Source organism: Vibrio sp. McD22-P3 (assembly GCF_021568915.1).
Classification (GTDB): Bacteria; Pseudomonadota; Gammaproteobacteria; order Enterobacterales; family Vibrionaceae; genus Vibrio; species Vibrio mediterranei.
The window spans coordinates 57,672-115,342 of sequence record NZ_JAKGTN010000019.1 but is presented as its reverse complement, the minus strand read 5'-3'; the positions used below and the strand labels follow the sequence as shown (position 1 = coordinate 115,342).

At 45.6% G+C, this 57,671-nt stretch carries 55 protein-coding genes (1 of these 55 only partly in view); 49 read left to right on the top strand and 6 right to left on the bottom strand.

What is annotated here, in order from left to right; translation table 11 throughout:
* The first annotated feature begins 11 nt into the window (after nucleotides 1–11).
* The 43 genes from fliD to L2W36_RS20495 all read left to right on the top strand — a co-directional run bounded on the left by fliD (nucleotide 12) and on the right by L2W36_RS20495 (nucleotide 41,533).
* The gene (fliD, locus tag L2W36_RS20705) at nucleotides 12–1,934 is read left to right on the top strand and encodes a flagellar filament capping protein FliD (RefSeq protein ID WP_236111413.1); all 1,923 of its coding nucleotides are present in this window, start codon (nucleotides 12–14) and stop codon (nucleotides 1,932–1,934) included.
* A 27-nt stretch (nucleotides 1,935–1,961) separates the two neighbouring features.
* Nucleotides 1,962–2,264 carry a flagellar protein FliT gene (locus tag L2W36_RS20700; protein WP_088876021.1) on the top strand — a complete coding sequence of 101 codons (303 nt, stop codon included), beginning with the start codon at nucleotides 1,962–1,964 and terminating at the stop codon, nucleotides 2,262–2,264.
* Between the two features lie 10 nt (nucleotides 2,265–2,274).
* The gene (gene fliS, locus L2W36_RS20695; RefSeq protein ID WP_006069957.1) at nucleotides 2,275–2,685 is read left to right on the top strand and encodes a flagellar export chaperone FliS; all 411 of its coding nucleotides are present in this window, start codon (nucleotides 2,275–2,277) and stop codon (nucleotides 2,683–2,685) included.
* Between the two features lie 236 nt (nucleotides 2,686–2,921).
* Nucleotides 2,922–4,382, top strand: coding sequence for a sigma-54 dependent transcriptional regulator (locus tag L2W36_RS20690; protein ID WP_006069958.1), 1,461 nt, complete (start codon nucleotides 2,922–2,924; stop codon nucleotides 4,380–4,382).
* A 178-nt stretch (nucleotides 4,383–4,560) separates the two neighbouring features.
* Nucleotides 4,561–5,634 carry a sensor histidine kinase gene (locus L2W36_RS20685; RefSeq protein WP_006069959.1) on the top strand — a complete coding sequence of 358 codons (1,074 nt, stop codon included), beginning with the start codon at nucleotides 4,561–4,563 and terminating at the stop codon, nucleotides 5,632–5,634.
* Complete coding sequence (locus L2W36_RS20680) at nucleotides 5,634–7,049, top strand: sigma-54-dependent transcriptional regulator (protein WP_006069960.1); 1,416 nt, start codon at nucleotides 5,634–5,636, stop codon at nucleotides 7,047–7,049. The genes L2W36_RS20685 and L2W36_RS20680 overlap by 1 nt, the downstream gene beginning before the upstream one ends.
* Nucleotides 7,050–7,179: 130 nt before the next feature.
* Entirely contained in the window at nucleotides 7,180–7,491 is a 312-nt protein-coding gene (gene fliE, locus L2W36_RS20675) for a flagellar hook-basal body complex protein FliE (protein ID WP_006069961.1), read from the top strand.
* Nucleotides 7,492–7,545: 54 nt separating this feature from the next.
* Entirely contained in the window at nucleotides 7,546–9,258 is a 1,713-nt protein-coding gene (gene fliF, locus L2W36_RS20670; RefSeq protein WP_216610756.1) for a flagellar basal-body MS-ring/collar protein FliF, read from the top strand.
* Entirely contained in the window at nucleotides 9,258–10,310 is a 1,053-nt protein-coding gene (fliG, locus tag L2W36_RS20665; RefSeq protein WP_006069963.1) for a flagellar motor switch protein FliG, read from the top strand. The genes fliF and fliG overlap by 1 nt, the downstream gene beginning before the upstream one ends.
* A gap of 55 nt (nucleotides 10,311–10,365) precedes the next feature.
* Entirely contained in the window at nucleotides 10,366–11,166 is an 801-nt protein-coding gene (gene fliH, locus L2W36_RS20660) for a flagellar assembly protein FliH (protein WP_236111409.1), read from the top strand.
* A complete protein-coding gene (gene fliI, locus L2W36_RS20655) occupies nucleotides 11,166–12,488 on the top strand; it encodes a flagellar protein export ATPase FliI (RefSeq protein WP_236111408.1) in 1,323 nt (440 codons plus the stop codon). Before fliH ends, fliI begins: the two co-directional genes overlap by 1 nt.
* A gap of 7 nt (nucleotides 12,489–12,495) precedes the next feature.
* Complete coding sequence (gene fliJ, locus L2W36_RS20650) at nucleotides 12,496–12,939, top strand: flagellar export protein FliJ (RefSeq protein ID WP_236111404.1); 444 nt, start codon at nucleotides 12,496–12,498, stop codon at nucleotides 12,937–12,939.
* 120 nt (nucleotides 12,940–13,059) lie between these two features.
* A complete protein-coding gene (locus L2W36_RS20645) occupies nucleotides 13,060–14,838 on the top strand; it encodes a flagellar hook-length control protein FliK (RefSeq protein WP_236111402.1) in 1,779 nt (592 codons plus the stop codon).
* A 33-nt stretch (nucleotides 14,839–14,871) separates the two neighbouring features.
* Entirely contained in the window at nucleotides 14,872–15,366 is a 495-nt protein-coding gene (gene fliL, locus L2W36_RS20640) for a flagellar basal body-associated protein FliL (RefSeq protein WP_236111400.1), read from the top strand.
* Between the two features lie 7 nt (nucleotides 15,367–15,373).
* On the top strand, nucleotides 15,374–16,423 hold the full coding sequence (gene fliM, locus L2W36_RS20635; RefSeq protein WP_006069969.1) for a flagellar motor switch protein FliM: 1,050 nt from the start codon (nucleotides 15,374–15,376) through the stop codon (nucleotides 16,421–16,423).
* An 18-nt stretch (nucleotides 16,424–16,441) separates the two neighbouring features.
* The gene (gene fliN, locus L2W36_RS20630) at nucleotides 16,442–16,852 is read left to right on the top strand and encodes a flagellar motor switch protein FliN (RefSeq protein ID WP_006069970.1); all 411 of its coding nucleotides are present in this window, start codon (nucleotides 16,442–16,444) and stop codon (nucleotides 16,850–16,852) included.
* 1 nt (nucleotide 16,853) lies between these two features.
* A complete protein-coding gene (gene fliO, locus L2W36_RS20625; RefSeq protein ID WP_031494290.1) occupies nucleotides 16,854–17,285 on the top strand; it encodes a flagellar biosynthetic protein FliO in 432 nt (143 codons plus the stop codon).
* The gene (gene fliP, locus L2W36_RS20620) at nucleotides 17,278–18,141 is read left to right on the top strand and encodes a flagellar type III secretion system pore protein FliP (RefSeq protein WP_006069972.1); all 864 of its coding nucleotides are present in this window, start codon (nucleotides 17,278–17,280) and stop codon (nucleotides 18,139–18,141) included. The genes fliO and fliP overlap by 8 nt, the downstream gene beginning before the upstream one ends.
* A gap of 13 nt (nucleotides 18,142–18,154) precedes the next feature.
* Nucleotides 18,155–18,424, top strand: coding sequence for a flagellar biosynthesis protein FliQ (fliQ, locus tag L2W36_RS20615; RefSeq protein ID WP_006069973.1), 270 nt, complete (start codon nucleotides 18,155–18,157; stop codon nucleotides 18,422–18,424).
* A gap of 7 nt (nucleotides 18,425–18,431) precedes the next feature.
* Nucleotides 18,432–19,214, top strand: coding sequence for a flagellar biosynthetic protein FliR (gene fliR / locus L2W36_RS20610; protein ID WP_006069974.1), 783 nt, complete (start codon nucleotides 18,432–18,434; stop codon nucleotides 19,212–19,214).
* A gap of 18 nt (nucleotides 19,215–19,232) precedes the next feature.
* Entirely contained in the window at nucleotides 19,233–20,363 is a 1,131-nt protein-coding gene (gene flhB, locus L2W36_RS20605) for a flagellar biosynthesis protein FlhB (protein ID WP_006069975.1), read from the top strand.
* 127 nt (nucleotides 20,364–20,490) lie between these two features.
* Nucleotides 20,491–22,590: a flagellar biosynthesis protein FlhA gene (gene flhA / locus L2W36_RS20600; RefSeq protein WP_062457933.1), complete on the top strand. Its 2,100-nt coding sequence runs from the start codon at nucleotides 20,491–20,493 to the stop codon at nucleotides 22,588–22,590.
* Nucleotides 22,591–22,618: 28 nt separating this feature from the next.
* Nucleotides 22,619–24,169: a flagellar biosynthesis protein FlhF gene (flhF, locus tag L2W36_RS20595; protein WP_198558127.1), complete on the top strand. Its 1,551-nt coding sequence runs from the start codon at nucleotides 22,619–22,621 to the stop codon at nucleotides 24,167–24,169.
* A gap of 12 nt (nucleotides 24,170–24,181) precedes the next feature.
* Nucleotides 24,182–25,069: a MinD/ParA family protein gene (locus tag L2W36_RS20590; RefSeq protein ID WP_236111398.1), complete on the top strand. Its 888-nt coding sequence runs from the start codon at nucleotides 24,182–24,184 to the stop codon at nucleotides 25,067–25,069.
* Entirely contained in the window at nucleotides 25,062–25,793 is a 732-nt protein-coding gene (locus tag L2W36_RS20585; RefSeq protein WP_236111396.1) for an RNA polymerase sigma factor FliA, read from the top strand. The genes L2W36_RS20590 and L2W36_RS20585 overlap by 8 nt, the downstream gene beginning before the upstream one ends.
* Before the next feature lie 45 nt (nucleotides 25,794–25,838).
* Nucleotides 25,839–26,207, top strand: coding sequence for a chemotaxis response regulator CheY (gene cheY, locus L2W36_RS20580; protein ID WP_006069980.1), 369 nt, complete (start codon nucleotides 25,839–25,841; stop codon nucleotides 26,205–26,207).
* 31 nt (nucleotides 26,208–26,238) lie between these two features.
* Nucleotides 26,239–26,955 (top strand): protein phosphatase CheZ, encoded by a 717-nt coding sequence (locus L2W36_RS20575; RefSeq protein ID WP_236111394.1) that lies wholly within the window; start codon nucleotides 26,239–26,241, stop codon nucleotides 26,953–26,955.
* Nucleotides 26,956–26,964: 9 nt separating this feature from the next.
* Complete coding sequence (locus L2W36_RS20570) at nucleotides 26,965–29,178, top strand: chemotaxis protein CheA (protein WP_236111392.1); 2,214 nt, start codon at nucleotides 26,965–26,967, stop codon at nucleotides 29,176–29,178.
* A gap of 13 nt (nucleotides 29,179–29,191) precedes the next feature.
* A complete protein-coding gene (locus L2W36_RS20565; RefSeq protein ID WP_236111391.1) occupies nucleotides 29,192–30,310 on the top strand; it encodes a protein-glutamate methylesterase/protein-glutamine glutaminase in 1,119 nt (372 codons plus the stop codon).
* A gap of 2 nt (nucleotides 30,311–30,312) precedes the next feature.
* Entirely contained in the window at nucleotides 30,313–31,092 is a 780-nt protein-coding gene (locus L2W36_RS20560) for a ParA family protein (RefSeq protein WP_236111389.1), read from the top strand.
* On the top strand, nucleotides 31,082–32,095 hold the full coding sequence (locus tag L2W36_RS20555) for a chemotaxis protein CheW (protein WP_236111388.1): 1,014 nt from the start codon (nucleotides 31,082–31,084) through the stop codon (nucleotides 32,093–32,095). Before L2W36_RS20560 ends, L2W36_RS20555 begins: the two co-directional genes overlap by 11 nt.
* A 71-nt stretch (nucleotides 32,096–32,166) precedes the next feature.
* Nucleotides 32,167–32,661 (top strand): chemotaxis protein CheW, encoded by a 495-nt coding sequence (locus tag L2W36_RS20550; protein ID WP_006069986.1) that lies wholly within the window; start codon nucleotides 32,167–32,169, stop codon nucleotides 32,659–32,661.
* Nucleotides 32,661–33,164: a DUF2802 domain-containing protein gene (locus tag L2W36_RS20545; RefSeq protein WP_236111386.1), complete on the top strand. Its 504-nt coding sequence runs from the start codon at nucleotides 32,661–32,663 to the stop codon at nucleotides 33,162–33,164. Before L2W36_RS20550 ends, L2W36_RS20545 begins: the two co-directional genes overlap by 1 nt.
* Before the next feature lie 289 nt (nucleotides 33,165–33,453).
* The gene (gene ccmA / locus L2W36_RS20540) at nucleotides 33,454–34,071 is read left to right on the top strand and encodes a cytochrome c biogenesis heme-transporting ATPase CcmA (protein WP_062457921.1); all 618 of its coding nucleotides are present in this window, start codon (nucleotides 33,454–33,456) and stop codon (nucleotides 34,069–34,071) included.
* A 1-nt stretch (nucleotide 34,072) separates the two neighbouring features.
* On the top strand, nucleotides 34,073–34,741 hold the full coding sequence (ccmB, locus tag L2W36_RS20535) for a heme exporter protein CcmB (RefSeq protein ID WP_006069989.1): 669 nt from the start codon (nucleotides 34,073–34,075) through the stop codon (nucleotides 34,739–34,741).
* Between the two features lie 66 nt (nucleotides 34,742–34,807).
* Nucleotides 34,808–35,557, top strand: a complete 750-nt coding sequence (locus tag L2W36_RS20530) for a heme ABC transporter permease (protein ID WP_006069990.1) — start codon at nucleotides 34,808–34,810, stop codon at nucleotides 35,555–35,557.
* A gap of 5 nt (nucleotides 35,558–35,562) precedes the next feature.
* A complete protein-coding gene (gene ccmD, locus L2W36_RS20525) occupies nucleotides 35,563–35,769 on the top strand; it encodes a heme exporter protein CcmD (RefSeq protein ID WP_006069991.1) in 207 nt (68 codons plus the stop codon).
* On the top strand, nucleotides 35,766–36,251 hold the full coding sequence (ccmE, locus tag L2W36_RS20520) for a cytochrome c maturation protein CcmE (RefSeq protein ID WP_236111384.1): 486 nt from the start codon (nucleotides 35,766–35,768) through the stop codon (nucleotides 36,249–36,251). The genes ccmD and ccmE overlap by 4 nt, the downstream gene beginning before the upstream one ends.
* Nucleotides 36,248–38,209 (top strand): heme lyase CcmF/NrfE family subunit, encoded by a 1,962-nt coding sequence (locus L2W36_RS20515; RefSeq protein WP_038229391.1) that lies wholly within the window; start codon nucleotides 36,248–36,250, stop codon nucleotides 38,207–38,209. Before ccmE ends, L2W36_RS20515 begins: the two co-directional genes overlap by 4 nt.
* Nucleotides 38,209–38,763 carry a DsbE family thiol:disulfide interchange protein gene (locus tag L2W36_RS20510; protein WP_006069994.1) on the top strand — a complete coding sequence of 185 codons (555 nt, stop codon included), beginning with the start codon at nucleotides 38,209–38,211 and terminating at the stop codon, nucleotides 38,761–38,763. The genes L2W36_RS20515 and L2W36_RS20510 overlap by 1 nt, the downstream gene beginning before the upstream one ends.
* Nucleotides 38,760–39,245, top strand: coding sequence for a cytochrome c-type biogenesis protein (locus L2W36_RS20505; protein ID WP_031493200.1), 486 nt, complete (start codon nucleotides 38,760–38,762; stop codon nucleotides 39,243–39,245). Before L2W36_RS20510 ends, L2W36_RS20505 begins: the two co-directional genes overlap by 4 nt.
* The gene (gene ccmI, locus L2W36_RS20500) at nucleotides 39,245–40,462 is read left to right on the top strand and encodes a c-type cytochrome biogenesis protein CcmI (protein ID WP_236111383.1); all 1,218 of its coding nucleotides are present in this window, start codon (nucleotides 39,245–39,247) and stop codon (nucleotides 40,460–40,462) included. The genes L2W36_RS20505 and ccmI overlap by 1 nt, the downstream gene beginning before the upstream one ends.
* 195 nt (nucleotides 40,463–40,657) lie before the next feature.
* Nucleotides 40,658–41,533, top strand: a complete 876-nt coding sequence (locus tag L2W36_RS20495) for an MlaA family lipoprotein (protein ID WP_236111379.1) — start codon at nucleotides 40,658–40,660, stop codon at nucleotides 41,531–41,533.
* Between the two features lie 72 nt (nucleotides 41,534–41,605).
* Here the strand turns inward: L2W36_RS20495 and L2W36_RS20490 are convergent, their stop codons facing one another.
* The 4 genes from L2W36_RS20490 to L2W36_RS20475 form a co-directional block, all read right to left on the bottom strand.
* The gene (locus tag L2W36_RS20490) at nucleotides 41,606–42,895 is read right to left on the bottom strand and encodes an outer membrane protein transport protein (RefSeq protein ID WP_236111377.1); all 1,290 of its coding nucleotides are present in this window, start codon (nucleotides 42,893–42,895) and stop codon (nucleotides 41,606–41,608) included.
* Between the two features lie 292 nt (nucleotides 42,896–43,187).
* Nucleotides 43,188–44,459 carry an outer membrane protein transport protein gene (locus L2W36_RS20485; RefSeq protein WP_236111375.1) on the bottom strand — a complete coding sequence of 424 codons (1,272 nt, stop codon included), beginning with the start codon at nucleotides 44,457–44,459 and terminating at the stop codon, nucleotides 43,188–43,190.
* A gap of 262 nt (nucleotides 44,460–44,721) precedes the next feature.
* Complete coding sequence (locus L2W36_RS20480) at nucleotides 44,722–45,438, bottom strand: DUF3379 domain-containing protein (protein ID WP_006070000.1); 717 nt, start codon at nucleotides 45,436–45,438, stop codon at nucleotides 44,722–44,724.
* The gene (locus tag L2W36_RS20475; RefSeq protein ID WP_006070001.1) at nucleotides 45,431–45,937 is read right to left on the bottom strand and encodes a sigma-70 family RNA polymerase sigma factor; all 507 of its coding nucleotides are present in this window, start codon (nucleotides 45,935–45,937) and stop codon (nucleotides 45,431–45,433) included. Before L2W36_RS20475 ends, L2W36_RS20480 begins: the two co-directional genes overlap by 8 nt.
* A 523-nt stretch (nucleotides 45,938–46,460) precedes the next feature.
* Between L2W36_RS20475 and fadI the strand changes: the two genes are divergently transcribed.
* Nucleotides 46,461–47,783 carry an acetyl-CoA C-acyltransferase FadI gene (gene fadI / locus L2W36_RS20470; RefSeq protein ID WP_268980793.1) on the top strand — a complete coding sequence of 441 codons (1,323 nt, stop codon included), beginning with the start codon at nucleotides 46,461–46,463 and terminating at the stop codon, nucleotides 47,781–47,783.
* A complete protein-coding gene (gene fadJ, locus L2W36_RS20465; protein WP_198558119.1) occupies nucleotides 47,783–49,900 on the top strand; it encodes a fatty acid oxidation complex subunit alpha FadJ in 2,118 nt (705 codons plus the stop codon). The genes fadI and fadJ overlap by 1 nt, the downstream gene beginning before the upstream one ends.
* Before the next feature lie 39 nt (nucleotides 49,901–49,939).
* Here fadJ and L2W36_RS20460 read toward each other — a convergent pair whose 3' ends face one another.
* A complete protein-coding gene (locus tag L2W36_RS20460; RefSeq protein ID WP_236111373.1) occupies nucleotides 49,940–52,723 on the bottom strand; it encodes an insulinase family protein in 2,784 nt (927 codons plus the stop codon).
* Between the two features lie 293 nt (nucleotides 52,724–53,016).
* Here L2W36_RS20460 and sixA point away from each other — a divergent pair, with 293 nt between their 5' ends.
* Nucleotides 53,017–53,481, top strand: a complete 465-nt coding sequence (gene sixA, locus L2W36_RS20455) for a phosphohistidine phosphatase SixA (protein WP_236111371.1) — start codon at nucleotides 53,017–53,019, stop codon at nucleotides 53,479–53,481.
* Nucleotides 53,482–53,485: 4 nt separating this feature from the next.
* Here sixA and smrB read toward each other — a convergent pair whose 3' ends face one another.
* Nucleotides 53,486–54,016, bottom strand: a complete 531-nt coding sequence (gene smrB, locus L2W36_RS20450; protein WP_031493271.1) for an endonuclease SmrB — start codon at nucleotides 54,014–54,016, stop codon at nucleotides 53,486–53,488.
* A gap of 62 nt (nucleotides 54,017–54,078) precedes the next feature.
* Between smrB and prmB the strand changes: the two genes are divergently transcribed.
* The 3 genes from prmB to fusA all read left to right on the top strand — a co-directional run.
* Entirely contained in the window at nucleotides 54,079–55,011 is a 933-nt protein-coding gene (gene prmB / locus L2W36_RS20445; RefSeq protein WP_006070007.1) for a 50S ribosomal protein L3 N(5)-glutamine methyltransferase, read from the top strand.
* 158 nt (nucleotides 55,012–55,169) lie between these two features.
* A complete protein-coding gene (gene aroC, locus L2W36_RS20440) occupies nucleotides 55,170–56,255 on the top strand; it encodes a chorismate synthase (protein ID WP_006070008.1) in 1,086 nt (361 codons plus the stop codon).
* Between the two features lie 272 nt (nucleotides 56,256–56,527).
* On the top strand, nucleotides 56,528–57,671 hold the 5' portion of the coding sequence (fusA, locus tag L2W36_RS20435) for an elongation factor G (RefSeq protein ID WP_006070009.1). It continues 872 nt past the right edge of the window; 1,144 of the gene's 2,016 nt are visible here — the first part of the coding sequence; the start codon lies at nucleotides 56,528–56,530; the stop codon falls past the right edge of the window.

Below are 57,671 nucleotides of genomic sequence, written 5' to 3'. Positions count from 1 at the left end.
GAAGTGGTTTGGTGAATATGGGCCCGATAGGGATGTCTTCAGGCATGGATATCAATTCCATGGTGAGCAAAATAGTCGATGCTGAGCGGATTCCGAAACAGCAACGTCTCGACTATGAGCGTAGCAAAATTGATACCGGTATAAGTGCCTACGGACGACTCAAAGAGTCACTAGATACGATGAAAAATCTTATGGCAAGCTTTCGCCAGGAGAAGGCGTTTGCGCTGAGAAGCGTCAACACCTCCGAAGAAAGCGTTGTCACGGCAACAGCATCTACCGATGCTATTGCTGGCAAATACGCTGTCGATGTATTGCAGCTTGCTCAAAGCCATAAAATCGCTTCGGATGCTATTCCTGAAGATACGAAGTTTGGTCCAGGTAAGCTGCAAATTTCAATGGGTGATGACAGCTTTGATATTTCCCTTCGCAGTAATTCTCGTTTAACCGACGTAGTTCGTGCCATTAACGGCGCGAGTGACAACCCCGGTGTACGCGCATCTATCGTTAAAGACATCAATGGTCCTAGACTCATTGTGGCGGCTAACCAATCAGGGGCTGAACATGCCTTGTTAATTGCTGTAGACGCTGAGCCCGGCAATGATCTCTATCGATTCGAATACAAAACTATTGAGCAGCGCGTTAAAGCGTTGGAGCAAGCTCAGGCTGATGCATTAGCTTTACTAGATGTTCCATCCTCTGAGGAAGATGAAGCTAAGAAAGCAGATGAGGTGAATGAAGCCACTGCTAATGAAGCTTTGGTAGAGGAAAACACCAAGGATGAACAAAGCGCAGAATCTGTCGCGCAAGAGGCAACATCTGGCCGCCCTGAAGACACTATTCCCGGTTGGACAGAAACTGCATCAGGAACCTTAATGGATTCCTATCAAGCGCCAGAGCCGGAGCTTGATAAAAAAGCATTAGAGAAATCGGGTGAAGTCCCGGGTTGGAGTAATACAGCCTCGGGCACTTTGACCGACTCTTATGTAACGCCAAGTGAAGCTCAAGCTCAGCTAGAGCAAGAATTGGCCGATGAAAAAGCGGCCATTGCCCAAGCTGTTGCTGACGGTGATATGACCGAAGCGGAGGCCAAGCAACTAGAGCGTGCCAAGCTATCACCTGAAGAACGTGAGCGTTTAGAAAAAGTAGAATCAGTTCAAGCTGAACTTGCCGAAGCACAGCGATCGCTGCAAATCTACAATGGCATGTCACAAGTCCAAGCGGCGCAAGATTCAAAGGTCATACTCGACGGTATTGCTGAGCTATCAAGTCACAATAATGTCATTGAAGGTGCCATTGAAGGCGTGGATTTAACGTTGAAAGGCACGACCAAGCAAGGGGATCGTCCAGCTGAAATTGGTGTGGAATATGACCGCGCTAGTGTGCGTGCTGATATTGAACAATTTGTTGCCGCCTACAACCAGTTTTATCAAGTGTCCAAAGAGCTTTCTAGTGCAGATCCCACAACTGGGCAAACCGGCCCATTGGCGGGAGATAGTGTGGTGAGAAGTGCGGACTCGCGTTTGAAAAGTGTCTTTTCATCAGCGGTAGAAGGTGCCCCTGAAGGGTTAGAGACCTTAACTGAGTTTGGTGTCACTACGACGCGCCAAGGTAATCTCGAAATAAACTATCAAATGCTCGATAAGCAGTTGAATAATAACTTCAACAAGCTAGGCGAGTTTTTCGGCGGTAATAACGGATTTGCCAAACGCGTCGAAGATGCTATTCACAGTATGACCGGTGCTACCGGGACGATCCGTACTCGAGAGCAAAGCTTAGTTGAACAAAATTATCGACTGAATGACCAACAGGTCAATTTAGACCGTCGCATGGATAGCCTACAGAAACGAACTCACGACAAATTTGCCGCCATGCAAGACGCTACCGGAAAGATGCAGTCGCAATTAGCAGGCATGATGAGTGCGATGGGGGGATAAGCTGATGTCGAAAGTAGGGTCTACTAATTGAGCATATTCAAACAATTAGGTGATTTGGATCACCGTTTACAATCTGTTTTAGAAAATGATGAGTTGGATACTGAAGAAATTCACCTTCTGGTCGATAAAAGAGAACAGATAATCACGAAGTTAATAGCCGCTTGCCAAAGGAATCCGAACCTAAAGCAGAGTGATGAGTGGCTGCAAGTGGAACAGTCGACACGTCGAATTGCGACCCATATGCAAACCAAAACGGATCAATTGGGACTGGAACTTAGAAAGTACCGACATGGTAGAAAGTCCCTACAGCAGTACCAAAAATTTATTTGAGAGGATAGTGATGCGTGGTTCATTACAAGCATATAAGAAAGTATCTGTAGACAGCCAATTGAGTGCTGCGTCACCGCACAAAGTTATCCAAATGCTAATGGGTGGTGCGATAGAAAGACTGATTCAAGCCAAGGCAGCGATGGAACAAGGCAATGTGCCTGTGAAAGGCGAGCGTATCGGCAAAGCTCTAGATATCATCATTGCACTACGTAGTTGCTTGTCTATGGATGATGGCGGCGACATCGCAAAAAACCTCGACCAGTTGTATGAGTTCATGATTGCGCAAATCACAACGGCTAATCACGAAAATAACCCAAAACCAATTGATGATGTGATAGAGATCATACGAGAGATAAAATCTGCTTGGGATCAAATTCCTAGTGATTACCACAACTTAACAGCACAAGAAGTTGGAATCTAAGCGGAATTAACCTCTTAAAGTCAACGTGACAAAGTTGCTATATCAGAATAATGTCAATAGAATAGACGCCATTCCCAGCCTAATGGCGTTTTTTTATATCTAACCACTTGTTTTATAAATTGCTTGTCAATTTTATAAGGTGTTTTTTGGCTTTTGTTAGCTCGGCGTAAAATTGACGAGTGACAAAAAATTGACGCCACTGTGGTTGGTTTTGATCAAGGCATAATTCCTGACTCATGCAAGGCTTAGCTAAACTTCTTGTTATTGCTGATGATCCGCAAATTCGCACTAATCTAAACACCATTTTGGAGTTTGTTGGTGAGCATTGTGTGGCGATTCCATCTACAGACATAAACCAAATCGATTGGTCCCAGACGTGGTCGGGTTGCATCGTAGGTGCTTTGGAAAGCCCAAATCTATCTCAAGTCTTGTTATCGCAGCTTTCGCTGTCTAATCATGTTCCTTTGCTGGTGACGAGTGAATTTACCGGCGCGGTTGAGCCACTTTCCAACTTTGTTGGTGAGTTAGAACTCCCTCTCAACTACCCTCAGCTAAGTGATGCGCTGCGTCATTGTCGCGAGTTTTTGGGGCGTAAAGGCGTTCAGGTTCCGTCGAATCTTCGTAAAAATACACTATTTCGTAGTTTAGTTGGACAAAGTCCTGGCATACAGGAAGTTCGTCATTTGATTGAACAGGTCTCTGGTTCAGAAGCGAACGTGTTGATTCTGGGTGAGTCAGGCACGGGTAAGGAAGTTGTTGCTCGCAACATCCACTACCATTCAACTCGTCGTAGTGGGCCGTTTGTTCCAGTGAACTGCGGAGCGATTCCGCCGGACTTGCTAGAAAGTGAGTTGTTTGGTCATGAGAAAGGCGCCTTTACGGGGGCGATTACTTCTCGTAAAGGGCGTTTTGAGCTTGCCGATGGCGGTACCTTATTCCTTGACGAAATTGGTGATATGCCAATGCCGATGCAGGTCAAGTTACTTCGCGTATTGCAAGAGCGCGTGTTTGAACGCGTTGGCGGCAGTAGCGTGATTAAAGCCAATGTTCGCATTGTTGCCGCAACGCACCGCGATCTTGAAAGTATGATCCAACAGGGTGACTTCCGCGAAGACTTGTTCTATCGCTTAAATGTTTTCCCAATTGAAATGCCATCGCTTCGAGAGCGCAAAGAAGACATCCCTCTGTTGTTGCAAGAACTGCTAGCGCGTATGGAGGCAGAAGGGGGGCAACCTATCTGTTTCGCCCCTCGCTCCGTTAATTCGTTAATGGAACATGATTGGCCAGGTAACGTTCGTGAACTTGCCAACCTCGTTGAACGTATGGTGATCTTGTATCCAAATAGCTTGGTGGATGTGAATCATCTTCCGGTTAAATATCGTTATAGTGATATCCCTGAATTCCAGCCAGAAATGAATGCGTTCAAGACGATTGAAGAACAAGAGCGTGATGCGCTCGATAGTATATTCGCGGAAAACTTTACCTTTGAAGAGCCTGAACTGGAAAGTCACAATGCACCTCAATCGTTGCCTCCTGAAGGTGTTAACCTGAAAGAAATGTTGGCCGACCTCGAAGTGAACATGATTAGCCAAGCTTTGGATGCTCAAGAAGGCATCGTTGCTCGTGCTGCTGATATGCTCGGTATGCGTCGTACCACCCTTGTTGAAAAAATGCGTAAGTATAACTTACACCGCTAGATTGGAGCTGTTTGTGATGTGATTTAAGTCACGCTCAATTTGCTATGACAATTTATTGACGCGATTAACTTGTTGAAATATATAGACTTAAGCTCGGCATGCTTTTTGCATTTTCGGGCTTAAGTCTTTTATGGACTACGTATTTCTGCGAGTCGTATTGAGAAGGAACATCTCGTAAATGGATCAGTTGGCAACGGGCGAATCACAACAAGATGAGCAATCAAGCTCACACTTAGATTCCTTGGAATCGCAAGTAGAACGATATCAGCAGGTTATAGAAGCGATGCCTGCAGGTGTCATTTTGTTGGATACACAAGGTGTGGTCAGGGAAGCGAACCCAGAAGCGCACCGTATTCTCGATATTCCCCTTGTTGGCCAAAAATGGTTTCATCTGATTCAAGTGGTTTTTGACCCCAAAGAAGATGATGGTCATGAGGTCTCTTTGCGCAATGGCCGCAAGGTTCGATTGGCTATTTCCGCTTCCTCAACTGGACAGTTGATTCTCATTACTGACCTCACTGAAACGCGCTTGCTGCAATCAAGAGTCAGCGATTTACAGCGCTTATCATCTTTGGGAAGAATGGTTGCTTCACTCGCACATCAAGTTCGCACGCCGTTATCCAGTGCTATGTTGTATGCCTCTAACCTTGGTGCGCCTAACCTTCCACAACCTACTCGTGAACGCTTTCAAATCAAATTGGTCGACAGACTTCATGATCTTGAGAAGCAGGTTAATGACATGCTGTTGTTTGCAAAGGGGGGCGACAATAAGGTCATAAAGCCATTTACCCTAAAACAACTGGTGGATGAGTATCAGCCGATGGTCGAGACCACACTAAAAAGCAACAACATCGATTATTGTTTAGAAGTAGAGCAAGACGAAGTAGCGCTGCTGGGTAATGTTAATGCGGTTGCCTCTGCCTTGAGTAACCTTGTACTTAATGCCGTGCAAATTGCTGGTAAAGGGTCGCAATTGGATGTGTTTTTCCGTCCAGTTAATAACGAATTAAAAATCTCTGTCCAAGATAGCGGGCCAGGCGTACCTGCTGAACTGCAACAGAAAATAATGGAACCGTTTTTCACTACTCGTTCACAAGGCACGGGTCTTGGTCTTGCGGTAGTGCAAATGGTTTGCCGTGCTCATGAAGGACGGCTTGAATTGATATCAGAAGAGGATGATGGCGCATGTTTTACCATGTGCTTGCCATTGGCAACGTCATCTCAAGAAGTAACAAATGAAGGAATAAGCTGATGGCTCAAAGCAAAGTACTTATCGTAGAGGATGATGAAGGTCTTCGCGAAGCTCTCGTCGATACATTGGCCCTTGCAGGTTATGAGTGGGTGGAAGCCGATTGCGCTGAAGATGCTCTAGTGAAGCTCAAAACTCAGCCGGTAGATATTGTTGTTTCCGATGTACAGATGGCGGGGATGGGCGGTTTAGCACTCCTGCGAAACATTAAGCAGCATTGGCCCAATTTGCCTGTGTTGTTAATGACAGCTTATGCCAACATTGAAGATGCCGTCGCAGCCATGAAGGAAGGCGCGATTGATTACATGGCGAAACCTTTTGCGCCGGAAGTGTTGTTGAATATGGTCAGTCGTTATGCGCCAGTGAAGTCAGATGATAATGGTGATGCGATTGTTGCGGATGCTAAGAGTATTCAACTGCTTACTTTGGCTGAAAAAGTTGCTAAGACTGACGCCAGTGTCATGGTGCTGGGGCCAAGTGGCTCAGGTAAAGAAGTCATGTCACGCTATATCCATAACAAATCGCTACGTGCGGACGGTCCTTTTGTTGCAATCAACTGTGCGGCGATTCCAGACAACATGTTAGAAGCGACCCTATTTGGCTATGAGAAAGGGGCGTTTACCGGCGCTATTCAAGCCTGTCCGGGGAAATTTGAACAAGCTCAAGGTGGCACCATTTTGCTCGATGAGATCAGTGAAATGGATTTAAACCTTCAAGCTAAATTACTTCGCGTACTACAAGAGCGTGAGGTAGAGCGGTTAGGCAGTCGTAAAAGCATTGCGCTAGACGTTCGTGTATTGGCGACCAGTAACCGTGATCTTAAACAATATGTTCAGGAAGGTAACTTCCGTGAAGACTTATATTATCGCTTAAATGTGTTCCCAATTGCGTGGCCAGCTCTTTGTGATCGTTCTGGAGATATTGCGCCTTTAGCCCGTCATCTAACCGAGCGCCACTGTAAGAAATTGGGAATGCCAGTGCCAGAATTTGGTCAGGCAGCATTAGCAAAACTCATGAGCTATCCGTGGCCGGGTAACGTTCGCGAGCTAGATAATGTGGTGCAACGCGCTTTGATCTTATGTGACGAGTCAACCATCTGCGCTGAGCATATTCTATTAGAAGGTGTGGACTGGCAAGACGCATCGAGCTTACAACAAGTGGTGTCGAGCCCTGAGCAAGTTGCACCGGAGATTGCTCCTGTTGCTCAGGTTTCAAGTGACGTGATGGGTCGCAGTGCAGCATCGAGCGAAGGCTTGGGTGGTGAACTTCGAGATCAAGAGTTTTCAATTATTTTGGAGACGCTGAAAGAGTGCGAAGGTCGCCGTAAAGAAATGGCGGAGAAACTTGGTATTAGCCCACGAACCTTACGCTATAAGTTAGCGAAGATGCGCGATGCTGGTATTGAGATCCCGAGCTAAGATGTGTCCTAAAGTGTTGGTTTAGAGCTAACACTTTAGGTTTAAACCATGGCATAATTTTTGCAATTTTCAGGAAAGAATCAAGATATTGTAAGGACACTGTCAAAAGATTGACGGCGATTGATAAAGCATGAAAGTAGACGGATTACACAATGAAATGCAGACCATGATGTTGGAAGCGGCCAACTCTAAGCCTGCAGCAAACGCCCATCAGGTTGGTGCTAACTTTGGCGACATGCTTTCTCAAGCGGTGAACAACGTGAATGGTCTTCAAAAATCATCCGGTGATCTGCAAATGCGTTTTGACCGAGGGGATGCTGATGTCTCTCTTTCTGATGTCATGATCGCTCGAAACAAGTCTAGCGTCGCCTTTGAAGCAACCATTCAAGTGAGAAATAAGCTTGTAGAAGCCTATAAAGAACTCATGAATATGCCCGTTTAATCTAGGTAGTAAAAAGTAGTGGCTCAAGAAAATCAATCGACAGACGTAGCGTTAATGGATAGTGGCTCAGATACCGCAATGGTGACGAGCTCAGACATCGCCGCAGAAAGTCAAAATCCAGACATCAACGAGAAAAGCAGCTCTAAGTTTGACTTAGCCGTAGGCGATCTCGATCTTCTCAGACAAATCGTCCTAGTTCTGTCTATCTCTATTTGTGTGGCGCTCATCGTGATGTTGTTCTTCTGGGTTAAAGAACCAGAGATGCGTCCGTTAGGTGTATATGAGACCGAAGAGCTTATTCCAGTTCTTGATTACCTTGACCAGAAGAAAGTGCAGTACAAGTTAGAAGGTAATGCACTTAGTGTTCCTGCGAGTGAATACAATAACCTCAAACTTGATATGGTGCGTGCAGGAATAAACCGCGCATCAAATACCGGTGACGATATCCTGATGCAGGATATGGGATTTGGTGTTTCTCAGCGTCTTGAACAAGAACGTCTTAAGCTAAGCCGCGAAAGGCAATTAGGTAAAGCTATTGAGCAGATGAAGCAAGTGCGCACCGCTCGCGTGCTACTGGCGCTGCCAAAACAAAGTGTTTTTGTTCGCCATAATCAAGAGGCATCCGCTTCAGTCTTTCTCACTCTAGCAACAGGTGCTGTATTAAGGCAGCAAGAAGTTGACTCTGTTGTGGATATGGTAGCGAGCGCCGTACCGGGCATGAAGCCATCACGTATTACCGTTACTGATCAGCATGGTCGCCTATTGAGTTCAGGCTCTCAAGATGCAGCTTCTATGGCGCGTCGAAAAGAGCAAGAGTTAGAGCGAAATCAAGAGCAAGCGCTACGTGAAAAAATCGATTCGGTATTGATTCCAATTCTTGGCTTAGGTAACTACACCGCTCAAGTTGATATTGAACTCGACTTTAGCGCCGTCGAGCAAACGCGTAAGCGCTTTGACCCTAATACGCCAGCAACTCGAAGTGAATACACCTTAGAAGACTACAACAACGGCAATGTTGTGGCTGGTGTGCCGGGTGCACTTAGTAACCAGCCACCCGCTGATGCCTCTATTCCTACTGATGTCGCGCAAATGAAAGATGGCTCGATCATGGGGCAAGGTTCAGTTCATAAAGAAGCGACGCGTAACTTCGAACTCGATACCACGATTAGTCACGAGCGCAAACAAAGCGGTGTAGTAAATCGCCAGACCGTAGCGGTTGCAATCAAAAACCGTTCAAGCGTGAACCCAGATACTGGTGAGGTCACTTACCAGCCGCGTTCAGAGAGTGAATTGGCGGCAATTCGACAAGTACTTATCGGTGCTGTTGGTTTTAATGAAAACCGTGGTGATTTACTCAATGTTTTGAGTATGACGTTTGAAGAGCCTGCCGCCGATCTATTACCGGATGTACCAATCTGGGAGCACCCTAATTTCAATGATTGGATTCGCTGGTTTGCGAGTGCCTTGGTGATCATCGTCGTGGTCTTTGTTCTAATTAGACCAGCAATGAAGAAGCTGCTTAACCCAGCAGCTCAGGAAGAAGACGACCAGCTTTATGGCCCGGATGGTCTGCCGCTTGGCGCCGACGGCGAAACCAGCTTGATTGGTACTGATATTGACGGCAGTGAGTTGTTCGAATTTAGTACCGGTATTGACCTACCAAACCTACACAAAGACGAAGATGTGCTTAAAGCAGTACGAGCTCTGGTGGCGAATGAGCCGGAACTCGCGGCACAAGTTGTTAAAAATTGGATGGCTGAAAACTAATGGCAAACGAGATCGTGGCAGCAAATGGCGGCCAACTTGCAGAAACCAGTGTCGACATTTCTAGCATTGGCGGAGATGAAAAAGCGGCTATTTTGCTACTCAGTTTGAATGAATCCGATGCGGCCAGCATCATTCGTCATCTTGAACCTAAACAAGTTCAGCGTGTGGGTAGTGCGATGGCGAAAGCCAGCGATCTGAGCCAAGACAAAGTGGGGGCGGTTCACCGTGCCTTCTTAGAAGATATCCAGAAGTACACCAATATTGGTATGGGTAGCGAAGACTTCATGCGCAATACCTTGGTAGCTGCATTAGGTGAAGATAAAGCCAACAACCTTGTGGACCAAATCCTTCTGGGAACAGGCTCCAAAGGTTTGGATTCATTGAAATGGATGGATCCGCGTCAAGTTGCCAGCATCATTGTTAACGAACACCCACAAATTCAAACTATCGTACTTTCTTACTTGGAAGCTGATCAATCAGCAGAAATTCTTTCTCAGTTCCCTGAGAGAGTTCGTCTTGATTTGATGATGCGTATTGCGAACTTGGAAGAAGTTCAGCCGTCTGCCTTAGCAGAACTGAACGAAATTATGGAGAAGCAGTTCGCAGGCCAAGCAGGCGCTCAAGCCGCGAAGATTGGCGGCCTGAAGGCGGCTGCGGAGATCATGAACTACCTCGACAACAACGTCGAAGGGATTCTTATGGATCAAATTCGCGACCAAGACGAAGATATGGCGACTCAGATTCAAGATCTTATGTTTGTATTCGAGAACCTTATCGAAGTGGACGACCAAGGTATCCAAAAGCTGCTTAGAGATGTACCGCAAGACGTGTTGCAACGTGCTCTTAAAGGTGCCGATGATGCGCTTAAAGAGAAGATTTTCGATAACATGTCGAAACGTGCTGCTGACATGATGCGTGAAGATATTGAGGCGATGCCACCTGTGCGTGTTGCTGATGTAGAAACGGCACAGAAAGAAATTCTCACGATTGCTAGACGAATGGCGGACAACGGTGAGCTGATGCTTTCTGGTGGCGCAGATGAGTTCCTATAAAAACTCATAACATATTCATTTGGAAAACTTTCTTAAGAATAAAAGGGAAGGCTTGATGTCTGGAGATAGAAAACGTGGCTTTTTGCGTCCGTCAGAAGACAATACCATAGAGTCAGCTCATTCTTGGGGGTTACCAGATTACACCTCACAAACTAATCAACATGCCAAAGAGACCGCGCTTAACTACGATCCTAGTTGGGCTCCTCTAGAAGAAGCACCAGCTGAAGAAGAGCCTTTGATGCTCACTGAAGAGCAGATTGAGCAGATCAAACAGGGTGCTTATCAAGAAGGCTTGTTCCAAGGCCAAGAAGCCGGTTTTAAACAAGGCTACGACAAAGGCAAGGAAGAGGGAACTCAAGCAGGACATGCCGAGGGACTTGAGTTAGGCAAAGCAGAAGGCGTTGCCGCTGGTGAAGAGTACATTAAGCAGCAGGTTGAAGTCTTCATGAACATTGCGAACCAATTTGCTCAACCGTTAGAGCTAATGAACAACCAAGTTGAAAAGCAATTGGTCGACATGGTGCTCGCGTTGGCCAAGGAAGTGGTGCATGTTGAGGTACAAACCAATCCGCAAGTCATTCTCGATACCGTCAAGCAATCGGTCGACGCGTTACCGATTGTTGGCCATGCAATTACGTTAAAACTCCATCCGGCTGATGTTGATATTATCCGTGCCGCTTATGGTGATGAAGAGCTTGATATTCGCAATTGGACGCTTGTTATTGAACCGTCACTCAATCGTGGTGATGTATTTATCGAAGCGGGTGAATCGAGCGTGAGTTACAAACTCGAAGAGCGTGTGAAAAGCGTATTACAAAGTTTTTGTGGAACCAATCGCCATCAGGGAGGCGAGTGATGCAAGCACTTGCCGAGCGACTGGCCAATTACAAAGTTGAAGGGCATAAGTCTCGCGCGATTGCTTCTGGCAAACTGGTTCGTGTTGTTGGATTAACACTCGAAGCCATCGGTTGCAAAGCACCCATTGGTAGTGTCTGTAAAGTGGAAACCATGCACGGCGAAATGGACGCCGAAGTGGTAGGTTTCTCCGGTGAACACTTGTATCTAATGCCAAGTGAACAGATTACCGGAGTTCTTCCTGGCGCTCGGGTAACGCCAATGACTTCTGATGCTGGACTTCCAGTAGGAATGGAACTACTCGGTCGAGTGATTGATGGAGTGGGAAACCCGCTTGATGGACTGGGTGAGATCTATACTGACCAACGCGCGTCGTTCAATGCTGAACCTATCAACCCGCTAGCGCGTAAACCCATCTCTGAACCACTTGATGTTGGCCTTAAAGCCATTAATGGCTTATTGACCGTTGGCAAAGGTCAGCGTATTGGTCTTTTTGCAGGTTCAGGTGTTGGTAAGTCGGTCACGCTAGGTATGATGACTCGTGGTACGACGGCACAAGTGGTTGTGGTGGGACTGATTGGTGAACGTGGCCGAGAAGTTAAAGAATTTATCGAAGAGATTCTAGGGACATCGGGTCGTGAGCGTTCGGTGGTCGTTGCAGCACCAGCTGATGCGTCACCACTTATGCGCCTGAAGGGCTGTCAAACCGCTTTAACCATTGCCGAGTATTTCCGTGATCAAGGGCTCGATGTCTTACTTCTGATGGATTCATTAACTCGTTTTGCGCAGGCGCAGCGTGAGATTGCGCTTTCAGTAGGTGAGCCACCGGCAACCAAAGGTTATCCGCCATCGGTCTTTGCCAAGCTCCCCGCTTTAGTTGAGCGAGCGGGCAACGGTGATGTGAATCAGGGCTCCATTACTGCATTCTTCACTGTGCTTACTGAAGGGGATGATTTACAGGATCCTATCGCTGATGCGGCGAGGGCGATTTTGGATGGTCATATCGTTCTGTCTCGTGAAATGGCAGATGCTGGTCACTATCCAGCCATTGATGTGGAAAAATCGGTGAGTCGTGTTATGCCACAAATCACGGATGATCAGCATGTACTAATGTCTAAAGCTGTTAGGCAGGTGCTATCGGTTTGTCGCAAAAATCAAGATCTGGTATCCATAGGCGCTTACAAACCGGGAACTGACCCTGCTATTGATAGCGCCTTTACGCTGAAACCTAAGCTTGACCAGTACTTGCAACAAAGTATGCGTGAAACGGTGCCATACGATATGTGTTTGGGTATGCTTAAACAACTGTTGCAGGTAAACTGATTCGGTTATGGATAATGCGCTCGATTTTCTTCTAGAACAAGCCAAAGACAGCGAGCAACAAGCGGTCTTAGCCCTCAACAAAGCACGATCAGAGCTTGAAGACTATTACAACCAAGTAAGACAAATTGAGCAGTATCGCCTTGATTACTGTAATCAACTTGTAGAGCGTGGCAAAAGAGGGCTGACGGCGAGTGAGTATGGTCACCTCAATCGTTTTTTGACACAGCTAGATGAGACATTAACCAAGCAAAAATCCGCAGAAAGTCACTTCAAACAACAGGTCGAAGACTGCCAAGATTACTGGCACAATTCTCGTAAACAACGTCGGTCCTATGAGTGGCTTATCGATAAAAAAGCTAAAGAGAAACAACTGCAAGAACAAAAGCTTGAACAAAAACAGATGGATGAGTTTTCTAACCTGCTTTTCGCTCGTCGTCGCTCTGCTCGTTAACCCTATCCTTTAGTAAAACTCACAGTTCGGTACAAATTTTGCATCGATAGATGACATAACTGTAAGCGGCGGCATTTTGCCACCTAGCGTATTTAACTCTTCTTTACGGGCCTTAATGGAATGAGTCTGGCAATTACTAACAACAGTATTTCAGCGACACCAAATGCTAAGTCTAGTGACAACACCACCTTGGTCGATTCCGCCGATAACGCGGAAGAACAGGGCTTTTTTGATAAGCTTAAAAGCGCAATTTCTTCAGAAAATACTGAGGAAAACCAAAAGGTTGAAGGCAAGAAATCAGGCGAAAAGATAACGTCGAGTTCGACAGGTGTTTTATTGGAAGATGGCGCTGAAGTGAGTGATGAGGTAGGAAAAGCCGCTGAGACCACTAAGTCTTCACAAGCCACCCCAGCAACGGTAAAGAGTCAGGCGAATGATGAAGATGTAGAAGGCATTGAAGAGAAGGGTGTCAAAAAAATGGCGGCTGGTGGTGCTATAGCTGTGGGTGATGAGACGTTAAGCTCCGATTCTCAAGGCAGCAGTGTCGAAGCCAAAAAAACCGTGAGCGACAGTGCTGAATTGCTTAATCGTTTAGATGAATCAAACAGTGCGCTAAAGCCCAAATCAACATCAGTTGAGTCTCAAGATGAAGCCAAATTAGCAGGAGCCGCGATATTAGGTACTACAACTGCAAACGCTCGCAACCCTCAAACGATGAATCAAGTTGATGGACACGCAGCATCAATGAGTGGCGACGGCTCGTCAATAGAGAAACAAAGCAAAAATATCGTTGCTCCTGATGGGGTTGTCAGAGAAGCTACCGCCGAAGAATTGGCGGCACTTTCTGCGTCTCAGGGCAATCTTTCACAAACGGGGTCTACGCAAAATAATCCTACACAAGGTAGTGCTTCGCTTTCTGGTGATAACCTCGACGGTTCACACAAATCTAAGGCGGTTGCCGCAGGAACTGCAGCACATTTAGCGTCCGGCCAAGAGGTGAGAGCAACGACGTTTGATGGAGACACAAAAGCTGGCACACAAAACCAAATTGCTTGGTCTAAGCCTGATGCGGAGCAAGGCGGAAAATTAGACGCCAAGACTCTCGCGGCGACGGCTTTTACTGCAGATAAGCTTCATTCGAGTGCAAGTCAAAGTGCTGCTATGGCGACGCCAGCTACCCAGGCAACAGCAGTGCCAATACATAGTGCAACTCAAGCCGGCTCAGAGGGGGCGATGGCCGCAAGTGTATTAGCGGCTAATGCTGCCGCAACCAATCACAATACCAATAATCCATCGTTAACCTCGGGGAATGCAAGTTTAGCTGGCGTGCAAAAACAAAAAGGAGCCGCCAACCTTGGGCAAGCAAATGATGCTCCCGCCGGTATAACGCATGCCGCAGCAGCAGGTGTGACTGCTAATCAACTGCGAGCTGAGCAATCACAAGCACCAACAAACGTACAGTCGCCCCTAGTGCTCACCAAAGAGAACGCGAGTGACCAAGTTGCAGAGCGCGTTCAAATGATGATGGCGAAAAACTTGAAACATGTGGATATTCGTTTAGATCCGCCAGACTTAGGTCGAATGCAAATTCGCATGAGTTTAAACAATGATTCTGCGACGGTGCATTTTACGGTTCAAAACCAACAAACGCGCGATATGGTCGATCATGCTATGCCAAGGCTGCGTGAAATGCTGTCTCAACAGGGAATTCAACTGGCAGATTCGTCGGTTCAGCAACAGAGTCAAGGTCAGCAACAACGTCACGCTTCTCATGAATCGAGTGGTTCTGGATCTCAATCTAGTGGTCAGTCGAATCATGGTGTCGATGATACTGAAGAAAGCGTAAGCTTGAACGTGAATGTTGCCAATAAAAAAGATGGTATTAGTTACTACGCCTAACGCGAGTAATCTCATGGAAAATAGAAGAACAAAATGGCAGAAGATACTTTAGAACAACCTAAGAACAACAAAAAACTGTTGATCATTATTGTCGCAGCGCTGGTGCTATTACTGGCTGCTGGTGGTGTCGCCTATTGGTTAATGGGATCTGGTGAGGCGCCAGCAAGTGCTCCCGCGGCACAAAGCGGTGCTGCAGCGGTGCCAGTTGACCCAATATCGTATGTGAATATCGCCCAACCATTTATCTTTAATGCCGCTGGCAAACAGCGCGATCGTGTTGTTCAGATCAAAGCGCAACTTATGGTCCGTGGCCTAGATAACGAAGAAGTGGCGCGTTATCACTCTCCTTTAATAGAAAGTACATTGTTGTCGACGTTTGCGTCGGCGACGGTTGAGCAATTGCGCAGTACGAATGGCCGCGTTGAATTACGTGACCAAGCTACCGCTGATGTTCAAGCCAGTTTGTCTCAGGTTGTCGGTAAGCCTGTAGTCGAAAGAGTGTTATTTACCGACTTTGTAATCCAGTAGGTATTGTGTGACCGATTTATTAAGCCAAGACGAAATTGATGCGCTTCTCCACGGAGTAGACGATGTCGATGAAGTTGAAGATGAGCTAGATCAAGACCCCAATGATGTGGTGCATTTTGACTTCTCGTCGCAAGATCGCATTGTTCGTGGTCGAATGCCTACACTCGAACTTATCAATGAACGTTTTGCGCGCCATATGCGAATCAGCTTATTCAATATGTTGCGAAAAACCGCTGAAGTGTCGATTAACGGCGTTCAGATGATGAAGTTTGGTGAATACCAAAACACCTTATACGTGCCAACAAGCTTGAATATGGTGCGCTTCAGACCGCTAAAAGGAACAGCTCTCATTACTATGGAAGCGCGTTTGGTGTTCATTTTGGTAGAAAACTTCTTTGGTGGTGACGGCCGTTTTCACGCCAAGATTGAGGGTCGAGAGTTTACCCCTACAGAGCGGCGTATCATTCAGTTATTGATGAAAACCGTTTTCGAAGACTACAAGGAAGCGTGGTCGCCAGTTATGGGCGTTGAGTTTGAGTATTTGGACTCAGAAGTGAACCCAAGCATGGCGAACATTGTCAGCCCAACCGAAGTTATTGTGGTCAGCTCGTTCCATATCGAAGTGGATGGCGGTGGTGGCGATTTCCATGTGGTGATGCCGTATTCTATGGTGGAGCCTATTCGCGAATTACTCGATGCAGGTGTCCAGTCGGATAAGATGGAAACCGATGTCCGTTGGAGTAGCGCCCTGCGTGAAGAGATTATGGATGTTCCGGTGAACTTCCGCGTGAACCTGTTAGAGAAAGACGTATCACTTCGCGACCTTATGGAGTTGCAAGCCGGAGATATCATTCCTATCGATATGCCGGAAAATGCCACTATGTTTGTCGAGGAATTGCCGACGTTCAGAGTGAAGATGGGACGCACTGGCGAAAAAGTTGCCGTACAGATTTCCGAAAAAATAAGACGCCCAGATGTAGTGAAAACCGACTTAGCTTTCCTTGGTAAGGATATTATGGCTGAGTTGGAGCATGTGGAAGACGCAGACGAAGAATAACCAGAGTAGATATAAATAATGACGATTAGTGACGACCAAAAACTTGCAGACGAATGGGCAGCCGCTTTAGGTGAAGATCCAATGGCGCCAGAAATTGATGTGGATGAGGTACTCGCCGCACCACTGGATGAACTGCAAGACTCGCCAGCGCCGATTTCAGAGGATGAGCGTCGTAAACTGGATACGATTATGGATATTCCAGTGACCATCTCTATGGAAGTTGGCCGCTCACAAATTAGCATCCGTAACCTACTTCAGCTAAACCAAGGTTCGGTAGTGGAATTAGACCGCATTGCTGGTGAATCGCTCGATGTCATGGTAAATGGTACCTTGATCGCTCATGGTGAGGTGGTTGTGGTAAACGACAAGTTTGGTATCCGTTTGACGGATGTCATCAGTCAAACTGAGCGAATTAAGAAGTTGCGTTAATATGGCGATAAAGCTTTTGTCTAGAGTTCTGCTAGTGGCAGTTTCATTAGGAGGGGCATCGACGGCGGTCGCCTCTCAAGAAAGTGCTCCACTAAGCGCTTCTGGTTCTCCATTTGACCTAGCTACTACGCTAGGTTCTTTAGTGTTAGTTATTCTGATAATTCTTGGTTTGGCATGGGTGCTAAAACGCATGAAGGTGCCATCACTGGTCAACCAGCAAGGGCTTAAGATTGTTAGGCAAATTCCAGTTGGGACAAAAGAACGTATTGCTATAGTACAGGCAGGTGAAGAGCAGTTTTTAGTGGGTATTACCTCGCAGTCGATTCAGCTGATTTCAAAGTTGGAGGCGCCACTAGAGGAAGCCGATTTGGCTCAGCCTGCGTTTGCTGCGCAGCTATCGAAACTGATGAAGAAACCGAATTCCCATGACTAACTTAACTCGACTGATTTTCATCTGTTTGACGTTGCTTCTTGCGCCACTGTCATGGGCCGAAGAGGCGGTAGCGACACCAGTACCGAGTAATGCTGCACTAGACACAGGTGTGACTGTCACCGCTATGCAGAATGACCGGGGGGCAGCGGGCAGCGCCTCCTCAAGCTCGTTTGGCACAGGGCCAGGTATTCCGGCGTTCACCATGAAAACCAACCCTGATGGCAGCGAAGACTACTCAATAAACTTGCAGATTTTGGCGTTGATGACCATGTTGGGCTTTTTGCCTGCCATGGTTATTTTGATGACCTCATTTACCCGTATCGTTGTTGTGATGTCGATACTAAGACAAGCGATGGGTTTGCAACAAACACCTTCTAATCAGGTGATTATCGGTATCGCGATCTTCTTGACGTTTTTCATCATGTCGCCGGTATTGAATCAGGTGAATGACCAAGCGATTCAACCCTACTTGAATGAACAAATCACGGCAAAAGAAGCGTTTCAGCAGGCACAAGGCCCGATGAAATCCTTTATGCTGAAGCAGACACGAGTCAAAGATTTGGAGACGTTTGTTGAAATGTCAGGCTCGACAGCACAGAACCCAGAAGATGTGTCAATGGCGGTACTGATTCCGGCATTCATTACTTCAGAGTTGAAAACGGCATTTCAGATCGGCTTTATGTTGTTCTTACCGTTTTTAATTATTGACTTGGTTGTAGCGTCGATACTAATGGCGATGGGTATGATGATGTTGTCACCAATGATCGTATCGCTGCCTTTCAAGTTGATGTTGTTCGTGTTGGTTGATGGATGGAACTTAATACTGTCCACACTGGCCGGCAGTTTTGCCTTGTAGCTGGAGATAATCGATGACTCCAGAGGTATTTGTTGAACTGTTTAGAGACGCATTATGGATGGTGTTGATCCTCGTCTGTGCCATTGTAGTGCCAAGTCTTCTCGTCGGTTTGGTGGTGGCTATTTTCCAAGCGGCCACTTCTATCAATGAACAGACGCTGAGTTTTCTACCAAGATTGATAGTCACCATATTGGCGTTGATTGGCTTTGCTCACTGGGGCACTCAGATGATGATGGAGTTTTTCTATGAAATTATAGAGAGACTGCCACAGGTACTCTGGTAACAACATTATGGAGTACCCTACCAGCGCTGTACTCGAATGGATCAGTAATTACTTTTGGCCTTACGTGCGTATTTCTGCCATGTTGATGGTGATGTCGGTGACGGGGGCCAACTTTGTGTCACCTAGAATTCGATTGTTTTTGGGGCTAGCGCTGACACTGGCTGTCATGCCTTCTATCCCTGCCGTTCCGCAAACTATCGAGTTGTTTTCTTTCCAAGGCTTTCTTACGGTCGCAGAACAGATACTGATTGGTACTGCGATGGGGATGACGACCGTCTTCATGATTCAGACGTTTGTTATGCTAGGTCAGATCCTCGGTATGCAATCGAGTCTGGGTTTTGCTTCTATGGTCGACCCAGCGAATGGTCAAAATACTCCTTTGCTTGGTCAGCTATTTATGTTCCTAGCCACGATGTTTTTTCTGGCAACGGATGGTCATTTGAAGATGATTCAACTGGTGGTGATGAGCTTTAAGACTCTACCTATAGGGTCTGGACATCTCTCTAGTGCCGATTTTCGTGAGATGGCTGGATGGTTAAGTATCATGTTCCAAACCGCCTTGAGTATGGCCTTAGCCGGGATTATCGCTCTGTTAACGGTGAATTTGTCGTTTGGTGTGATGACTCGTGCGGCACCGCAGTTGAATATTTTCTCTCTTGGTTTTGCCTTTGCATTGCTGATTGGTTTGATGATCTGTTGGTACATCATGGCTGGCCTGTACAGTCACTACCAATTGTATTGGCTAGAAGTGGAAGGTCAGGTATGTCGCTTGATCGACCTGAACTGTTAAGCGAGTAGGAGGCTGACGATGGCAGAATCAGATGGCCAAGAACGCACCGAAGACGCCACCCCCCAGCGGCTTAAACAAGCTCGCGAAAAGGGGCAGGTGGCACGTTCTAAAGAGTTAGCGTCGGTCTCAGTACTGATTGTTGGTGCGCTTTCGCTGATGATGTTTGGTGAAGGGCTCGCGCGCGCTTTGTTTGGTTCAATGGCTCGGCTGTTTAACTTGAGCCGAGAAGAAATCTACGATTCGACCAAGCTGTTTGATGTGGCACTTGGCGCACTTTCCAGTCTATTGCTCCCACTTCTGCTTATCTTGTTTGTTCTATTTATTGCGGCGTTAATCGGAGCTGCTGGTGTTGGTGGTATTAGTTTCTCTGCAGAAGCGGCGATGCCAAAACTATCCAAAATGAACCCGCTTAGTGGCCTTAAACGCATGGTGGGAATGCAAAGCTGGGTTGAGCTGATCAAATCTATTCTAAAGGTCACGTTGGTGGCAGGGATGGCATTCTATCTTGTTAACGCCTCCAGAGCAGACTTGTTCCAGCTTAGTATGGAAGTCTTTCCACAAAACATTTTTCACGCGCTCGATATCCTACTTAACTTTATCTTGTTGATTAGTGCGACACTATTGATTGTGGTCGCCATCGATATTCCATTCCAGATTTGGCAGCATGCGAATCAGCTTAAAATGACCAAGCAAGAAGTCAAAGACGAGTTTAAAGATACCGAAGGTAAACCCGAGGTGAAGGGACGGATTCGAATGCTGCAAAGAGAAGCCGCCCAGCGAAGAATGATGGCGGAAGTACCTCAGGCCGATGTTATCATTACCAACCCGGAGCACTTCTCAGTAGCGCTTCGCTATAAACAGGGACAGGACAAAGCGCCTGTTGTAGTTGCAAAGGGTATCGACCACATGGCACTCAAGATAAGAGAAGTGGCTAGAGAGCACAGCATCTATGTAATTCCTTCGCCTCCGCTAGCGCGTTCTCTTTATCATACAACAGAACTGGAACAGGAGATTCCAGACGGTTTGTTTGCCGCGGTTGCTCAGATATTGGCGTATGTGTATCAGCTAAAACAATACCGTAAGAAAGGCGGACAACGGCCGACATTGCAAAACGACCAAATCAGTATTCCTAAAGATATGCGCTACTAGCCCTATTTTTGGCATTTGGTGTCAAAATAATGACGCCTTTCTTGGCTTAATTCTTGCTTTTTCTCAAGTCATTATAGGAAAAACAATACGCCGCTTAATATAGAGTGGTAGTGCAGTGATGTAGTACATGAAGTTAACTTTACCTTTTGCCGACAGGTTACCGACGATTCCACGTCGTGCATTACCTGCGATTGGTGCGCCAGTGATGGTTCTCGCAGCGCTTGCGATGATCGTACTGCCGATCCCGGCATTTCTTCTCGACCTGTTTTTTACCTTCAACATCGCGTTAGCGATGGTGGTGCTATTGGTGTCGGTTTATACCCGTCGTCCTCTCGACTTTGCTGCTTTTCCGACGGTGTTGCTCATCGCTACTTTACTGCGTTTGGCACTAAACGTTGCTTCAACTCGAGTGGTGTTACTGTATGGTCACGAGGGAAGTGGTGCGGCCGGTAACGTAATTGAAGCCTTTGGTAACGTCGTAATTGGCGGTAACTACGCGGTTGGTTTAGTCGTGTTTATGATTTTGATGATCATTAACTTTATGGTGGTTACCAAAGGTGCGGGGCGAATCTCTGAAGTTAGTGCGCGCTTTACTTTGGACGCCTTACCAGGTAAGCAAATGGCCATTGATGCAGACTTAAACGCTGGCCTTATTGATCAAGAGCAGGCTAGAACACGCCGATTTGAAGTAACCAAAGAAGCAGACTTCTACGGATCGATGGATGGTGCATCCAAGTTCGTTAAAGGAGACGCCATTGCTGGTATCCTGATTTTGTTCTTAAACATCATTGGCGGCTTGAGTATTGGTATGATGCAGTACTCACTCAGTTTTGGTGAAGCAATCCAAATCTATACGTTACTGACCATTGGTGATGGTTTAGTAGCACAGATTCCATCACTTTTGCTCTCCATTGCTGCGGCAATCATGGTGACCCGTCAAAATACTGACGAGGATATGGGCCAGCAGGTTGTTTTCCAACTGTTTGATAATCCGAAAGCTCTAACCATTACAGCGGGGATCCTGGGTGTGATGGGTATTGTGCCTGGTATGCCTCATTTTGCATTCTTGATGCTGGCATTGATTGCCGGTTTGGGGGCTTACTGGTTACACAGAAAACAAGCTAAGAAAGAGGAACAGAAGAATCTTCCTGCGGAGATCAGCAGCAATGAAACCTCATCAACGCCTAAGGAGTTGTCTTGGGATGATGTTCACCCTGTGGATGTTATTGGCTTGGAAGTAGGTTATCGACTTATACCGCTTGTTGACCGAGACCAAGGTGGTGAATTACTCGAGCGTGTTAAAGGAGTTCGTAAGAAGCTGTCACAAGATTTTGGCTTCCTCATCCCAGCTGTTCATATTCGCGACAACCTAGAGCTAACACCAAATTCCTATCGAATCACGTTGATGGGAGTCGCGGTAGGTGAAGCAGAAATTCGTCCTGACCAAGAACTAGCGATTAACCCAGGGCAAGTTTATGGTTTGATTGACGGCGAACAAACCATCGATCCAGCATTCGGTCTTGAAGCGGTCTGGATTCAGGAGGCACAGCGAGAGCACGCTCAAGCCCTAGGCTATACCGTTGTCGATTCATCTACTGTGTTGGCGACTCACTTAAGTCAGTTGCTAACTAACAATGCTGCGCAATTGCTTGGACACGAAGAAGTGCAAAACCTTCTTGAGATGCTGGGACGAAGTGCGCCAAAACTGGTCGAAGACTTTGTACCAGAGCAATTACCTTTAGGAACCGTGGTGAAAGTGCTGCAAAACTTGCTGCATGAAGCAATACCAATTAGAGATATTCGAACTATTGTGCAAACTTTGGCCGAGTACTCCGGCAAGAGTCAAGAACCTGACGTTCTCACAGCAGCGGTTCGAATAGCGCTAAAACGACTAATTGTTCAGGAAATCAATGGAATAGAGCCAGAGTTGCCGGTCATTACGCTCATTCCTGAGCTGGAACAAATATTGCATCAAACAATGCAAGCTTCTGGTGGTGAATCAACCGGAATTGAACCTGGATTAGCCGAACGACTGCAAGCGTCACTAACTCAAGCGACACAAGAGCAAGAGCTAAAAGGTGAGGCAGCTGTGCTGCTGACATCAGGGGTATTACGTTCGACATTGGCTAAGTTTGTGAAAAATACCATTCCTAACTTACGTGTCTTGTCTTACCAAGAAATCCCAGATGAGAAACAAATCAGAATTGTGCAAGCCGTTGGTAATTAGCGGTTTGGATGGAAAATGGATGTAACAGTTGAAAATTAAACGATTTTTTGCCAGAGATATGCGTCAGGCATTACTCCAAGTGAAAGAAGAACTTGGTGCTGAAGCGGTGATCATGTCCAATAAAAAAGTGGCGGGTGGGGTAGAAATCGTTGCTGCCGTCGATGGTGATAGTTCACCATCGGAACCACGTCAGATGCAAAGCAACGCATTGGCGGCACCAACACGTCCACAAAGCGGCTATGACGGTGGTCGACAGACCAATGACCGTCAGGCTGATGGTAGAAACCATAACAGTGGACGCAGCCTCAAGGACGACGTTGTGAATCTCAATCAAAAAAGTTCAGCAAGCGCGCCTTCGGTCACCGATCGATTTGCCAATATGCTCAAAAACTATCGTGGTGCTGACAGCAACGCGAGTAAAAGCGCATCGACACCACCTGATTCTCTTTCTGCTTTGTTAGAAAGACAATCAGAGCGAGCAAAATCGGTCAGTGACGGTTATCAAAACAGCGATCGCTATCAATATGCTCAAGAAAATCGCTCAGATTTTGACTCTCGCGACAATCGCTTAAGCGTACGTTCCACAGGGCGTCATCAATTTGCTGAAAATAGCACAGATGCACCGCGCCGAGGTTCCAGTCCACGTGACGCGAAAATCGGTGAAGAGCTCGAAGCGATGAAGGAAGATATGTCATCCATCCGTCGCCTTCTTGAACATCAGGTGTCCGGTTTAATGTGGCAAGAAGTTGAGCGCCGAGAGCCACTTCGAGCCATGTTAATCAAACGATTAGAAAGAATGGGTCTGTCTCCAGAACTTTCCGATCAGCTCGCTTGTTATATCCCAGAAGATACGCCGCCTCAAAAAGCATGGAAGGCATTGCTGTCTTTAGTCTCAGATCAAATCGTTGTGAGCAAGCAAGATATTCTGCGCAAAGGTGGGATTGTCGCGTTGCTTGGGCCTACGGGTGTCGGTAAAACGACGACAGTGGCTAAATTAGCGGCAAGAGCCGCTATGGAATACGGTTCGGATAACGTAGCGCTAGTCACAACGGATACCTACCGAATTGGTGCTCATGAGCAATTATCCATTTATGGCAGAATTATGGGATGTCCCGTCAGAGTTGCTAAAGATTCTGAAGAACTTGCCGATGTACTATATCAGTTAAGAAACAGACGCTTAGTGCTAATTGATACCGCAGGTATGGGGCAGCGAGACGTTAGGCTTTCCGAACAGCTCGATACGCTGATGCAGGAAAGCGGAGAAGTAATACATAGCTACTTGGTGCTACCAGCGACGGCGCAGCGTCAAGTTTTGCAAGAAACGTTAGACCACTTTAGACGCATCCCGTTATCAGGGTGCATTATGACTAAGTTGGATGAGTCGTTAAGCTTGGGCGAATTTATCAGTGTTGTAGTACAAAATGCACTACCAGTCACCTATATTGCCAATGGACAACGGGTGCCAGAAGACATTGTAATTGCGCAGCCCAAATATATGGTCGCGAAAGCGAACGAACTATTAGAGAAGTCGACAGAGAATGAACCCCACTTCTGGAACAGTGATATGGAGGGGGTTTAGGTGCAAGCGAATATGACAAATAACATGATACATGACCAAGCGAGTGGCCTAAGACGTTTGACTCAGCCAACGTTGACGAAGGTAATTTCAGTTACTGGCGGTAAAGGTGGTGTTGGTAAATCCAATGTGACGCTTGGACTTGCAATCTGTATGGCTCGTCAAGGCAAAAAAGTGATGGTGTTGGATGCTGATTTAGGTCTGGCAAATGTCGACGTCATGCTTGGTATTCGACCTAAGAAAAACCTCGGCCATGTATTGGCAGGCGAATGCGATTTAAAAGATGCCATTGTCGAAGGTCCTCACGGCATTCGAATTATCCCAGCGACATCTGGTACGCAAAGTATGACAGAGCTAAGTCATGCTCAACATATGGGGTTGATTCGAGCGTTTGGTAGCTTAGAAGAAGAAATGGACGTACTGCTTGTAGATACTGCAGCAGGCATTTCCGATATGGTGGTGAGCTTTTCTCGTGCAGCGCAAGATGTAGTAGTGGTGGTTTGTGATGAACCAACCTCAATTACCGATGCTTACGCGCTTATAAAGCTACTTAGTCGAGAGCATCAAATTCAGCGCTTCAAAGTGGTGGCGAATATGGTTCGTAGCTATCGAGAAGGGCGAGAATTGTTTACAAAATTGACACTAGTCACAGAACGATTCCTCAATGTGAGTCTTGAGTTAGTCGCATGCATCCCATTAGATGATAAAGTGCGACAAGCAGTGAAGAGACAAAAAATAGTAGTTGATGCATTTCCACGCTCACCTGCTGCTCTAGCGCTAAGTTCTTTGGCGAACAAAGCGTTAACTTGGCCAATTCCAAAAGTACCAAGTGGGCACCTAGAGTTTTTTGTCGAAAGGCTACTAAATAGACCAGAAGCGCTAGAGGAACCGTTTAGTGAATAAAGCTTTGACCTATGACCAACATGCCAATTTGAGTGGTCAGCAAGCTTTCTTAGAGAAGTACTCAGTATTGGTGAAGCGTATTGCCCACCATTTGATTGGGCGACTTCCACCGAACGTGTTGGTTGAAGACTTGATTCAGGCTGGAATGATCGGCTTGATTGAAGCACAAAAAAATTACGATGGCACTAAAGGCGCGAGTTTCGAAACCTACGCCGGGATTCGGATTCGAGGAGCCATGCTTGATGATATTCGTCGCGGTGATTGGGTACCACGTTCGGTACATAAACATAGCCGTGATATTTCTCAGGCCATTTCAGTGTTGGAAGTCGAACTCAATCGAGACCCAACCGATTTTGAGGTGGCTAACTATTTGGGGCTGAGTCTTGCTCAATACCACAAAGCTCTGACCGATATTAATTGTTCGAAGCTGGTGGGAATAGAAGATTTAGGCGTTTCGGAAGATTCTGTCTCTGTTTCAGATGAAGAAGATAATACTCCGTTTCAAGGTGTCGCGGACGATGCGTTCCGTGAAGCGTTAATAGAATCAATAAAATCGCTACCAGAGCGTGAAGCATTAACGTTATCCTTGTATTATGACGAAGAGTTAAATTTGAAGGAGATAGGTGAAGTATTGGGCGTCAGCGAATCGCGCGTTAGTCAAATATTGAGCCAATCGATGCAGCGTCTTCGCACCAAGCTAAGTGCTTGGACAGATAATAATTAATAAACACTGATCTTGCTTTCAGTGGAGGCAATTTTGAATAAAAACATGAAAATCCTTATTGTTGACGACTTTTCAACAATGCGCCGTATTGTCAAAAACCTTCTACGCGACTTGGGCTTTAGCAACACGCTAGAAGCTGATGACGGTTTAACGGCACTACCAATGCTCAAGAAGGGCGATTTTGACTTTGTCGTAACCGACTGGAATATGCCAGGCATGCAAGGGATCGATCTACTACGACACATCCGAGCGGATGAAGAACTTAAACACCTACCTGTTCTTATGATCACTGCAGAAGCTAAACGCGAGCAGATTATCGAGGCGGCGCAAGCCGGTGTAAATGGTTACATCGTTAAACCATTTACCGCAGCAACACTAAAAGAAAAATTAGACAAAATTTTCGAGCGTTTATAACGCGCTCATCATAGCGAATGGCTATATCAGAATGATTTCATTAGAACAAGCTAAGCAGCTTGTTGATTTGTTGGAAAACGACAAACAACAAGAAGCCAATGAGCTGGTCATGATGATTCAAGGCGGCAACGAAAGTCGAGTACTTCAAGAAGTTGGCGCTCTGACTCGTGACCTGCACGATGCTTTAAAGGAATTCAGCATTGATACGCGTCTTAATGAGATTGCCAATGATGAAATCCCTGAAGCTCGCGACCGCTTAGAATACGTCATCAACAAGACGGAAATTTCTGCCAATACCACAATGGACGCGGTAGAACGTTGTCTGCCTATGGCGGACAATCTCCATGAATGTTTATTACAGGTTCGTCCACAGTGGAACGAGCTAATGCATGGCAGGCTTGAGCTAAAACAATTTAAAGACCTGTGTCATCGTATTGATGATCTACTTAGTCAGGTGGAAGGGGATGGTACCGAACTGCGTACTCAGCTCACCAACATCCTAATGGCGCAGGATTTTCAAGACCTTACTGGACAAATCATTCGCCGCGTCATCACTCTAGTCAGTGAAGTGGAAACGAGGCTGGTGGAAATCTTGAAAGTGTTCAGTGACGAACAACAACCAATAACAACAAAACCAAAGCAGGCACCAGTTGGCGTCGAGGGACCGATTATTAACCCTCGTGAGAGAGACGATGCCGTCTCTTCGCAAGACGAAGTCGATGATTTGCTTTCGAGTCTTGGGTTTTAGGGGTGGACAATGAGCTACGAATTAGATGAAGAGATTCTACAGGACTTTCTAGTAGAAGCGGGTGAGATACTCGAGTTGCTTTCAGAGCAGCTAGTCGAACTAGAGAACAACCCTGAAGATAAAGATCTTTTGAATGCGATATTTAGAGGTTTCCACACCGTAAAAGGTGGCGCGGGATTTCTAGCATTAACTGAACTTGTTGATACCTGTCATGGTGCGGAAAACGTCTTCGATATCCTTCGAAACGGCCAGCGCTCAGTGAGTGCTGGTCTAATGGATACTATGCTTAAAGCGTTAGACACCGTTAACCATCAGTTCCAATCAGTTCAGAACATGGCTCCGATTGAACCAGCCGATCCTGCACTACTAGAGGAACTTCATCGCCTAAGTAAGCCAGAGTCCGCAGATGAGGCCGTAGCTCCTAAGGTTGAAATCCCAGAACCTCCGACCGTCTCTGAGCCAGAACTCAGCGTAGTTGAATCTTCAACGGTGGCGCAAGGCGACTCCATCGATGATATTACTCAAGATGAGTTTGAGCGTCTTCTAGATGAGCTTCATGGCAAAGGGAGTGGCCCGAGTAAAGTTGCGGCTGCGCCTGCCATCTCTGCGGTGGATAGCGCGCCTGTTGCGCCAGCGGAACTTAGCTCGTCAGACATTACGGACGATGAGTTTGAAAAACTGTTAGACGAACTACATGGTGTTGGGAAGGGACCTTCTGCGGCAGATATTGCCCCGGCAGTGACACCTGTAGCTGCCTCTAAGCCAGAGGTCAAAGAGACACCAGCAGGGTCTGACAGCGGTGATTTGATGACGGACGAAGAGTTCGAGAAACTGCTGGATGAATTGCATGGTGTTGGTAAGGGTCCTTCTCCAGATGAACTGGATGTAGCAACAAAACCTGCATCTCAAAACGTTGCATCAGCGACGATCGAGCCTAAAGTAGCAGAACCTGCCAAAGCGGCGGCTCCCGCTGTTGCGCCAGCCCCAGAAAAATCCTTACCAGCGGAAAGCAAGAACACGGCTGTGCAGGTCAAGAAACCACAGGCCGAAGCAACAGTGCGTGTTGATACTTCAACACTGGATACCATCATGAACATGGTTGGTGAGCTGGTGTTGGTTCGTAACCGCTTGGTGAGTCTTGGTCTCAACAGTAATGATGAAGAGATGTCTAAAGCAGTCTCCAATCTCGATGTTGTGACTGCAGATCTGCAAGGTGCGGTAATGAAAACCCGCATGCAGCCTATTAAGAAAGTCTTCGGTCGCTTCCCGCGAGTGGTAAGAGACTTAGCGCGTAGCCTTAACAAGGACATTGTTCTTGAAATGCAAGGTGAAGATACCGACCTCGATAAGAACTTAGTAGAAGCCCTAGCGGATCCACTGATTCACTTAGTTCGAAACTCGGTTGACCATGGTGTGGAGATGCCAGATGTTCGTGAACAGTCAGGTAAATCTCGCACGGGTAAGATAACCCTTTCTGCCTCGCAAGAAGGTGACCATATCGAACTTGCCATTATTGATGATGGTGGTGGTATGGACCCTGAGAAGCTACGAGCTATCGCAGTAAAACGTGGCATGATGGACGAGGACGCAGCCTCTCGTCTGACCGACAAAGAGTGCTTTAATCTTATCTTTATGCCGGGCTTCTCCAGCAAAGAAAAGATCTCGGATATATCGGGTCGTGGCGTAGGTATGGATGTGGTGAAGACTGCCATTAATACCTTAAACGGCTCTATCGATATTGACTCAGAACTCGGTAAAGGCACCAAAATTACCATTAAAGTTCCGCTAACATTAGCGATACTTCCAACCTTAATGGTGGGCGTGGGAGGTAATCCATTTGCACTGCCTTTGGCAAGCGTGAACGAAATTTTCCACCTAGATTTAAGCCGTACCAATGTGGTTGATGGTCAATTGACGATCATTGTTCGTGATAAGTCTATTCCTCTGTTCTATCTGCAAAACTGGCTCGCACCACATGCGGGTCGCGCTGAGCAGCGTACCGGTCATGGGCATGTGGTCATCGTTCAGATAGGCAGCCAACGTGTTGGCTTTGTTGTGGATACTTTGATCGGCCAAGAAGAAGTGGTGATTAAACCGCTAGATAGCCTATTACAAGGTACGCCGGGCATGGCAGGCGCAACCATTACTAGTGATGGTCACATCGCATTGATATTAGACGTACCTGACTTACTTAAGCAGTACGCAGCGGCATCGCGTATCTAATTTAGGGAAGTCTATGTCACTTAAAGTACTCGTCGTCGACGACTCAAGTTTTTTCCGCAGACGTGTTAGCGATATTATTAATGCAGCACCTCGCTTAGAAGTGGTTGATGTTGCTGTGAATGGCAAAGAGGCAGTCGAAAAGGCACTGTCTCTGAAACCCGATGTGATCACTATGGATATAGAGATGCCTGTCATGGATGGCATTTCTGCGGTACGTGAGATCATGGCGTCTCAGCCAACCCCAATACTTATGTTCTCGTCTTTGACGCATGAAGGCGCCAAAGCGACCTTAGATGCATTGGAAGCTGGTGCTTTAGATTTCTTACCAAAGAAATTTGAAGATATTGCGCGCAACAAAGACGAAGCTGTCAGCCTATTGCAGCAACGTGTGCAGCAAATTGCTAGCCGTCGCGCGTTGTTACGCAGAACTCCTATTCGTCCAATATCAAGACCAGCGGGCACATTATCATCGAGAACAGCCGCTTCACGTGTCGAACCTTCAGTGAGTGCTGTAAAGGCCACTGCGCCAGCCGCACGGTTTCGTGCCAGTGGTAAGTCGTATCAGTTGACAGCGATCGGAACTTCAACGGGCGGGCCAGTTGCTCTGCAAAAGATCTTAACCAAGTTACCTGTTAATTATCCCCACCCGATTCTACTTGTACAGCATATGCCAGCGACGTTTACGGCAGCGTTTGCAGCACGCTTAAACTCTCTTTGCCAAATTACGGTCAAAGAAGCGGCGGATGGCGATATGTTGCAACCAGGTGTTGCCTATTTGGCGCCGGGCGGAATGCAGATGATGCTCGAGGGGCGTCCTGGTAATACCAAGATTCGCATCATTGATGGTGGCGAACGCATGAATTACAAACCCTGTGTTGATGTCACCTTTGGTTCTGCCGCTAAAATCTATCAAGACAAAGTGTTGTCGATGATATTAACTGGAATGGGTGCAGATGGCAGAGAAGGCGCTCGTATGCTCAAAGCTGCAGGGTCAACGATTTGGGCTCAAGACGAAGCGTCTTGCGTGGTTTATGGCATGCCTCAGGCTGTAGCGAAAGCAGGTATTTCGACGGAAGACCTACCGTTGGAGCGCATCGCCGAACGTATTTTAGTAGAGCTCAAGAGGCACTAACTATGATTGTTTGGAGTGTGGCTAACCAAAAAGGTGGAGTGGGTAAAACCACCACCACGGTAACGTTGGCAGGACTATTGAGCCAAAAGGGTCATCGAGTGTTGTTGATTGATACCGACCCTCATGCGTCATTGACCACCTATCTGGGTATGGATTCGGACGAGCTGACTCATAGCTTGTTCGATTTGTTCCAACTGAAAGAATTCAGTGAGACGCGTGTTAAAGCGTTAATTCACCAGACTGAGATAGATAATATTGATATTTTGCCAGCTCATATGTCGCTGGCGACACTCGACCGCGTGATGGGTAATCGCAGTGGCATGGGACTTATCTTAAAACGCGCATTATTGGCACTTCGTGATGAATACGATTATGTGTTGATAGACTGCCCACCAATATTAGGTGTGATGATGGTCAATGCGTTGGCGGCGAGTGATAGAATTTTAATCCCAGTACAGACCGAGTTTTTGGCTATGAAAGGGCTGGAAAGAATGGTGCGTACGTTGGCTATCATGCAGAAATCACGTCAACGCCCATTCAAGGTAACGATTGTCCCTACCATGTATGACAAACGAACTCGGGCATCTTTGCAAACACTCACCCAGCTTAAAAACGATTATCCATCGCAAGTTTGGAGCTCTGCGGTACCTATCGATACCAAATTTAGAGACGCAAGTCTTAAGCACTTACCTGCTTCGCATTTTGCCGCTGGAAGTCGTGGCGTATTTGCCTATAAGCAGCTGCTGATTTATTTAGAAAGGTTGGCTCAAGATGAAAGCTGATGCAGCTCCCCTCTCAAGCGAACAAGCGCTAGACGATTACTTTACGTCATTATTAGGGCTAGAAGATGGCCTTGATTTTGATAGTGGTGAGTCTGAGCCAATCGAAGTGAGTGAATTAGCTTCTGTTGTTGAAGTATCAGAAGCTGAGGCTTCTATTGAGCAGCAGGGTTCACAATCTACTTGGCAACCTGAGCCTCAACTACAACTTAGCCAATCAAAAGAAGTTGCACGCACTTACGACGAACTTATCGCGGAGGCTGAAGAGCCTGATCTACAACACCTTGAGAAGCTGTTTAGTGGGTTGCAGCACCAGTCAGAAGCTCAAGCACTTGAAGAGTCAATAGTTACTGAGCCAGACATAGTCGTTCAGGTTGAGTCAGAGCAAATTGCTGCTGAACCAGCAACAGAAGAAATTCAATCGTGGGATCTAGAAGAAACTTCGGATGTAACTAGTGATATTAAAGTTGATTCTGAGATTGCCGATACAGTTGATGTAGAACTAGTTACCGCAGATGGTGGGTCGGGTGAGCAGAACATTTGGCAAAATGGCGAGCGTACTGAAGGTTTTCAGGTGCTGTATTTTGATGTCAATGGTATGACGTTTGCCGTGCCTTTGGATGAGCTTGGTGGTATCCACCAGATTGGTGAGCTAAACCATTTGATTGGCAAACCTGCTTGGTACCTTGGGCTGCAGTCGAGTCGCGAAAGTCAACTTGATGTGGTTGATACGGCTATGTGGGTAATGCCTGATGTTCTTAATGACGATAGTTACAAAGATGCTTATGAGTATATTGTGATGTTAGGTGAGAGCCATTGGGGACTGGCATCTACAGAACTTAAAGGTACTGAACTACTTAGACCAGAAGCAGTGCGCTGGAGAGAAAAGTCCGGTAAGCGTCCTTGGCTTGCTGGGATGGTAAAAGAACAAATGTGTGCGTTAGTTCATGTGTCTGAGCTAATTGACATGCTTAATGCTGGATTAGATGTTAAATCGGTACAGTAAACAACTAAATTAATGCTATTTGCTTCCGCTTTCATTATGAAGCAAGGCAGAAATGAATTGAGAGGAAGACTATGTCTCAAACGATGGATGTTGAACTAAGAAAAGATCAAGCTAACGATGAAGTGCTGCAATGGGTGACGTTTCAGTTAGAAGAAGAAACCTACGGCATCAATGTTATGCAAGTTCGAGAAGTACTTCGTTATACAGAGATAGCACCTGTACCTGGAGCGCCAGACTACGTATTGGGTATTATTAACCTTCGTGGCAACGTGGTTACGGTGATTGATACTCGCTCACGCTTTGGTCTGATGCCTGGTGAAATTACGGATAATACTCGTATCATTGTTATCGAATCTGAACGCCAAGTTATTGGTATTCTAGTCGACAGCGTGGCTGAAGTGGTTTATCTGCGCTCTTCTGAAATTGATACAACGCCAAGTGTTGGCACAGATGAAAGCGCGAAGTTCATTCAAGGGGTGAGCAACCGTGAAGGTAAATTGTTGATTCTTGTTGACCTAAATAAACTGCTCTCGGAAGATGAGTGGGATGAAATGGCTTACCTATAATGATTGACTCTGTGTCTTTGATGTCACCACTGCTATGGGGAGCGGTGGCATTAGCAATTATTCTCTTTGTATGGTTGGTGAAGGTTCATCGTGGCCTGAATCTACATAAGGCACATGCTCGCCAGCAAAAGCGAGCGCTAGAGAAAGATGTAGAAAAATGCAATAAACAGCTTCTTGAAGTACGTTCGGTGTTAGTTGGACTTGGTCAGAAAGTATCTGAACAAGAAGAAATTATAGCTCACCTAACCGAGCGTATTATCGAGCTGGAAAATGTCGATAGTGACGGTCGTTTGTACACTCGTGCTAACAAAATGGTCAAACTGGGCGCGGATATCAACGAGCTTATCGAAGAGTGCGAACTTCCAAAGGCGGAAGCAGAGCTGATGCTCTCGCTGCAGAACAAAATTGCCGGCAAAGAAAAAGTGCCGCCTTTACACAAGGCAAAGCAACCTGTCCGAGCACCTGCCAGTCAAGGTTATTCCTCCCTTAAAAAGAGCAGATAGACGTTACAGAACATCAATAACCCATTGATGTTCTTGTTCTATTTTAATAACAACGTTAACAATTCTTTACCTTTTTCTAGTCGTCATAGGTATACGGTTTGCTATTCTATGGTTCGGCATGATATGACAGATTAAGAAAACATATACCACTTTGTGGGTATGTATTTCGTTTTAAGAACAGCAATTTATAGTTTCTTACCAAGTTTCGTGAAGCGAGTTTGATCATTATCGTTTAACGCTATTTTAGCTATGGTAAGATGGACGCCCTGTCGAACCAGTGCGTAAATGAATGTTAGAAGTAACAAAATTAACAGCGATTCGCGATGACCGCGTATTATTTGAGAATTTATCTTTTTCTTTACAATTAGGCGATCTCGTACAGATTGAGGGCCGAAACGGTACCGGTAAAACCACGCTGATGCGTATTGTTGCTGGACTGGGAGATAAAGAAGACGGTGAGATCAAATGGAACGGTGAAAAAATCGAATCCAGTCGGGAAGATTATCACCAATCTTTGTTGTTTCTAGGACACCAAACTGGCGTCAAACGCGATCTGACCGCGTTCGAAAATCTAAAGTTTTATCAGTCTATTCATGCTCCTGACACATCGACGGAACAGATTTTTTCTGCGTTAACCCAAGTCGGCCTTGCTGGTCGAGAAGATGTACCTGTTGCTCAACTTTCTGCAGGTCAACAACGCAGAGTAGCGTTGGCGCGTCTTTGGCTCAGTAAGCAACCATTGTGGATTTTGGATGAACCACTGACTGCGATCGATAAGCAGGGTGTTAAAGTGCTAGAAGATCTATTTCTCAACCATGCGGAACAGGGCGGTATCGTATTGTTAACGACTCACCAAGATATGTTTAGCGACAATCCTAAACTCAAAAAGATCAAACTTGGAGAGTAGTATGATTGCGTCCATGATGAAAATAATCCGTCGAGAGCTACTCATTGCGTTTCGTCGTCAAGCCGATATTTTCAATCCACTATGGTTTTTCATCATAGTGATTACTCTTTTTCCATTAAGTATCGGACCTGAGCCGAATCTACTGGCGCGTATTGCTGCTGGTATTGTGTGGGTTGCTGCTTTGCTTTCTGCACTTTTGTCATTGGAGCGACTGTTTAAAGATGACTTCCAAGACGGGTCTCTTGAACAGATGATGCTCATGCCTATTCCCCTACAACTGGTTGTTATAGCAAAGATTATTGCTCACTGGTTGCTGACAGGGTTGCCTCTTATCATTATTAGTCCACTGCTGGCGATTTTGTTATCACTGGACTCAAATACATGGATTGCTGTCGTCTTAACTTTATTGGTGGGGACACCTACCTTGAGTTTTATAGGCGCTATCGGTGTTGCATTGACCGTTGGGTTGCAAAAAGGTGGGGTGCTGCTGAGTTTGCTCGTATTGCCTCTCTATATTCCTATTCTAATATTTGCTACCTCTGCGATTGATGCTGCATCATTGGGTGTTGCGTATAATGGTCAGTTAGCTTTGCTAGCTGCTATGTTAGCCGGAGCAATGACTCTGACTCCGTTTGCTATCAGTGCCGCACTAAGAGTTAGCGTAAACTAAAAATATACCACGCTTACATTGCCGATTCGGCGATGAGAGAAATGTCGTCAAAGAGTGAGAAACACTATGTGGAAATGGCTCCATCCTTATGCCAAACCCGAAACCACTTACCAATTGTGCGGTAAGCTTTTACCATGGTTTGCCACGATAGCATTACTATGTCTATCCATCGGCACCGTCTGGGGACTTGCTTTTGCACCTTCAGACTATCAACAAGGTGATAGCTTCCGTATTATCTATATTCACGTCCCTTCTGCAATTTGGTCTATGGGCGTGTATATGTCGATGGCGATTTCGGCATTTATTGGTCTAGTGTGGCAGGTTAAGTTGTCTAACTTAGCGGCTCTGGCGATGGCGCCAATTGGTGCGGTCTACACCTTCATCGCCCTGTTAACAGGTGCAGTGTGGGGCAAGCCTATGTGGGGTGCATGGTGGGTCTGGGATGCTCGTCTGACGTCAGAACTGATTCTTCTATTCCTTTATTTAGGTGTCATTGCGCTTTACCACGCTTTTGATGATCAAAAAACGGCAGCAAAAGCAGCGGGTATTCTTGCCATAGTAGGTGTGATTAACCTCCCTATAATCCATTTCTCTGTGGAGTGGTGGAACACGCTACATCAAGGCGCGACAATTACTAAGTTCGCTAAACCTTCGATTTCCAGCGACATGCTGTGGCCACTACTATTGAATATTTTCGGATTTGCCTTCTTCTTTGGAGCTGTGACGATGATTCGTTTACGTAATGAGATCATCAATAAAGAGGGGCACCGTCCGTGGGTGATCAAACTGGCTGAACAAGCCAAGCAAAGAGGTTAGATATTATGCATTTTGAATCTTTAGGTGACTTTTTTGCTATGGGAGGTTATGCCTCCTATGTTTGGAGTGCATTTGGCATCACCTTTTTGTCCATGATTATTCTTCTTGTGACTAGCGTGTCACGAGGAAAAAAACTACTTAAAGACGTTCAAGCTAAAGTCGATAGGCAGGCGCGTATCGAAGCAGCGAAAAATATGGAGAACACTCTATGAACCCAAGGCGTAAGAAAAGGCTCGGCATTATTCTGGCCATTTTCATTGGTATCGGTGCGACTGTTGGCTTGATCATTTATGCACTTAATCAAAACATGGATCTGTTCTATACACCAACGGAATTGGTGAATGGTAAGAAAGACGGCTCAAAACCTGAAATTGGCCATCGCCTGCGTATTGGTGGAATGGTGGTTGCAGGTTCGGTAAGTCGTGATACAGAATCACTGCGCGTCAGCTTCGATTTAGCTGATGTCGGTCCTAAGGTGACAGTGGTTTATGATGGTATTCTTCCTGACTTGTTCCGTGAAGGGCAGGGCATTGTTGCTCAAGGAGTACTAGTGGAGCCTACTAAGATTGAGGCTTTTGAAGTACTAGCTAAGCACGATGAAGAATACATGCCGCCTGAAGTAGCAGAAGCTATGAAGAAGACGCATGAACCACTGCAATATTCTCAAGAACAGAAACAAGGAAGCGGTCAATGATTGCTGAAATTGGTCACTTTGCACTGATACTCTCGTTGAGTTTATCAGTGCTACTCAGTATTTTGCCGCTCATAGGCGCATCGAAAAACAACACATTGCTGATGAACACGGCAAGGCCTCTCTCTTGGGGTATGTTCATTATGCTACTGTTGTCCTTTGTTATTCTCGAGTGGGCGTTTTACGTTAACGACTTTACGTTGCAGTATGTGGCGAACAACTCGAATACTCAGTTGCCTTGGTACTACCGTCTAACGGCAGTATGGGGTGCTCACGAAGGCTCATTATTACTTTGGGTGTTGATTCAAGCGGCTTGGACCGTTGCTGTAGCTAGCTTTAGCCGTGGTATGCCTCAAGAGTCAGTCGCGCGAGTACTAGCAGTAATGGGCATGATCACAGTAGGTTTTTTACTGTTTATCATTGTTACTTCAAACCCATTTTTAAGAACATTACCTTTCTTCCCGGTTAATGGACGAGATCTCAACCCACTGTTGCAAGACCCTGGTTTGATCATCCACCCTCCAATGCTATATATGGGTTATGTTGGCTTCTCGGTAGCGTTCTCTTTTGCGATTGCATCATTGATGTCAGGTCGCTTGGATACTGCTTGGGCTCGCTGGTCTCGACCTTGGACAACCGCTGCATGGGTTTTCCTAACTCTAGGTATCGCACTAGGTTCATGGTGGGCATATTATGAGCTTGGCTGGGGCGGCTGGTGGTTCTGGGACCCAGTTGAAAATGCCTCGTTCATGCCTTGGTTAGCGGGTACCGCATTAATGCACTCGTTGGCAGTGACTGAAAAACGCGGCACGTTCAAAGCTTGGACGGTATTGTTGGCTATTTCTGCATTCTCTTTGAGTTTGTTGGGTACCTTCTTAGTACGTTCCGGTATTTTGGTCTCAGTACACGCCTTTGCTTCCGATCCGTCGCGCGGTATGTTTATCCTCGGTTTCTTAGTATTCGTGATAGGTGGTTCCTTACTGCTGTTTGCTTTGAAAGGTGCCTCGGTGAGAGTACGTGGTAACTTCGACTTGCTGTCACGTGAAAACGCGCTGTTGGGTAACAATGTTCTGTTGATGGCAGCACTCGTCGTGGTGCTTGTTGGTACTTTGCTACCACTTGTTCATAAACAGATTGGTTTGGGCTCGGTATCGATCGGTGCGCCATTCTTTAATATGTTGTTTACTTGGCTAATGGTGCCATTCGCGTTCCTACTGGGTATTGGCCCTCTGATTCGTTGGAAGCGTGACAAAATGTCGACGCTTATTAAGCCAATGGTCATCTCTGGTGTTATCTCACTTGCTTTCTCTGCGCTGATGGTAACCGTTTTGGCCGAATACTTTACAGGTCTAGCATTCCTTGGTTGGTTGATGGCATCTTGGATCATTACCATGCATGGCTTTGAACTTTACGAGCGTGCAACTCACCGCCACAGTTTTGCCAAAGGCATTACTAAGCTACCTCGTAGCCACTGGGCGATGATGTTGGGTCACATCGGCTTAGCAGTAAGCGTTATTGGTATCGCTATGGTGCAAAACTACAGCATTGAACGCGATGTGCGTTTAGCGCCGGGTGAGCATTACCAGATTAATGACTACGATTTCTATTTCAAAGGTCTGCGTGACAAAGATGGTCCGAACTACGATGGTTATATCGCTGACTTTGAAATCACCAAAGATGGTAAATACATCAACACCCTTCATGCAGAAAAGCGTTTCTATCGCACTGCTAAGTCTATGATGACTGAAGCCGCTATCGATCGTGGAGTGACTCGTGACTTGTATATCGCGATGGGTGAGCGTCTAGATGATGGTAAGTCATGGGCAGTTCGTATCTACCACAAACCGTTTGTTCGTTGGATTTGGTTAGGTGCGCTGATTATGTCTATCGGTGGTGCATTAGCTATCAGTGATAAACGTTACCGTTTCAGAAAGACAGCGAAGGCGGAAGGAGACGCATAATGAATAAGAAGATCCTATTTATTCCTTTAGTCGCATTTCTAATTTTGGTGTCGGTCTTTGCCGTTCAGCTAGGGCGTAACCAGGCTGGGGACGATCCTACCAAGCTAGAATCGGTGCTGATTGGCAAACACGTTCCAGAGTTTCGTTTAGAAGATCTTGCCGAGCCCGGAAAACTGTACAATCAGGATATCTTCAAAGGTGAGCCTTTACTGCTAAATGTTTGGGCTACATGGTGTCCAACTTGTTATGCAGAACACCAGTATCTCAATGAGCTTGCGGGGAATGGCGTCAAAATCATCGGTTTGAACTACAAAGATCAACGTAACAAGGCGATTCAATGGCTTAATGAGTTGGGTAATCCTTACTTGATTAGCCTGTTCGATGGTGATGGCATGCTAGGTCTAGATTTAGGGGTTTACGGTGCGCCTGAAACCTTCTTAATCGATGCTAATGGTGTGATTCGTTACCGTCACGTTGGCGATGTGAACGCTCGTAACTGGAGTGAGAAACTTCAGCCTCTATATCAGCAAATGTTAGAGGAGGCGAAAAAATGAAAAAGTGGTTAATCGCTTTAACGTCTTCACTAGTGCTCGCATTGGCAGCTAATGCTGCAATTGAAGTTCATGAGTTTGACTCGTTAGAACAGGAAAATCAGTTCCAAGAGCTAAACCACACGCTGCGTTGCCCTAAGTGTCAAAACAATACTATCGGTGACTCTAATGCTGAGCTTGCTGTAGACCTTCGTCAGAAAGTCTATGAGATGACCAAAGAAGGCAAATCTAAGCAAGAGATTATCGACTATATGATCGCTCGCTACGGTAACTTTGTGACTTATAATCCACCGCTGACATTCGCAACGGCGATCCTCTGGGTTGGCCCGTTATTTGTCGTGGTGTTCGGTTTTGGTTTGATTGTGATGCGCAGTCGTAAGAACCGCGCTAAGCAAACTGAACAAGCAGGCAGCGAGTGGAGCGATGAAAAAGAAGCTCAACTGAAAGCGTTGCTGGATGAAAAAGAGACTGGAGATAAGCAGTAATGACACTTTTTTGGATATCAACAGTCGGTCTTGTTGTCGTTGCAATCGCACTGCTGGCAATCACTCTTAACAGTAAGAAAGCCAACAACGATGAACAGCTTCGTGATGAATTAAACAAGGCATTCTATAAAGATCGTCTTTCTGAGTTGGAAGTGGAAAACGAAGAAGGCTTGGTGGAGAACCAACAAGACTTAATCGATGACCTTAAACAATCACTGCTTGACGATATTCCACAACAGCAGCAACAAACCGAGAAATTCAATATTTCGCCAATGGCGGTACTGATTCCTTCTGTTGCTTTGGTTGTGATCTTGACTTACGGCATGTATATGCATTTTGGTGGTGCAACCAAGGTGAAAAATTGGCAAGAAGTCACAGCTAACCTTCCTGAATTATCGAAGAAGCTGATGGCGGGCTCTGCTGAGCCAATGACTGAAGATGAGATGCAAGATCTTACTTTGGCCTTGCGTACTCGTTTGCACTATCAAAAAGACGATGCAACGGGCTGGTTGCTATTAGGTCGAATCGCCCTTGCAAATCGCGATGTGACAACCGCTACAGACGCGATGGAAAAAGCCTATCGGTTAACGCCTAACGATGCAGATGTTAAGTTAGGTTACGCTCAAGCTCTGATGATGTCTCAAGATGAAATGGATAATAATCGTGCAAGAAGCCTACTTACTAGCTTGATTCAAGAAGAGTATGTTGATCTTCGAGTGTTCTCGCTATTGGCATTCGATGCATTTGAGCGAGAAGATTTCCCAGGAGCTATCCGTTACTGGTCGATTATGCAGAAAATGATTGGTCCAGAAGATAGCCGCTATGAAATGCTTTCTCGAAGCATTGAGAGTGCCAAAGCGCGCATGGGTGAGCCGATTGTTCAAGGTAAGTCAGTGGCGGTGACGATTTCACTAAGCCCTGATGCTCGTATCCCAGAAGATGCAGCACTAATCGTCTCAGTACACCCAGCAGACGGTTCGCCAATGCCAGTTGCGGCGGCGCGCTATCCGCTAGGTACTTTCCCACGTACTGTTGTTTTGGATGATAACAACAGCATGATGGAAGGGCGTAAACTATCAAGTTTGGATAGACTCATTGTGAGAGTTCGTATCGATAGTGATGGTAATGTTGCGACTCGCGATGGCGATTGGTTTGGTGAAAGCAAACCTGCTAAATTGGGTGATACCGTGGAGGTGTCTATTAATCAGCAGTACTAATGCCTATAACATATAGACATACTGATTAATAAATATTGGCCTAGATTGTTGCTTTAACTAGCCTGTGTAGTTGCATACCGCTATACTCATTACTAGTGGTTATAACAACAATCTAGAGCTTAATTCCTAATTATCAAAGCATTAGGACAAAAAAATACGAAACTGCTCAGATTGTCATGGCTTATGGATGAGGTTATGCAGTCAGCATCAACCGGCAAAAAGATCACTCTTTTTGCCGTTTTTGTTTCTTGCGTATTTCTGTTTGGTTGTTCTTCATCTCCTGAAGATACCCAACCGATAGAAAGCCAAGAGGCAACTTCGACTTTGGATTCTAGCTCAAGTGACTCCAGCGATCTGCAAGTCGAGAACAGTGAACTACAACCTGACAGTGATACGACTCAGGTTGGAACCGAAGTCTATGATCCCTTCGAAAGCTTTAACCGAGCAATGTGGGCGGTTAATTATGACTATTTAGATCCCTATTTTGTGCGTCCCGTCTCTCTCGCTTACGTCAACTACACGCCTGATCCAGTCAGACTAGGGGTACGTAACTTCCTAGCTAACCTTGATGAACCATTTAGTGCTGTGAACAATGCTGTTATGGGTAATGGTGGTAAGGCGCTGGATCACTTCAATCGATTTTGGATAAACAGTACCTTAGGCTTATTAGGCTTTATTGATATCGCATCTGCGGCCGGTATTGAAAAGCGAGATAAGAAAGAGTTCGGTGATGCGATTGGGCATTATGGAGTCGGTACGGGCCCATATTTTATGATACCGGGTTATGGACCGATTACTTTACGTGAAGGTGCAGATGTCGTAGATGGATTATATCCACCAATATCTTTCTTGAACTTCTGGGCTAGCTTTGGCAAGTGGGCCTTAGAAGGAATGGAAAAACGCGCGCTAGTCGTCCCTCAAGAAGCAACACTCGAACAGTCACCAGATCCTTATTCGCTTACTCGGGATATTTATATCCAACGTCAGAACTACAAAGCAGAAGTAGTGGATGATGAAGTGGATGCGGAGGAAGAAGCTTATATTGATGACTACTTGGAGGATTTTGAGTAGCTCGAGAAGGAACTTTGTAAAGAGATCCTCATTATGAATACTAGAGGATCTCTTAGTTAGCCTTAGAGACTATTAGAAACGATAGTTCGCTTGTACGCCTACAATCCAAACATCACCTGAGATTTCACCAGTGAAATCACCGAATTTAGCTGCTTCATCATCAGATTTATCACGTGGTTCATTGATAGAGGCTTTACGAGCCATAATATAAGTTAAACCGCCATCAAGTGTGAACTGCTTAGTAAATGCGTAACTGGCACCAGCACTTAACCAAGTACGGTCTGTTTCTGGAATCGTAGTAGTGCGATATTTATCATCAACAGCTGACATATCGTAAGCTACACCACCGCGCAAAGTAAGCTTTTGATTCAACACGTAAGTTGTACCAATGGCGAAACGATAGCTATCTTTCCAGTTTTCTTCTTTAATATGGCTACTTGTACCATCAACAAACTCTGCATGAAGTTCTTTAAAGCTGCTCCATTGTGTCCAGTTGATGCTTGAATGTAATGCCCATTGTTTAGTAAGTTGATGGAAACTTGATAGTTCTGCGGTAGCTGGTAGTGCTACGCTCAGCTTGCCATCTTTTTTACCCATGAAGCCAAACCCAACCCCTTCACCATGCCCTTCGAAGTCCATCATTACTTCAGACTTGTAAGCAAAGCCGATACGGTTCATGTCGTTGATTTGCCAAGTGGCACCCAATACATAGCCCCAAGACGAGTCTGTACCTTCTACATACTTCAGGTAATCACCTTTTGATACAGGGATACTCGTCGTCTTACTAACTGGAATCGCAGCATCAAATGGTGCAGTTGCGCCAATTTTCCCTTCACCAGTAACGTAGCGAATACCGCCACCGAAGCTAAATTGGTCGTTAAGTTTATAAGCTAAGCTGGCGACCGCTTCCACGGTCATGATCTTTGCTTCGTTACCATATTGAGTGGCTTTGAAGTCACTACCTAGATCGGTCTCCATACCGTAATTAGAGCCCAATGCAAAACCAGTCGAGAACTTATCGTTGATCTGATGAGAGATATATAAGTTTGGGACTGGTGCACTATGAGCGATGTCGTTAGCCTCAGTGTAGCCTGCTGTAGAGGACGTTCCTTTAACATCTATGTTAGGTTCAACGTAAAGTACGCCACCAGATACCTGAGTACCCTCTAGATAAGTCAACATCGCTGGGTTACGCCATTGTGCGCTTGCATTGTCAGCCATTGCTGCCTCACCTGCAAATGCACGCCCTAGACCAGTCGCTGAATATTCTGCTAGTTGAAAACCTGCCGCTGAGACCTGTGAAGAGGATAGCAGCCCCAAAACCACTGCAAGAGATAGGGGAGTTCGTTTTGAAATCGTCATTGTTGTTCGCTCAAAGTATTTCCATTCAGAGCGGTGATTCTATTTTTAGAGTAAATGCTTTAAAACTAATTTATTACAAATACATCATTTTTGAATTTAAATATCGTAGAACTAAATTTTTATGGGTCAATAATCTAGATGTTATGGTGATGTTTCAAAAATTCAGCTTACACCTGTATACAAAAATCAAGAAAAGGTATGACCAGTTGTATGCTGAAAGTGTGGGGTAGAGGTAGGGGGAGATAGAAAAAAGGGTCGGAAAACCGACCCTTAAAAAGTTTAGCTATTTAGCTTAGAAGCTGTAGCTGTATTGGATACCTGCTAACCATGCGTTAGCATGTGTAGTTGCGGTTAACATTGTACCTTTAGTTGGGTCCAGCGTTTCTTCAACTTTAACATCTTTACCCATCAAGTACGTTAGGCCAAAATCAACAGTGTGGTGTTTCTTAAAGTTGTAACCAAAACCAGCTGATAACCACTGGCGGTCAGAGTCTGGAACTGAGATCGAGGTTAACTGGTCTTGCGCGGCTGTATCATACATATAACCCGCTCTCAAAGTCCACTCGTCATTCAGGTAGTAAGTACCACCAATAGCTGCATGGTAGCCATCTTTCCATTCGTAATTTTTGATTGGAACACCACCGTCAGTCTCTAGTGTGTCAAATACACTCCAACCAATCCACTGTAAGCTATAGTGGACTGCGAACTTGGTATCTTCAATTCTGTGGTACCCAGAAAACTCAGCCATACTCGGTAGAGATAGCTTTAGCTTTTGCCCATCGATTAAGTTGGCACCAGGAGTCAATGTCGGGTTGTAATACATATCACCCGAAGCTTTGATTTCTGGACTATAGTGATAAGCAAAACCAAAGCGGTTGTTTTCGTTATACTCAAAAACCGTACCTAGATTGAAACCTACTCCAACGCCATCTGCTTCAATATCAAGTGCTTTAACGCCAGGAGCTGCTGAGCGAATGAGTTTTCCGCTTCCCTGAACAATATCAATACCGCCACCAACGCTCCACTGTTCATTGATTCGGTATGCTGCATTCAAAGTGTAATTAATACTTGAAATTTCGGTAGTACCACCGAAGATACTAGCATTAGGTACTCCTTGAGAAAGATCGCCGCTATTGCCACCCCAGCTATCATCAAAGTTATTATTAGTTCCGAAGTTTGAGTATATGCCTGCACCTAAAGCCCATTTGTCATTGAGTCGGTGGATATAATAGATGTTAGGCACTGGTGTGCCGCTGCTATTATTTGCATCTTGCACAGGTGCGCCAGTAAAGTAGTTAACGTCCTTAACATCAATACTAGTCTTAATATAATTCACACCACCAGAAAACTGGTGCGAATCAAACAACGTCATCGCTGCCGCGTTACGCGCCATTACCGAAGCGTTATCCGCAATTACAGCATCACCCGCAAAAGCACGGCCTAGACCTGTTGCTGATTGAGAGTTAAGTTGGAAACCTGCTGCTGCTGCATGTTGAGAGGCGAAAGTGAGTGACGAGACTGCCACTGCTAATAGTGTTTTTTTATACAGACGCGAAGTAGTCATTTAGTATACATCCTTTTTTGTAATCGCCTCTTTGGGCGTTAGTGAAAATTGAGTTAATGCTCAATTTCGGGGCTGATCCTAATCGCTAGTATAGGCAATAGAAATCTGACCAGTAACTAAAATCGCGTAAAAAGTATATAAATGATGACTATTTGGCAGGAAATGCATCGAAAAAGGTTATTTCTAGAGTTGATACTCTAAAAATAACAATATCAATAAAAAAAGAGCCCTATCCGGAAATAGGGCTCTTTTATCTATAAAATTAAGCAGGGTTAAGGATTTTCTTAATGTTTTCGCCGATTTTACTAAAGTCTTCACCTTCTTCACCAACAAGGATGAAACTGGCATCGCCAATCGGTTCGACCATTCCCGCCATTCCATCTTTATCGAAAGACTTAGTTTGTTCGCTCGCGATGCCTGTTAAGAACAGGGTCACTTTGCCTTTTTCACCTTGAAATACCATGTGCATTGCATTGGACTCACCAAAACCGCAGTGATTCAAATAATAAACATGGTAAGGAAAGCTCTGGCCGATCTGATAAGCAAATGGCAGCAATTTAGCATTAATTTGAGCTTTAGAGACGTTTTCATCAAGTGGCTCAATAAAGCCCATTTCTTCATGAACATGTTTCATAGCTGTATCAGATAACGAAGCTTGTGCCGGTGAAACAACCACATTTCCCCAATTAACTTGGCCTACTAGTAAACCAAAGGCAAAAGCGATAGACGCTGCTAATGAAAGCGCGCGCTTACCGAATTTCACTTTGACCACGTTGCTTTCTGGTTGGTTAAATAAGATCCGGTCAGCTAAATCATCGGGAACATCGACTTTCATCGCTTGTTCGATTCGAGCGTCCAATGACAAAATATCGTCCATATATTTCGCATTGTTTTCGCTTTGTTGGATCGCTTCCAATAACTCAGCATCTTTCGCCTTCGGATCGGACATAATACGACGACGGAATTCTAACTCATCCATTGTGTTGCCCCCTAGGTGAATCCGCAGACTCCAACATTTCCTTGAGCTGATTGCGTGCTCTAAATAATCGAGTCATTACAGTGTTTTTGTTAAGGTCGAGGATAGAGCCGATTTCTTCACCACTAAAGCCACCAACGACTTGTAGAAAGAGCGGTTCTCGATACTCGACATCGAGTTTCATAATTTGTGCTTGAAGCCATTCCTGCTGATGGTGCGGATCATCAGAAACCTTTGCATCATTGCCATAATCATCGATATCGACGAGATCAAACTGCTTACGTTCAAAACGTCGAGCATTCTCTCTACGTAGAATCGTGATAAGCCATGACTTCGCGGCTTTTTCATCTTGGAGGCTATCCAGAGACTTCCAAGCACGCAAGCAGGTTTCTTGAACAAGATCTTCAGCGACGGGCTTATCTTTACACAACCAATAAGCGTATCGATAAAGATCTCTATGATAAGCACGAACCAATGCTTCGTATTTTCTTTGTTTGTCCATATTCGAGTTGACCGGACTACTCGAAGATTTCTTTCCAAACTTTTTTATAAATGACACAGGAGCCCCCGTTTTTGCTCTGTGATTCGTGTTTTTTTCCCTGGATTTACAGCAAAGTCACTCAAAATTGATCTAGTTCAAAATTAAGACCTGAGGAGCGGTTATATTAACCCTTGTCATCTCGTTGGTCTTTCGGGACTAACATGTTGAGCAAGATGACACTTCCTTTTGAAGGCTGACTTTACTTTCTCCTAATCAGGAAACTGATTATTTTCAATTGGCGCAAGTTAATTGCTTTATAGATTCCAACCACACAATTTACTGTGTGGTTTTTTTTTGCTCGTAGAATCTATCTTCTTGTTTTCACTATTCCTATTGTCGCTTAGCTTGCGTCATTCTCATATTCCATTTTGGTCGACCATATCACGTTATTCAATAAATCCATCAAGTTTTATTAAACGACTGTTTTAAATTCTTAACATCTTCGTTACAATGCTGTGGTCAGACCTCTTAGGAAGGAGAAATTATGAGCAGTAAGGAAGTGGGGAAAATCGATCTCACCACCCGTTACGGCGAACGTATCGCTGTAGTTGCAGGCTTGCGAACACCTTTTGCGCGCCAAAGCACCGAATTTAGCCAAGTACCCGCTGTTGACCTAGGAAAGATGGTCGTTGCTGAAATGATGGCACGTACCGATATCGACCCTAAGTTAATCGACCAAGTGGTATTTGGTCAGGTTGTTCAGATGCCAGAAGCCCCAAACATTGCGCGAGAAATTGTACTTGGCACTGGTATGAACATTCATACTGACGCTTATAGTGTGACAAGAGCTTGTGCGACAAGTTTCCAAGCCGCTGCCAATGTTTGCGAAAGTATTATGGCTGGCACCATTGATGTTGGGATTGCTGGTGGCGCCGATTCATCTTCTGTTTTACCTATTGGGGTTTCTAAAAAACTGGCGGCGAACCTACTTGCTTTGAGTAAAACCAAAACAGTCGGCCAAAAACTTAGCATTCTTAAGAAGTTGTCGTTCAAGGACCTTATGCCTGTGCCACCTGCGGTCGCTGAGTATTCGACTGGTTTATCTATGGGACAAACGGCTGAGCAAATGGCGAAATCTCATGGAATTACTCGCCTTGAACAAGATGAATTAGCACATCGCTCTCACTCCCTTGCGTCGCAGGCTTGGAAAGAAGGCAAAGTGCGTGATGAGGTAATGACGGCCTTTCCTGAACCATATAAAAAGAGCCTAGAGCAAGACAACAACATCCGTCATGACTCAGAGCTTGCTAGCTATAGTAAGCTTCGTCCAGCATTCGATCGCCAATATGGCACCGTAACTGCGGCTAACAGTACGCCGCTGACCGATGGCGCTGCAGCGATTATGTTGATGCGTGAAGGTCGAGCTAAAGAGCTGGGTTTAGAAATCAAAGGCTATATCCGCTCTTATGCGTTCTCTGCTATTGGCGTTCGTGAAGATATGCTGATGGGGCCATCTTATGCGACACCTATGGCGCTAGATCGCGCTGGAATCTCGCTATCAGATTTGACTCTTATCGACATGCATGAAGCCTTCGCTGCCCAAGCACTTTCTAACGTCAAGATGTTTGCAAGTGAGTCATTTGCTAAAGAGAAGCTTGGCCGTTCGAGTGCAATTGGTGAAATCGATATGGAGAAATTCAACGTACTTGGTGGTTCACTTGCCTATGGCCACCCATTCGCAGCCACTGGTGCACGAATGATTACGCAAACACTGAACGAGCTTAAGCGTCGCGGTGGTGGATTAGCGCTTAACACCGCTTGTGCGGCTGGTGGTTTAGGTGCGGCAATGATTCTGGAGGTAGAATAATGAGCGAGCATAAAGCCTTTCATCTTAATGTTGATGAGCAGAACATTGCATGGCTTGGAATAGATGTTCCAGGTGAGAAAATGAATACCCTTCAAGCTGCGTTTGCCGATGAAATGGCACAAGTTTTTTCTGAGCTTGAAGAGAAAAAATCGGCACTTAAAGGGTTGATTGTCCACTCGTTAAAATCGGATAACTTTATTGCCGGAGCAGATGTCAGAATGCTTGATGCATGTACATCTGCAGAAGAAGCACAAGCGTTAGCTGCAAAAGGGCAAGAGATGTTTCAGCAGCTTTCCGATCTCCCATTCCCTGTTGTTGCTGCGATTCACGGTCCTTGCTTGGGCGGTGGTCTAGAACTCGCACTTGCTTGTGATTATCGTGTATGTAGTGATGCGGATATTACTAAGCTAGGACTACCAGAAGTTCAGCTTGGTTTGCTTCCTGGCTCAGGTGGCACACAGCGACTACCGAGACTTATTGGGCTACTGCCTTCTCTTGACCTTATTCTTACGGGTAAGCAACTTCGCGCCAAAAAGGCGAAAAAACTTGGTGTCGTCGATGCGAGTGTGCCACACACTATTTTGTTGGACGTGGCGAAAGATTTCTTAGGTAAGGGCAAAAAGCGCAAAGCGAAAAAGCTCACCAAGAAAGAAGTGTTGATGTCAGGTACCGGTCTTGGTCGTAAAGTTATCTTTGACCAAGCAGCGAAGAAGACCAACGAAAAAACACGCGGTAACTATCCTGCGGCCGATGCCATTTTAGATGTAATTCGCTATGGTCTCGAAAAAGGCATGAAGAAAGGGCTGGAGAATGAAGCTAAACGCTTTGGCGAATTAGTGATGACTTCAGAATCTAAAGCGTTACGTTCTATTTTCTTCGCTACCACAGAGATGAAGAAAGAATTTGGTAGTGACGCGCAGCCTAAAGCCGTCGACAACGCTGTGGTACTTGGTGGTGGCTTAATGGGGGCGGGTATTACTCACGTCACCGTATGCAAAGCGAAAGTGCCAGTTCGCATTAAAGATGTCGCTAATGAAGGCATTGTGAATGCGCTTAATTACAACTTTAAGTTGTTAGAGAAAAAGCGTAAGCGTCGCATTATCTCTAAAGCGGATCTACAAGCGCAAATGTTGCAAATGGCCGGCGGCACAGACTTTACCGGTTTTGCCAAGGCCGATGTTGTGGTCGAAGCGGTATTTGAAGATCTATCGTTGAAACAACAGATGGTGAATGACGTCGAGAGCAACGCTAAACCAGAAACCATTTTTGCTACCAATACGTCATCCATTCCTATCGCGCAGATTGCTGAAAAAGCGGAACGTCCAGAAAATGTGGTTGGTCTGCATTACTTTAGTCCAGCCGATAAAATGCCGTTGGTGGAAGTGATTCCGCATGAAGGTACATCGGATGAAACTATCGCGACTATGGTTAAGTTTGCCAGAAAGCAGGGTAAAACACCGATTGTTGTTAAAGACCAAGCAGGCTTCTACGTAAACCGTATTCTAGCGCCTTACATGAATGAAGCGGCAAACGTTCTACTATCAAACGAGCCAATTGAAGCACTTGATAACGCTTTGTTGGACTTTGGTTTCCCTGTGGGTCCTATCACACTGTTAGATGAAGTAGGTGTTGATATTGGCGCCAAGATCATGCCAATTCTAGTCGCTGAACTAGGCGAGCGATTCCAAGGTCCGGATGTTTTCGACAAACTATTAAACGATGGTCGTAAAGGCAGAAAAACAGGTAAAGGTTTCTATACCTATAAAGGTAAGAAGAAGTCAGTGGACAGTTCGGTGTACAGCGTTCTTGGCCTGAAACCTGAAGCTAAGATGTCTGAGAAAGATATCGCTATTCGCTGCGCTTTACCTATGTTGAACGAAGCAGTGCGCTGCTTGGACGAAGGCATTATTCGCAGTCCACGTGATGGTGACATTGGTGCGATCTTCGGTATTGGTTTCCCACCATTCTTAGGTGGTCCTTTCCGCTATATGGATACGATTGGAATTAAGAAAGTCGTTGAGTTGATGAACCAGCACGCTGAGAAATACGGTGACCGCTTTGCGCCATGCGACGGCTTGTTAACTCGAGCTGGACTTGACGAAACCTTCTATAAATAAGCGTTAAAAAAGAAAACCCCTCAAATGAGGGGTTTTTTATTATCCTAAATCCGTATCCTTCGGCCTTAATTGAAACTCTTCAATTGAGCCTATCTCGAAACCTAGGTCCAAGCGTGGCGCGTTAATATGCGCCTTACCTTGGCTGTGCATGATCAGTCGATTGGCGGTTCTGGGTTTTAGCTCATTCACAACAAAGCGAATCATATCCGCCCTTGTAAGTGATTTAAGTTCAGCTAGCACCTTCTCTCGTTGGTTGAACTCTGTGTCTTTGTTGCCAATAGCAATCCACAGTCGCTGAGCTCGTCCTCGTAAAGTTGTATCAGGGGTAGAGATTTGATTCCAAAGACCTTTCTTACTGCTGTGCCACTGGTAATCATTAAGTTCTAGTAACACCATATAGAAGGCGTTGAGAAACTCGTCGATTGAGCGAATCAAATCGTTGGGCGCCGCATTTGGCGATTGGACATACAATACAATACCAGGGTGGCGGTTAAGCGGCATATTACCAGTGCCAACCATATAGCCTAGCTGCTGCTTGGTACGAATCTCATGGAAGAAGGTGGCGGACATCAGGTGGTTCGCCAACGAATACAGCGCAATGCTTCTTGGTTCAATATCTTCACACTGATAGTAAACCACGATGGCAGAGTCATCTTGGTCGCAAAACACTTCTTTTTGGAAACTGCCATTCTCCCCAAGCATGACCAAAGGACGTAGGCTTTCTTCGTATTTTTGATTATTCAGTCTAAGGGCATCTTTCAAAGTAGTGGCGATATCGAGTGCACCTTGACGATGCCAGTCACCATAGACAAACATCTCAATATGCAGCTCGGACAAAATAGACTGAACGAAGTTTGGTAGCTCGTCGACTTCGATAGACTCAAGTGCTTCGATTAGCACCGGATAAGGCGGGTTGTTTGGTTGCAATATCCCTGTCATCGCATTGAATAACTGTGAAATAGGACGATCTTTGGCCGTATTGCGCCAGCTTCTCAATAGTTGAGATTTGATGCTTTCGAACCGGGCAGGATTGAACTCTCTAGACGCGAATCGCTTAAGAATCATTTCCAGTAGTTGAGGCTGTTTCTTACTGAATCCTGAGATGGACAGCGTGACACCACCCTGGTGTGCATACATGTCATATCCAAGACCAGCCACTTCAGCGGGGTAAGTTTCTTCAGACAATGAGTCGAGGAACATTTCAACACATAAGCGAGTCTTGACAATGTTCTTGGGTGAATTGACAGAGTGAGGACTATCGATAGCAATAAACACTACGCCTTTTGGGACGTTGAATTTATCGTCTTGTAGGTGCCACAGCCTAAAGCCGTCAAGGTCTTCAATTAGCTCAGGGTGCTCACCATTGGACTCAACAGGGTAGGTCTTTAAATCGTAGTTAATAAATGGGTTTTTCTCTGGCAATCCAAATGGAAGGTCAGAAAACGCAGGCAACTGATTAAAGAATGCTAACTGTTCGTCAGTAAAACGCGTTACTGAATAGGGTGTAAAATACCACTTCGCTTGTTGGTCGTAATGTTGCTCTTTAGCGACCAAGGTTGCTTTCAAATTGCCTGTGGTGAGATAGGAACCATATTGCTTCAATAGCTCTTCATCATAACCAGACATTTTATAGTCGCCGTAGACAATATCCTCTGGCAAATAGTTTTGCATGTTCATTACAAGGTGGCTAACGAGATCAAATGGGCGAGCAGGTTCTTGAAATTGGAACGCTGATTCGGTAACAGCCCTTTTTTCATCGTAGCGCCACTCATCCATGCCGTCAGACTTTATTAGCGCGGTAAACTGGAAAACGGCTTGGATGATCTCATCAACATGCTCTAAGCCAACAGGTGTCAAAGAGACGCTGACACTGAATTCGCGAAAGTTACTGCCCGACGCTCCACCACCAGCAGATAGCGAGGTAATCCACCCTTTGTTTTTAAGATAAAGCATTAAGCTGCCTTGACCTTCGTAGCCGAGTAAGTTGGCGAAGTATGACATTGGCTTTTGGTGATAATGCTGATTCGTGGCAGGTAATGGGAAAGAGAGAATCAGCTTGCGGATCTCTTTAATAGGTTCTACTTGAATTAGAACTTCGGTATGTTCTTTCGTCGTAAAAGGGACATCAACTACTTTTCCGTGTAATTGATTATTGCCCACATCGCTAAACTTGCCGGCAGCCCATTGCTCTAGCTCATCAAGTTCATGAGGACCTATGAGTGCTAATGTCATAAGGTCAGCAGAGTATTGTTCTTTATGAAAACGAACAATTTCTTCGCGAATACTTTGCCCATTTCGATCACTCAGCGTGTCGATATTTCCGACGGAAAATTTCGAAAATGGGTGAGCTTGGTTAATGGTCTCTTTTTGGACCTGATACAAACGTCGTCCATCTTCATTCAGCTTTAGTTTGTACTCTGAATCTACCGCTTGACGTTCTTTATCGAGCGCTTCCTCATTAAAAAGAGGGGCAGAAAAAAACTGGCTGAAACGGTCGAGACCTTTTTCAAAGGCGTTTGGATAAATATCGAAGAAAAAGCACGAGTGCTCAGTGCCTGTCCACGCATTATTTGAGCCACCATGTTGGCTAATAAAAGACTGGAATTCACCAACTTTGGGGTATTTGTCTGTGCCGAGAAACAGCATATGCTCCAAGTAATGAGCGAGCCCTTCACGATCATCAGGATCGTCAAAATGACCGACATTAACGGCCAGAGCGGCAGCCGATTTTTGAGCCTGCATATCTTGAATAAGCAGTACTCTTAGCTCATTGTTGAGAGTAAGGTAGCGATAGGAGCGACTATCATTAGGACTTAGATGCACTTATCTTCTCCAGATTAAGCGGAAGCTTGGACAGCTCAACCAAGCACCTGGCAACAAAAGCAATGTCTCACTATTGGTACTAACAGGGTTTACCAATACTTAAGTAAAATAATTATGACGTTAAATAAGAGACACGCAAAAACAAAGTTACAAATATTTTTAGACTACTTATTAAATTGTTAAGAAAGTCGAAGCCTTTAGCAAGTGAATTGATATAATTAATTTTTTTAAATAAGTATAGCTCTGTATCGATGGAACGATGAAGTTAACCATCAGTAGAAACAGGTAAATATATGAAAGTTTTTATAATGCGCCATGGCGAGGCTGTCCATTACGCACCTAGCGACGAAGAGCGAGCTCTGACATCTCACGGCAAAGAATGCTCGGTAATCGTTGCGAGAGCTTGCAAACAGCAAGGTTACTCGGAGTTTGACAAAGTGCTGGTCAGCCCATACCTGAGAGCACAACAAACTTGGGCTGCAATTAGTAGCGAGTTTAGTAGTAACGACGTGGTGACCTCTGACGATATTACGCCTTATGGTCAAGCGGAAGACGTGGTTGAGTATGTGTCAGCTATTGCTGAGTTAGAAAATCTAGAGTCAGTTTTGCTGGTATCGCACTTGCCGTTGGTTGGTTACCTAACTGCCGAATTTGTCGGTGATATCAGTGCACCAATGTTTCCAACATCAGGCTTAGTGTGTATTGAGTATGATGTGGAGAGAAGGCAGGGCGAAGTGCTCTGGCACATTCACCCTTAGGACGTTACTTTTCTGGTATTGAAAGCAATACCAACAGAGCACCATCACCACCAAACTCGAGTGGTGCTTGGTGAAACGCCATTACGTCTGGATGCTGCGCCAACCAAAGAGGCGCTTTTTGTTTCAGAATGTGCTTGCCGATGCCATGCATAACGCAAGCACAATGAATGTTCTCTTTCACGCAATGAGCAATCATTGCGCCTAATTCACGTTTTGCTTCTTGTTGTGTCATGCCGTGCATGTCTAAGAAAACATCAGGCACATAGACACCACGACGTAACCTCTTTACTTCATACGTAGACACATCATCGCGAGCATAGCGCGTTGGTCCTTCATCGCTTAAGTGCGGAACAAACTCATCCGAGAAGTAAAACTCTGCGTCTTTCGCTTCTCTATTGGTTCTTTTCGCTTCTTTTTGTTTCTTATTTCGGTTTGGCTGCTGGACTATGGTATCCTGTCGCAACTTTTTTACGCCTTGTACTGCGTCCCGGAATAGACCGAAATCATCATCGGTATTGTCGTCTTTCTGGCTCATTAATGGGAACAACTCATTAAATTAGGTTATTAGCAGTATTGTAGCGCTTTTTGGAGGCAATTTTGGATAAGATTTTTGTGGAAGAAGCCGTTTCTGAGCTTCACACATTACAAGATTTGATTCGTTGGACGGTCAGTCGCTTCAACGCAGCGGGTCTTTTTTACGGCCACGGCACTGACAATGCTTGGGATGAAGCGGTTCAGCTGATTCTGCCAACGCTGTACTTACCTATCGATGTGCCACCGCATGTTTTGAACTCTCGCTTAACAAGTAGTGAGCGTCTTCGCGTTGTTGAGCGTGTTATTAAGCGTATCAATGATCGCACTCCAACAGCTTACTTGACTAACAAAGCGTGGTTCTGTGGTTTAGAGTTCTTCGTTGATGAGCGCGTATTAGTGCCGCGTTCTCCAATTGGCGAATTAATTGAGGCGCAGTTCCAGCCATGGTTAAGTGAAGAGCCAGTACGCATCATGGACCTTTGCACTGGCAGTGGCTGTATTGCGATTGCATGTGCACATGCTTTCCCTGATGCCGAAGTAGACGCGATTGATATCTCCACCGATGCATTGGAAGTTGCAGAACAAAACGTTCAAGACCACGGCCTCGAGCAGCAAGTGTTCCCAATTCGCTCTGATTTGTTCCGCGATCTGCCAAAAGAGAAATACAACCTGATTGTCTCAAATCCACCATATGTGGATGAAGAAGATATGAATTCTTTACCAGAAGAGTTTACTCATGAGCCGGAGCTTGGTCTTGCGGCAGGGACCGATGGATTGAAATTGGTGCGTCGTATTCTTTCTAATGCACCAGACTACTTAACTGATAACGGCATTCTTATTTGTGAAGTGGGTAACTCTATGGTTCACATGATGGAACAGTACCCTCATATTCCATTTACTTGGATTGAGTTCGAGAACGGCGGTCACGGCGTATTTATGCTGACGCGAGAGCAGCTTGTTGCCCACGCTGAGGAATTTGCAATCTATAAAGATTGATCGTTAACGAGATGACTGAAGACGCCGCAATGAGAATTGCGGCGTTTTTTTGTTTGGGGGTTTACAACGTCTGCCTTTGTCGTCACTATGAAATCACGAAGAACAGACAGGCATTGAACAAGCTCGGATATAGCTTGTTCTGACAGACAGAGGAAGTAATGGCAGGAAATAGCATCGGACAACATTTTCGTGTAACAACATTTGGAGAAAGTCACGGTATTGCATTGGGTTGTATCGTTGATGGTTGTCCTCCAGGGTTAGAAATTACCGAAGCCGATCTGCAAGTAGACTTAGATCGTCGCCGCCCAGGTACCTCAAAGTACACCACTCAGAGACGTGAACCTGATGAAGTAAAAATCCTCTCTGGGGTATTTGAAGGTCAAACAACGGGTACATCAATTGGCCTGCTGATTGAAAATACCGATCAGCGTTCTAAAGATTATTCAGAAATTAAAGATAAATTCCGTCCCGGTCATGCCGACTATACCTATCACCAAAAATACGGGGTACGTGATTACCGAGGTGGTGGTCGTTCATCAGCTCGTGAAACCGCAATGCGTGTTGCGGCTGGTGCAATTGCAAAGAAATATCTTAAACAAGAATTCGGTGTAGAAATTCGTGCTTACTTATCACAAATGGGCGATGTGTCTATCGATAAGGTCGATTGGAATGAAATCGAAAACAACGCGTTCTTCTGCCCTGACGTGGACAAAGTCGAAGCATTTGATCAGCTGATTCGTGACCTAAAAAAACAGGGTGATTCCATTGGCGCTAAGCTGCAAGTAGTAGCAACCAATGTACCAGTTGGCCTTGGGGAGCCTATCTTTGATCGTCTTGATGCCGATATCGCTCATGCATTGATGAGCATTAATGCCGTTAAAGGTGTCGAGATTGGCGATGGCTTTGATGTGGTAAACCAAAAAGGCAGCGAACATCGTGACCCTTTAACGCCTGAAGGCTTTTCAAGCAACCACGCTGGGGGTATTTTAGGTGGTATTTCTACCGGGCAAGATATCGTTGCGAATATTGCTCTAAAACCAACATCAAGTATTACCGTTCCGGGAGACACAATTACTCGAACTGGTGAGCCAACTCAGCTAATTACCAAAGGTCGCCACGATCCTTGCGTGGGCATTCGTGCTGTGCCAATCGCGGAAGCGATGCTAGCGATTGTTCTCCTTGATCACTTACTGCGTCATCGTGGTCAAAACCACGGTGTAACGACAGAAACACCGGTTATTTAGCTCGAATAAGCAACAGACTTGAAGCCTCGCAGTAACGCTGCGAGGCTTTTTTTGTACCTCATCACGTCTTGGACAATAAATGCTCAAAATTAGTAATGATATGAAATTAGTCACAATAATTTTAGGGGTATAGGGTCACACTAGAACTTCATCGAGAAAAGGAGTGCATTTATTGGACAGAAGGATCCGAAAAATGACTTGGAAGACGAGCTGGCGGGAAACCGCCGACTCGATGCAACTGTGCTTGTTTCCAATCATTTTAGGAGTCCATTATGTCTCAACATGAAATCAGAAATATTGCCTTTGTCGGTCAAACAGGAACCGGTAAAACCAGCCTAATTGAACGCCTGCTTTTTGAGTCCCATTCCAGCCAACATCTTGGTCATGTGGAAGATGGTGACACCATCACTGATTTTGATGACCAATCCATACACTACCAGCATAGTGTTGAAGCAACTCCCGTTACGCTCTCTTGGCAAAAACACCAAATGAATATTATCGATACTCCAGGACAAGCTGAGCTGCTTGGCCGCACTTTGAGTATCTTTCCTGCTGTTGAAACGACGGCATTGATTCTTGATGCCAGTTTACCAATTAACCAAGTGTCAGAACGCCTTTTCAAATTTGCTCAAGAGCAGAAAAAATGCCAAATGATCGTGGTGAACAAGATTGACCAACATACCGATAAATTGGTGGCACTCTTAGAAGACATTGAGCAACGTTTTGGCGCTCAATGTTTGCCAATAAACTTACCTTCCGATAAGCCCGCAGAGGTCATAGACTGTTACTTCGAACCTAATCCAGAGCAAGCGACCTTGTTTAGCGGAGTTGAAGATGCCCATGAACTGCTCATCGATCAAGTAGTGGAGGTTGATGAAGCCTTGATGGAGCTATACCTAGAACAAGGCTCAGAATTAACACCAGAACAGCTTCATGATCCATTTGAGGAAGCCTTGCGCACTGGGCATGTAATACCAGTATGTTTCGTATCGTCCGATACGGGGGCAGGTTGTGATCTTCTGCTTCGTACATTGGCAGAAATTATGCCAATGCCTGATGAAGGTAACCCGCCTTTATTAGAGAAAAATGGCAAACGAGTATCAATTGACTGCGATAAACGTGACCACACGGTCGCGCATGTCTACAAAATAAATGTAGACCCATACATGGGCAAACTTGCTTATGTCCGAGTTTTCCAAGGGGAGCTCACAACAGGTAGCCAGTTGTTTGTTGGAGATAGCAGCAAGGCATTCAAAGTGGGCCATTTGTATAATCTGCAAGGTAAAAAACGACAAGAAATTAGCAGTGCTAAAGCCGGCGATTTATGTGTACTTGTTAAGGTGGATGATCTGGAGTTTGATTCGGTCATTCATGACTCCCATGATGAAGATGGAGTGGCGTTCAAAACACTAAACT

Excerpts from the sequence above, each read along its gene's own strand:
- fliS (WP_006069957.1), top strand. The coding sequence starts at position 2,275 with ATGCGTGGTTCATTACAAGCATATAAGAAAGTATCTGTAGACAGCCAA.
- L2W36_RS20690 (WP_006069958.1), top strand. The coding sequence starts at position 2,922 with ATGCAAGGCTTAGCTAAACTTCTTGTTATTGCTGATGATCCGCAAATT.
- L2W36_RS20685 (WP_006069959.1), top strand. The coding sequence starts at position 4,561 with ATGGATCAGTTGGCAACGGGCGAATCACAACAAGATGAGCAATCAAGC.
- L2W36_RS20680 (WP_006069960.1), top strand. The coding sequence starts at position 5,634 with ATGGCTCAAAGCAAAGTACTTATCGTAGAGGATGATGAAGGTCTTCGC.
- fliE (WP_006069961.1), top strand. The coding sequence starts at position 7,180 with ATGAAAGTAGACGGATTACACAATGAAATGCAGACCATGATGTTGGAA.
- fliF (WP_216610756.1), top strand. The coding sequence starts at position 7,546 with ATGGATAGTGGCTCAGATACCGCAATGGTGACGAGCTCAGACATCGCC.
- fliG (WP_006069963.1), top strand. The coding sequence starts at position 9,258 with ATGGCAAACGAGATCGTGGCAGCAAATGGCGGCCAACTTGCAGAAACC.
- fliH (WP_236111409.1), top strand. The coding sequence starts at position 10,366 with ATGTCTGGAGATAGAAAACGTGGCTTTTTGCGTCCGTCAGAAGACAAT.
- fliI (WP_236111408.1), top strand. The coding sequence starts at position 11,166 with ATGCAAGCACTTGCCGAGCGACTGGCCAATTACAAAGTTGAAGGGCAT.
- fliJ (WP_236111404.1), top strand. The coding sequence starts at position 12,496 with ATGGATAATGCGCTCGATTTTCTTCTAGAACAAGCCAAAGACAGCGAG.
- L2W36_RS20645 (WP_236111402.1), top strand. The coding sequence starts at position 13,060 with ATGAGTCTGGCAATTACTAACAACAGTATTTCAGCGACACCAAATGCT.
- fliL (WP_236111400.1), top strand. The coding sequence starts at position 14,872 with ATGGCAGAAGATACTTTAGAACAACCTAAGAACAACAAAAAACTGTTG.
- fliN (WP_006069970.1), top strand. The coding sequence starts at position 16,442 with ATGACGATTAGTGACGACCAAAAACTTGCAGACGAATGGGCAGCCGCT.
- fliO (WP_031494290.1), top strand. The coding sequence starts at position 16,854 with ATGGCGATAAAGCTTTTGTCTAGAGTTCTGCTAGTGGCAGTTTCATTA.
- fliP (WP_006069972.1), top strand. The coding sequence starts at position 17,278 with ATGACTAACTTAACTCGACTGATTTTCATCTGTTTGACGTTGCTTCTT.
- fliQ (WP_006069973.1), top strand. The coding sequence starts at position 18,155 with ATGACTCCAGAGGTATTTGTTGAACTGTTTAGAGACGCATTATGGATG.
- fliR (WP_006069974.1), top strand. The coding sequence starts at position 18,432 with ATGGAGTACCCTACCAGCGCTGTACTCGAATGGATCAGTAATTACTTT.
- flhB (WP_006069975.1), top strand. The coding sequence starts at position 19,233 with ATGGCAGAATCAGATGGCCAAGAACGCACCGAAGACGCCACCCCCCAG.
- flhA (WP_062457933.1), top strand. The coding sequence starts at position 20,491 with ATGAAGTTAACTTTACCTTTTGCCGACAGGTTACCGACGATTCCACGT.
- L2W36_RS20590 (WP_236111398.1), top strand. The coding sequence starts at position 24,182 with ATGACAAATAACATGATACATGACCAAGCGAGTGGCCTAAGACGTTTG.
- cheY (WP_006069980.1), top strand. The coding sequence starts at position 25,839 with ATGAAAATCCTTATTGTTGACGACTTTTCAACAATGCGCCGTATTGTC.
- L2W36_RS20575 (WP_236111394.1), top strand. The coding sequence starts at position 26,239 with ATGATTTCATTAGAACAAGCTAAGCAGCTTGTTGATTTGTTGGAAAAC.
- L2W36_RS20570 (WP_236111392.1), top strand. The coding sequence starts at position 26,965 with ATGAGCTACGAATTAGATGAAGAGATTCTACAGGACTTTCTAGTAGAA.
- L2W36_RS20565 (WP_236111391.1), top strand. The coding sequence starts at position 29,192 with ATGTCACTTAAAGTACTCGTCGTCGACGACTCAAGTTTTTTCCGCAGA.
- L2W36_RS20560 (WP_236111389.1), top strand. The coding sequence starts at position 30,313 with ATGATTGTTTGGAGTGTGGCTAACCAAAAAGGTGGAGTGGGTAAAACC.
- L2W36_RS20555 (WP_236111388.1), top strand. The coding sequence starts at position 31,082 with ATGAAAGCTGATGCAGCTCCCCTCTCAAGCGAACAAGCGCTAGACGAT.
- L2W36_RS20550 (WP_006069986.1), top strand. The coding sequence starts at position 32,167 with ATGTCTCAAACGATGGATGTTGAACTAAGAAAAGATCAAGCTAACGAT.
- L2W36_RS20545 (WP_236111386.1), top strand. The coding sequence starts at position 32,661 with ATGATTGACTCTGTGTCTTTGATGTCACCACTGCTATGGGGAGCGGTG.
- ccmA (WP_062457921.1), top strand. The coding sequence starts at position 33,454 with ATGTTAGAAGTAACAAAATTAACAGCGATTCGCGATGACCGCGTATTA.
- ccmB (WP_006069989.1), top strand. The coding sequence starts at position 34,073 with ATGATTGCGTCCATGATGAAAATAATCCGTCGAGAGCTACTCATTGCG.
- L2W36_RS20530 (WP_006069990.1), top strand. The coding sequence starts at position 34,808 with ATGTGGAAATGGCTCCATCCTTATGCCAAACCCGAAACCACTTACCAA.
- ccmD (WP_006069991.1), top strand. The coding sequence starts at position 35,563 with ATGCATTTTGAATCTTTAGGTGACTTTTTTGCTATGGGAGGTTATGCC.
- ccmE (WP_236111384.1), top strand. The coding sequence starts at position 35,766 with ATGAACCCAAGGCGTAAGAAAAGGCTCGGCATTATTCTGGCCATTTTC.
- L2W36_RS20515 (WP_038229391.1), top strand. The coding sequence starts at position 36,248 with ATGATTGCTGAAATTGGTCACTTTGCACTGATACTCTCGTTGAGTTTA.
- L2W36_RS20510 (WP_006069994.1), top strand. The coding sequence starts at position 38,209 with ATGAATAAGAAGATCCTATTTATTCCTTTAGTCGCATTTCTAATTTTG.
- L2W36_RS20505 (WP_031493200.1), top strand. The coding sequence starts at position 38,760 with ATGAAAAAGTGGTTAATCGCTTTAACGTCTTCACTAGTGCTCGCATTG.
- ccmI (WP_236111383.1), top strand. The coding sequence starts at position 39,245 with ATGACACTTTTTTGGATATCAACAGTCGGTCTTGTTGTCGTTGCAATC.
- L2W36_RS20495 (WP_236111379.1), top strand. The coding sequence starts at position 40,658 with ATGCAGTCAGCATCAACCGGCAAAAAGATCACTCTTTTTGCCGTTTTT.
- L2W36_RS20490 (WP_236111377.1), bottom strand. The coding sequence starts at position 42,895 with ATGACGATTTCAAAACGAACTCCCCTATCTCTTGCAGTGGTTTTGGGG.
- L2W36_RS20485 (WP_236111375.1), bottom strand. The coding sequence starts at position 44,459 with ATGACTACTTCGCGTCTGTATAAAAAAACACTATTAGCAGTGGCAGTC.
- L2W36_RS20480 (WP_006070000.1), bottom strand. The coding sequence starts at position 45,438 with ATGGATGAGTTAGAATTCCGTCGTCGTATTATGTCCGATCCGAAGGCG.
- L2W36_RS20475 (WP_006070001.1), bottom strand. The coding sequence starts at position 45,937 with ATGGACAAACAAAGAAAATACGAAGCATTGGTTCGTGCTTATCATAGA.
- fadI (WP_268980793.1), top strand. The coding sequence starts at position 46,461 with ATGAGCAGTAAGGAAGTGGGGAAAATCGATCTCACCACCCGTTACGGC.
- fadJ (WP_198558119.1), top strand. The coding sequence starts at position 47,783 with ATGAGCGAGCATAAAGCCTTTCATCTTAATGTTGATGAGCAGAACATT.
- sixA (WP_236111371.1), top strand. The coding sequence starts at position 53,017 with ATGAAAGTTTTTATAATGCGCCATGGCGAGGCTGTCCATTACGCACCT.
- smrB (WP_031493271.1), bottom strand. The coding sequence starts at position 54,016 with ATGAGCCAGAAAGACGACAATACCGATGATGATTTCGGTCTATTCCGG.
- aroC (WP_006070008.1), top strand. The coding sequence starts at position 55,170 with ATGGCAGGAAATAGCATCGGACAACATTTTCGTGTAACAACATTTGGA.